The sequence below is a fragment of the Stenotrophomonas geniculata ATCC 19374 = JCM 13324 genome (assembly GCF_001431625.1).
GTDB classification, from domain to species: domain Bacteria; phylum Pseudomonadota; class Gammaproteobacteria; order Xanthomonadales; family Xanthomonadaceae; genus Stenotrophomonas; species Stenotrophomonas geniculata.
Window position 1 is genome coordinate 1 of record NZ_LLXT01000114.1, and the last position, 54,426, is coordinate 54,426.

Sequence of the window (54,426 nt, forward strand, 5' to 3'; positions counted from 1 at the left end):
GCTGGTGCTGGTGAACGGCAAGCGTCGCAATGCCAGCGCCTATGTGAGCGGTGCCAACGGCGGCGGCTTCCCCGGCCATGCCTGGGCCGATCTGGCGCTGATTCCGGTCTCGGCCATCGACCATGTGGAAGTGCTGCGCGATGGTGCATCGGCCATCTACGGCTCGGATGCGATCACCGGCGTGGTCAACGTGATCCTGAAGTCGCAGGCCCACGGTGGTGAATTTGCCGTGGAGAGCGGGCAGAGCATCGATGGCGATGGCTCGCGCACCAGCGTGCGCGCCAACGTCGGCCTGCCGTGGGGCCAGGATGGCTTCGTCAATCTGTCCGGCGAGACCACCCGCCAGCATCATGCGATCCGCACCCGCCGCTACATCGATGGCTACCTGAGCTACCCGGCGATGGATGGCAGCGGCAATCTGGTGGCGCTGCGCCCGAACAATCGATTGCCGGCCGGCGCATCGCCGAACCCGGCCGAAGCCAACCGCAATGCCGAGGCCAACACCATCCTCAGCTCGCCGTCGTATGCGCTGAAGGCCTTCGCGGTGAACGTGGGCCATGGCCTGGGCGAAAGCGCGCAGTTCTACGCTAACGCTACGGCCAGTGACCGCACCGCGCAGGCGATCCAGAACTTCCGTCTGCCGGCGACCATCTTCACCACCTACAAGGCCCCCGGCGTGCTGAGTGTGTTCCCGGATGGCTTCCTGCCGGTACTGGAAACCAAGGAGAAACAGTACACCGGCACCGCAGGCGTGAAAGGCCAGATCGCGGGCTGGGACTACGACGCCAGCCTGACCGGCAACCGCAGCACGGTGCGTACCTACACCCGTAATTCGGTGAACTACTCGCTGCCGTATCCCGGCTCGCCCACGGACTTCTATGACGGCAAGCTGGACTACCAGCAGGGCATCGCCAACCTGGACCTGCGCCGTGGCTTCGAGGTGGCAGCGTTCGCGTCGCCGCTGGAAGTGAGCGCGGGCGCCGAGTACCAGCACGAAAAGTACGAACGCGGGGCCGGGCAGTGGGAGTCGTATACGGGCTTTGGTGCTGCGGCGTTCGTCGGCTATTCGACTGCCGATGCGGTGAAGGCTACCCGCAACAGCAAGGCGGTTTACGTCGGTGCGGCCACCAACATCACCTCGCGCTGGTATCTGGATGCGGCCGCGCGCTGGGAAGATCACTCCGACTTCGGCAGTGTCTCCACCGGCCGCCTGACCACGCGCTTCGACGTCACCGACGCGCTGGGCGTGCGCGCGACGGTCAGCAACGGTTTCCATGCACCCAGCCTGGGCGCGCAGTTCTACCAGGCCACGGGCAGCTGCCCCTGCGGCACCACGCTGGTGGCGCAGGTGTCGTCGCCGGCGGCGATCGCACTGGGTGCCACGCCGCTGAAGCCCGAGAAAGCCACCAACTACAGCCTGGGCGTGACCTGGGACCCGAGCCCGGCGTTCCATCTGGCCGTGGATGCGTACCAGATCGATATCCGTGGCCAGCTCGGGCAGTCCAGCCAGATCGGCTACAACGCACAGGATCCGGCGCGCATCACCGACAACAGCGGCACGGTGCTGAGCGCAGCGCAGAAGAACACCATCGATGCACTGCTGGGGTCGGCCGGCATCAGCATCCTGCCGGGTGATGCGTTCTACGCGAGCTACTTCACCAACGTGGGCAATACCCGCACACGCGGCGTCGAGCTGACCCTGGAAGCGAACCAGGAGACTGCGTGGGGCAAGCTGCGCTGGAGCTACGCGGCCAACGTGGGGCGCACCACCATCCAGAAGGTCAGCGACATTCCAGGGGCGCTGCAGGGGCTGCCGAACATCAACCTGCTGACCAGGACCAGCGAATACGCACTGCGCTTCCGCACGCCGAGCTATACGCAGGTGGCCGGCCTGGGGTGGCAGAACGGGCGCTGGCGCTCGAATGTCGACTTCACGTACTACGGCCCGATCAAGCGCCTGAACAACGGCGTGGAGTACAAGCAGCCGCCCGTGCTGGTGACCAATCTCTCCGGTGCCGTGGAACTGGGGGCGGGCTGGAGTGCGGCGCTGGGTATCAACAACGTGTTCGACAAGCGCACCCGCAAGGTGCCCGAGTACGCGCGCAGTGCCACCGATGTGGCCAGCATCGGGACGACCTGGGACAACGGCGACGTGCTGGGCAACGTTGGGGCGTACTGGTACGGGCGGATCAATTACCGGTTCTGATCTGGAGCAGTCGAGCATGGCTCGACTCCACAAAGGCGAAAGCAGCCGAGCATGGCTCGGCTCTACACAAGGCGAAAGGCGGCCGGCGGTAGTTCGGCATCATCGAGGAGCATTTCATGTCTTCTGCATTGAGGGTGGTTGCAGTGGTGGGGTCGCCGACCAGTTCGGCGACGTCGCGCACGTTGCTGCTGGTGCGGCATCTGCTGGCGTCGCTGCAGCAGCGGGTGCATGCCAGTGTGGATCTGGTGGAGCTGGCACCGATCGCGCGTTCGCTGGGGCAGTCGTTGTCGCGCGACGAAGTGGAGCCCGCCGTGGAGCAGGCGCTGCAGACGATCGAGGCGGCCGGGCTGCTGGTAGTGGCTGCGCCGGTCTATCGGGGATCGTATCCGGGGCTGTTCAAGCATCTGGTCGACTTCATCGGGCTGGAAGCGCTGGTGGATACGCCGGTATTGCTGGCAGCGACCGGCGGCAGCGAGCGCCATGCGCTGGTGATCGACCACCAGTTGCGGCCGTTGTTCAGTTTCCTCCAGGCGCACACGCTGCCGATCGGGGTGTATGCCACGCCTGCCGACTTCGATGGCGAGCACATCAACAGTGCCGCTTTGCAGGCGCGGATCGCGCTGGCGACCGAGCGTGCGGCCGGGCATCTGGCTACGCAGGCGCTGGCGGTAGCGGCGCCGCTGCGACGCATCGCCTGACGGCATAACCGGCGGCGCTTTGCTTATGGCCAAGGCGCATCTGCGTGGCCGGATCTGACCGCCGATTGTCGTCTGGCATCGCCGTGCCGACCGCCGTCATCTCTAGCATCGATATCGAAGCGGCATCGCATTGCCGCCCCCCGATGAGGACGACCCCGTGAGTCTGGACGCAACCGACAAGCCCATCCTGTTCCTGCTCGACCGTGAGTTCGAGGACGGACAGATTCCCGGCCAGCGCTTCTTCTGTCGGCACAGCCTGCTGCTGGAAGGGGCGCTGTCGAGTATCGACGGCCTGGACGCGCAGCTGGACGTGCGCCGCATCGGCTTCGCGCGGCCGCGCCGCGAGGTGATCGCCGAGATCGGCGAGCAGGACCAGTCGCTGCCCAAGCTGGTGCTGCCGCAGGGCGTGCACAGCGAGCTGGCCAGTGGCGCGCACCAGAACCGCCAGTACATCTCCGGCGCCGAGCCGATCCTGGCCGCGCTGAACGGGTTGCTCGGCATCCCCGTGGCCCATCCCTGAGCGAGGACGCGACGATGAGCTATCAGATCAGCGTGTTGGACAAGAGCCCGGTGGCCGAGGGCGCCTCGCCGGAACAGGCGCTGTGCAACAGCCTGCAGTTGGCCCAGCGCGCCGAACAGCTGGGTTATCACCGTTACTGGTTTGCCGAGCACCATGCCGCGCCGACGTTGGCAAGTCCCGCACCGGAGGTGCTTGCGGCGTGGGTGCTGGCGCAGACCCGGCGCATCCGTATCGGCAGCGGCGGGGTGATGCTGCGCCACTACGCGCCGTACAAGGTGGCGGAGAACTTCAACCTGCTGGCAGCGTTGGCGCCAGGGCGCGTGGATCTGGGCGTGGGCAAGGCGCCGGGCGGCCTGCCAGCGTCGACTGCCGCGCTGGCGGCCGGGCGCCCGGCGTTCGCCGACTTCGACCAGCAACTGCGCGACCTTGAGGGCTATCTGTCCGGCGCCGAAGCCGATGTGCTGGCGCGGCCGATTCCGCAGCAGGCGCCGGAGCGCTTCCTGCTCGGTGCCAGCCCGCAGAGTGCGAAGCAGGCGGCCGAGCTGGGCTGGCGCTTCGTCTACGCCGCGCACTTCGATGGTGATCCGAAGCACATCGAGGCCGCATTCGACGCCTACCGCAGCGTCTCCTCGCAGCCCCCGCTGCTGGCCACGGTGGCCTTCGCCGCACCTACGGCCGAAGCGGCTGCGCGGCATATCGGTGCGCTACGCGTCTACAAGCTGCACCTTGGTCCCGGGCAGGCGGTGAACCTGCCCAGCCCCGAGGCGGCTGCCGAGTACGCACGCCAGGTGGGCGTGGCGGACTTCCGCATCGAGGAAACGCGCCCCAGCGTGCTGTCCGGCGATGCGCAGCATGTGCGTGACGAACTGGACGCGCTGCACCGGCGCTTCGGCGTGGGTGAGTTCATTCTCGATGCGCCGGTGGCCGACCTCGACGCACGCCTGACCTCCCTTGAACTGCTGTCGCCCGCGCCACGCGCGGCGGTGGCCTGACCTGCAGGAGCGATCCCCATGAGCACCACCCCGCGCCACATTCCGTTCGGCATCATGCTGCAGGGCCCTGGCAGCCACATGCATGCCTGGAAGCATCCGTCCAATCCGGCCGATGCCAGCGTCAACCTGCAGTTCTACATCGACATTGCGCGCACCGCCGAGGACAACGGCATTGCCTTCGGTTTCGTGGCCGATGGCCTGTACATCAACGAGAAGTCGATCCCGCACTTCCTCAACCGCTTCGAGCCGATCTCGCTGCTGTCGGCGCTGGCCACGGCAACGAACAAGATCGGCCTGGCGGGCACGCTGTCGACGTCCTACAGCGATCCGTTCACGGTGGCACGGCAGTTCGCTTCACTGGATCTGCTCAGTGGCGGCCGCGCCGGCTGGAACGTGGTGACCTCGCCACTGGAGGGTTCGGGCCGCAACTACGGCCGGCCGCACCCGGAGCACGCGCTGCGCTACCAGATCGCCGATGAGTACCTGGACGTCGTGCAGGGGCTGTGGGATTCGTGGGACGACGACGCCTTCGTGCGTGAGCGCGACAGCGGCACCTTTTTCGCACCGGAGAAATTCCGCCGCCTCGACCACAAGGGCCGCTTCTTCCAGGTGGAAGGCCCGCTCAACATCCAGCGTTCGCCGCAGGGACAGCCGGTAATCTTCCAGGCCGGTTCGTCTGACGATGGCATCGCGCTGGCCGGCAAGTACGCCGATGCGGTGTTCACCCATTCGCCGTCGCTGGAAGAAACCCGTGCATTCACCCAGAAGGTGAAGAACTCGGCGATCGCGCACGGCCGCAGCGGCAACGATGTGAAGATCTTCCCGGGCATCGGCCCCATCGTCGGCCGCACCGCCGAGGAAGCCGAAGCCAAGTATCAGGCGATTGCCGCACTGGCCACGCTGGAGGATGCACTGGCGTACCTGGGGCGCTTCTTCGATCACCACGATTTCAGCCAGTACGACCCGGATGCACCGTTCCCGGAGCTGGGTGACATCGGCAGCAACTCGTTCCGTTCCACCACCGACCGCATCAAGCAGGATGCGCGTGAGAAGGGCCTGAGCCTGCGCCAGGTGGCACTGGAAGCAGTGAGCCCACGGCCGAACTTCATCGGCACACCGGAGCACGTGGCCGATGAGTTGATCCGCTGGTTCGATGCCGGTGCCAGCGATGGCTTCATTCTCGGCTTCGCCGCGCAGCGCGAGGGCCTGGACGATTTCGTGACCCAGGTGCTGCCGATCCTGCAGGCGCGCGGCTACCACCAGCGCGAGCTGGAAGGACAGACCCTGCGCGAGCATCTGGGTCTGCCGTACAAGGCCAGCCGCTATTCGACCGACGCCGAACCGGCGCGGAAGGTGGGGTAGGGCGATGAGCGGAGAAACTGCGGCAGCACCGGGCCACGCCCGGCGGAATCCCGCGCCCATCGGCGTGCTGCCGGAAATTGCAGCACGCGCCGAGGCCGCCATCGCGATCCGCCATGACCTGCACCAGCACCCGGAGCTCGCCTTCGAGGAGCACCGCACCAGCGCCCGCGTGGCCGGGCTGCTGCAGCAGTGGGGTTATGAGGTGACCACCGGGCTCGGCGGCACCGGTGTGGTCGGCACGTTGCAGCGCGGGCAGGGAAGCCGTCGCCTCGGCCTGCGCGCCGACATCGACGCACTGCCGATTCACGAGGACTCCGGCCTGGCCTACGCCAGCCAGACCGAGGGTCTGATGCATGCCTGCGGCCACGATGGGCATACCGCCATCCTGCTGTCTGCCGCGCACTACCTGGCCCATCACGGTGATATCGACGGCACCCTGCAGCTGGTGTTCCAGCCAGCAGAGGAAACCGGTTCGGGTGCGTCGAAGATGATTGCCGATGGCCTGTTCGAGCGCTTCCCGGTGGATGCGATCTATGGGCTGCACAACTGGCCGGGCGTGCCGGTGGGCCACTTCGGTTTCGTCGATGGCCCGGCGATGGCGTCGGTGGATTGGGCACGGCTGAAGGTGATCGGCAAGGGTGGCCATGGCGCTGAACCGCACGGCAGCGTGGATCCGATTCTGGTCGCCGCGCACATCATCACCGCGCTGCAGAGCGTGGTGTCGCGCAATGTCGATCCGCGGCAGATGGGCGTGGTCACCGTCGGTTCGATCCACGGCGGGCAGGCCGCCAATGTGATTCCAGACGTGGTCGAGCTGAAGCTGACCGTGCGCGCCTACCTGCCGGAAGTGCGCGACACCCTGCGGCGCCGGGTCACCGAGATTGCCGAACAGACCGCCGCCGCGTTCGGTGCGCGCGCCGAGATCGAGTTCCCGCGCGGCTTCCCCAGTGTGATCAACCATCCGCAGCAGACCGCCTACATCCGCGAGGTGGCCGTGCAGGGCTTCGGCGCCGCACAGGTCGTTCCCGAATTCGCGCCGCGCACGGCCAGCGAGGATTTCGCCTTCCTGCTACAGGCACGACCGGGCAGCTTCGTGTTCGTCGGCAACGGCGAGAGCGCACCGCTGCACAGCCCGCGCTATGTGTTCAACGACGCGGCCATTGCCCCCGCCGCCAGCCTGTGGGCGCGGCTGGCCGAAGATTACCTGGTGAAGGACGCGACATGAGCCACGACGAACGCTTCCTCTATACCTCGGTGGATGATCCGCTGGCGCGGCCGCTGTTCGACGGCCTGGAACAGGAGTACGACAGCCGCTATGCCGACGTGCGCCGACGCATCGGTGGCAGCGCTCGCGAGGAGCTGCAGCGCTACCCGGCGCAGGCCTTTGCGGCCCCGGTGGGCGCCTTCGTGCTGCTGCTGCGCGACGGGGTGGCGATTTCCGGCGGTGCGTTCATGCCGCACCGCGATCCGGATACCGCCGAATTCAAGCGCATCTGGACGCTGCCCGGGCTGCGTCGCCAAGGCATTGCGCGGCGCGTGCTGCAGGAGCTGGAAGAGCAGGCGGCGCGGCAAGGGTACCGGAGGGTATTCCTGACGACCGGCTTCCGCCAGCCTGAAGCTGTTGGCCTGTACCTGAGCCACGGCTACACCGCGCTGTTCGATCTGGAGGCCGACCCGGAAACGGTTGCGCATCTGCCGTTCGAGAAGCAGCTGCGAGCGACGACGCCCGTCGTTGCACCTGCACAGGCACAGCTGCACGGAGCCCACGCATGAGCACACCGTCGACCGCGCTGGAGGGCATCGCCGCTCGTCCGGCGCCCGGACCGGCACTGAAGATCGTGCCGGCCCGGCATCCGCTGCAGGTCTTCGGCACGGTGCTGGCACTGGCGCTGATCCTGATCGGGCTGCAGTCCGTGCTGGGCAATCCGCGCTGGGGTTGGGGCACCTTCGCCGAGTGGTTCTTCGCACGCCCGGTGCTGGAAGGCCTGGGTCGCACGCTGCTGCTGACCGCGCTTGGCACCGGCCTCGGTTTCGCGTTGGGTACGCTGCTCGCGCTGGCACGCGTCTCCGGTTCGCCGCTGCTGTCGGCGGTGTCGTGGGGCTATGTGTGGCTGTTCCGCTCGATCCCGCTGCTGGTGCTGTTGCTGCTGCTGAACAACCTGGGCTATCTATACAGCACCATCGAGCTGGGCGTGCCGTTCACCGGCATCAGCCTGTTCTCGTACCCGACCACGCAGCTGATCGGCGTGTTCACCGCCGCGGTGCTGGGCCTGACCCTGAACCAGGCAGCGTTCTCGGCCGAGGTGATCCGCGGTGGCATCCTCTCGGTCGACCACGGCCAGTACGAGGCCGCGGCCGCGCTCGGCCTGCCGCGTGGCCGCCAGGTGCGCCGCATCATCCTGCCGCAGGCGATGCGTTCGATCCTGCCGGCGGCGTTCAACGATGTGATCGGCCTGGCCAAGAGCACCTCGGTGGTCTACGTGCTGGCGCTGCCGGAGCTGTTCTACACCGTGCAGGTGATCTATCGGCGCAACCTGGAAGTGGTGCCGCTGCTGATGGTGGCCACGGTCTGGTACCTGGTGATCCTGACCGTGTTGTCGCTGCTGCAGCGGCGCGTGGAACAGCGCTTCGCGCGCGGCCAGCTGCAGCGCGAGCGCTCGGTGTCGCGGGTGTCGTCACCGGTGCGGACATCCAGTGATGCTGCGCCGCGCGTGGCCAACCGCCCGCGCATCGCCACCCAGGTGGAAGCGGGCGAGGGTGCGGCGGTATCGCTGCATGGCGTGGGCAAGGTGTTCGGCGATCAGCCGGTGCTGGAAGACGTGAACCTGGACCTGCGCGCCGGCAGCGTGACGGTGCTGATCGGCCCGTCCGGTGCCGGGAAATCCACGCTGCTGCGGTTGATCAACCACCTGGAACGCGCGGACAGTGGTTACGTGACTGTCGGCGGCCAGCTGATCGGTTACCGCCGCGAGGGTGACACGTTGTACGAACTTCCCGAGCGCGAGATCCGCCGCCGTCGTTCCGAGGTGGGCATGGTGTTCCAGGGCTTCAACCTGTTCCCGCATCTGACCGCGCTGGAGAACATCATCGAGGCACCGATCGCGGTACGTGGTGTATCGCGCGCGCAGGCCGAGCAGCAGGCGCGCACACTGCTGGAGCGGGTCGGCCTGGCCGACAAGGCCGATGCCTTCCCACGCCAGCTGTCCGGTGGCCAGCAGCAGCGCATCGCGATCGCCCGCGCACTGGCGCTGCAACCGAAGGTGCTGCTGTTCGATGAACCGACCTCGGCACTGGACCCGGAACTGGTGGCGGAGGTACTCAGCGTGATCGAGGAGCTGGCCCGTTCCGGCACCACACTGGTGATCGTCACCCATGAGCTGAGTTTCGCCCGCCGCGTGGCCGACCACGTGGTGATGATGGACCAGGGGCGGGTGATCGAGCAGGGCACGCCCGAGGCGTTGTTCGAGCGCCCGCGCCAGCAGCGCACGGCCGATTTCCTGGCCAAGACCCTATAGCCCTGGAAGGAACACCATGAGCCCTGCAGCACCGCGTCGCCCCTCGCGCAGCACCCTGTTGATCGTGGGCGTGCTGGTCATCGGCATCGCCGGCATCGTCTATTCGCGCGTACGCCAGGCACCGGATGCCGGCGCCGTGGCCGCGACCAGCCTGGCCGGTGCGAACACGGCCGTGCTGAAGGGTACGTTTGACCCGAAGGCTCAGGCGTTGATCCCGGCCGACTATCGCTTCGTCACCCCCGGCACATTCACCGTTGCCACTCATCCGGGGCAGCTGCCGCTGGCCGACTATGGTGCCGACAGCAAGGACGTGGTCGGCATCGAGCCGGACATCGCGCGGCTGATCGCCGATGGGCTGGGCCTGAAGCTGGTGATCGTACCGGTGGCCTGGCCTGACTGGCCGCTGGGGCTGGAATCGGGCAAGTACGATGCGGTGCTCTCCAATGTGACGGTCACCGAGGAGCGCAAGAAGAAGTTCGATTTCTCCAGTTATCGTTACGACCTGCTGGGCATCTACACGCGCACCGATGGGCCGATACAGAAGATCGAAAAGCCCGCCGACGTCGCCGGGCTGAAGGTGGTGGTGGGCGCCAGCACCAACCAGGACCAGATCCTGCGCCAGTGGGACCAGCAGAACATCGCTGCCGGCCTGAAGCCGGTGGAGTACCAGTACTTCGACGACGCGGTGGTCGGCCGCTTGGCGGTGATCACCGGCCGCGCCGATGTCTCGTTCGAGCCCAATGCCACGGGCGCTTATTCGGCACGCGATGGCAAGGTGCGGCGTGTTGGCCTGTTCCCAGGGGGATGGCCGAACGCTGCGGCGATTTCGGTGACCACGCGCAAGGGCAGCGGCCTGGCCGACGCGGTGACGCAGGCGCTGAATACCCAGATCGGCAGCGGCACCTATGCGCAGGCGCTGAAGCGATGGAATGTGGCCGAGGAAGCCGTGCCGCAGTCGCAGACCAATCCGCCGGGGTTGCCGACGCTGCAATGACGCCGGGCGTGGCCCGGCGCTACCTCCGTCTTTGTAGAGCCGAGCGATGCTCGGCTGCTCTACCAACGCGCCTCCAGTGTCCGGAACGGTTTCACCAGCCGCACACCTTCGGCATCGAAGTCGGAAACGCTACGTCCATCCACACGCACCGTCTTCGGCATGGTGCGCTCCGGCCACCAGACCTTCACCGCCGTCCCGCTGCGCAGCCCCTCACCAAGCGCCACCGTCAGCACCCCGTCGCGTTGCCGCGCCTGCATCTGCAACGTGCCATACGCTGTCGGCAGGCGTTCGACCGCCAATCCATCGCCTGCCACCCACGAGGGCGGCGTACCCGGCAGCAGTGAGAGGGCATCATCGTCTTCGCGCATCAGCATGCCGAACAGCGTGCGGCCGTACTCGGCACCAATCCAGGTATGCGGCATGTCGCCCAGGTAGCGCGGGAAGCGCAGGCGTGAGTGCACGACCTCGGCCAGCACCTGCCACTCAAGCGGGCGCCGATCATGCAGCAGTCCCTGCAGCAGCTCATCGGCCACCTGCGGCTGGCCCAGGTGCACATAGCTCAGCACATTGCGGATCTCGTACGGTGTGTACGCGTACAGCGCACCGGGCTGGCTGCGCTTGCGGACGTCCTTCAGGTAGCGCGCGAAGGTGGTCCGCAGCGCCTCGGCGGGCAGCACGCTCTGTGCGCCGGTCGGGTCCAGTGCGATCGAAACGCCGGTGGGATCGCCATCGCCCAGGTCGGCCGAGGAGGGAATGAAGTCGATGCCCTTCCACGCCATCGTCGCCCGGATCGAGGCATGCAGCGCGTCGTAAAGCAGTTTGTACTGTTCGCGTGCCCACGCTGCGGTCTCGTGGTCGCCCAGCGATTCGGCCAGCCACGCGCCGTCGTGCCAGCCCTTCAGGCCCCAATAGTCGTCCCAGTAGCTGTGGGTGGGAGACGGATAACCCTCATGGCTGATCGACGGCGCAAGAATGCCCGCGAAGCGCTCCGGCGCTGGCTGGTCGGCCTTGTAGCGGGGCACCAGCGTGCGTTCGCGTAGTTCCTGCAGGAAGCGCAGCGCTGCCTTCACTTTCGGCAGATAGGCACGTACCGATTCGGGTCCGCCATCGAGGCGCGCGACATCGGCCACCAGCGCCACGTACTGGCCCTGGCTGTCGTACTCGATATCCGAACCGAAACCGGTGTTGACGCTGCCATCGTCGTTGAGGATCGGCGAGACCAGGCCGTTGGCATGCACGCCGTGTTCGCTGTACCAGCCCAGGTAGTCGCGCGCGACCTTGGCTTCGCCCATGCGCAGCAGCACCGCCGAGGTGGCCATGCCGTCGCGGATGAAGGAGCGGTTGTAGTTGCGCGGGCCGGGCTGCATCGCCGGGCCGGTCTGGTTGATCAGCATGTAGGCGGCCTGCGCACGCAGCATGTCGACCAGTGAGGGATCGGGCAGGCGCAGGCCGACCTGGCCCAGCCGTGCCTGCCAGTCCGCGGACGCCTGCGTGGCCAGGGAATCGAACGCCGCATTGGCATCGCGGGGCAGCGTGGCTAGATCGAGCGCAGGCGCTTCGGGCAGTGCGCCCTTGGTATCGGCGGCGGTAGTACCCAGCGGGAACGCGACCACGATGGCATCGCTGGTCCCCGGTGCCAGTGATACGCGGTAGTTCAACGCAGCCGAGGCAAGGCCCTCGTCGTCGCGCGCCTGTTGCGTGGAGGGCAGCTGGCCGGCAGCGAGGGTCGCGGTGATTTCCGTTGCGCCATCCTTGCCGAACGGCGCCGCGCCGGACGCAGCCACCGGCGTGAGCGACTGCAGCAGCGTGCGTCCATTGATGCGCACCGCCTGCCCATCGATGGTCACATCGCGGATCGGTGACAGCCCGCCGTTCTGCCACGGCGGATTCATCTGCATCGGGCGCACGACCAGGCTGAGCGTGCCTTCGATCCTGGCGCTGCCCGTGTTGTGCAGGCGATGCCGCAAGAACGTTACCGGCTGGCCGTCGCGCTCGATGGCGAATACCTCGCTGCGCAGCTCCAGGCCGGGCTGCGGTGACCAGGTGGCGGAGGGCATCGGCTTCCAGCCATCCCGCAACGCGTGCTGTATCGGCTGTCCTGCCGCGCCAGCGGCACACCCGTCAGCGCCACGCCAGATCGGCTGCACCAGCGGCGCGCCCTTGAAGGCTTCCAGATTGCCGTATTCGTCGAAGATCGATTTCTGTCGTCCTGCGTGCACACCGACGGCGGTCCAGTAGGTCTGCTGCATCTGCAGCGATGCCGGGAACAACGCGCGCTGAGCGCCGCTGGCGGTGATCTGGTATCGCTTCATCGGCGTCATTACCGCCTTTGGCCCGAGCAGGCGCAGTCGCGCGACCTGCGGTGCGGGGCCGTCCACGCTCAGCCGGAACGCACGCAGGGGTTGTGCCGTGTCAGCAGCCAGCCAGCTTTGCCGATGATTGGCCGCCTGTGCATCGTGTGCGAGGTCCTGCCAACGGCCCTGTGCATCCTGCGCCTGCAGTCGTGCAGCGCCGCGCGCGCCATCGGCCCAGTCGACCACCAGGCCAGCCGTGGATTGAGCCTGCGGCAGCGTGATCTCGAGCGCATGGGATCCACCTTTTCCGGTCGGAACCGCAACGGTGCCGCCGCCTTGCCAGAGCGCGGCTGCCTGTGTTGCATCGACATCGGCGATGCGTGCGCTGAGCGTGCTGTCCAGCGGCTCCATCTCGAAGATCGACACACCCCAGTCGGAGGTGCGCTGCGGACTGGCCAGTCGTAGATAGCGCGCCTGCCGCGGCGCGAAGTACAGCGTTTCCACATCGCCCAGTGAATCGACCATCGTGTACGCGGTCTGCCACTGCTTACCATCCATTGAGGTCTGCAGTGAATAGCCTTCCGGGTTGGAGACATCCCAGGTGAGTCGTGCACCAGCCAGCAGGGTTGGCGTGCCCAGATCGATCTGGAACCAGTGGCCGGGGCTGAAGGCGCCGCCGGTGACGGTCTTCGGGTCGCCGTCGATCAGGTGGCTGATCGCCATCGCCGGCACCTGCTGCGAGGAACTGCTGGCCTGCCATTGGCTGCGCGGGGGAAGGGGCTGTGCCTGTGCGGCAGCGGCGAGGGCGGCCAACAGCAGGGTGGCGGCAGCTCGCCATGGAATGGCTGAGCGGGAGACCTTGGAGCGTTCGGCGCGCAATGTCATTACGTACAGCCTCGCAGGTTCGGCCGGTGTCGGGCGAGCGCTACGCTAGCAAGGGATGTAATCGGTTACATGACGCACTGCAGCGTCGCAGGCCGCGTCTGTGGTTGACGCAGCCGAGCATGGCTCGGCTCTACATGGTTTCCGGCAGGTCAAGCGCACCGCACGCTACAGCTCCACCGTCTCCCACCAGCGCGTACCCGCCTGCGGCGCCTGCATGTCCAGCGCTTCGCCCATCATCGGCGTGGCCACCGGCACGTTCTTCGCGGCCGCCAATGCGGTGATGCGCTCGAACGGCTGCTGCCATGCGTGCAGGGCCAGGTCGAAGGTGCCGTTGTGGATCGGCAGCAGCCACTTGCCGCGCAGGTCCAGGTGCGCCTGCAGCGTCTGTTCCGGCTGCATGTGCACGAACGCCCAGCGCGGATCATAGGCGCCGGTCTCGATCATGGTCAGGTCGAACGGGCCGTACTTCTCGCCGATGGCCTTGAAGCCGTCGAAGTAGCCGGTGTCGCCGCTGAAGAAGATGCGGAAATCGTCGTCCTGGATCACCCACGACGCCCACAGGCTGCGGTCGCTGTCGCCCAGGCCGCGGCCGGAGAAATGCTGGCCCGGGGTGGCGGTCAGGCGCAGGCCGCTGGCCTCGGTCGATTGCCACCAGTCCAGCTGTTCGACCTTGCTGGCGTCCACACCCCAGGCAATCAGCTGGTCGCCGACGCCGAGCGGGGCGATGAAGCGCGCGGTCTTGCCTGCCAGCTGCATCACGGCGGCATGGTCCAGGTGGTCGTAGTGGTTGTGCGAGAGGATCACGCCAGCGATCGGCGGCAGCGCGTCGATGCTGATCGGCGGTGCGTGGAAGCGGGCCGGGCCCATCCACTGCACTGGCGAGGCGCGCTCGGAGAAGACCGGGTCGGTCAGCCAGTACTGGCCGCGCAGCTTCAGCAGGATCGTGGAGTGCCCAAGCCGGAACAGGCTGCGGTCCGGCGCGGCGTCGAGGGTGGCGCGGTCCAGCGGCAGCACCGGAATCGGGTGCGCAGGCACGGTGCCCTTGGGTTTGTTGAAGAGAAACGTCCACCAGATCTCCGCACCGTCGCGCAGGCCCATCGCCGGACGGGGCAGGGCATTGTGGAACTTGCCGTCGCGGTACTGCGGCGAATCGGGGAAGTCGGGGAGGGACCAGGATTTGCAGAAGGTGTAGGCGGTCACGGCGAGGATTCCAAGCAAAAGGACAAGGAGCAGGCGCTTCATGGGGGACGTCCGCTGGGTACACTGCACAGTGTAGTTTCGTGTTTTTCAAAAGTACACTGTCCGGTGTAAAATGTGCGCATCCGTTCAGTTATCCGGTTTCTGCCATGCCCCGTGCCCCGCAACGCCTGACCGACCGTAAACGCGACGCCATCGTGCGCGCGGCGGTGGAGGAGTTCCGTGCCTCGGGCTACGAGGCCACCAGCATGGACCGCATCGCCGAGGCGGCCGGGGTCTCCAAGCGCACCGTCTACAACCACTTTCCCAGCAAGGAAGCGTTGTTCTCAATGATCCTGGAGGAGCTCTGGGAACGCAGCGTGGCCAGCGACGCGTTACCGTACCGCGCCGACCAGCCGCTGCAGGCGCAGCTGCTGCAGTTGCTGGGCCAGAAGCTGGAACTGCTCAGCGATGCCAACTTCATTGACCTGGCGCGGGTGGCGATGGCCGAGATCATCCACTCACCGGAGCGCGCGCAGGCCATCGTCTGCCGCATGGGCGAAAAGGAAAGCGGCGAGAGTGCCTGGATCCGCGCGGCCATCGCCGATGGCCGACTGCGCGAGGTCGATCCGGAGTTCGCCGGCCACCAGCTGCACGGGCTGGTGAAGAGCTTCGCGTTCTGGCCACAGGTGACGATGGGGCAGGCACCGTTGAGCGCACAGGAGCGTGCACGCGTGGCCGAATCGGCGGTGGCGATGTTCCTGGGTTTCTACGCGGTCTAGCTGGTAGCGAAGCGGCGGAACTCGTCGGCCGGCAGCGCCGCCGAGTACAGATAGCCCTGGCCGACATCCACACCCAGTGCGCGCAGTTGCTGTTCCTGCGCCAGGGTCTCGGTACCTTCGGCCACCACGATTGCACCGCAGCGGTGCGCGACTTCGACGATGAAGCGCACGATCGACTGCGACTTGGCGTCGGACAGTGTGGCGATCAGCGCCTGCTCGATCTTGACCTCGGCGATGGCCAGCTGCGAGAGCAGGATCAGGGTTGAATAGCCAGCGCCGAAATCATCCAGTGACAACGTGACCTCCGCCGCCAGCAGCTGTGCGATGTTGGCATCGACCACGTCGCGCTCGACGATCTCGGTCCACTCGACGATCTCCAGGCGCAGCATCACGCCGGGCACATCGTGCAGCTGCAGCAGTTCCTGCAGGCGCAGGCCGAAGCCGGGCAGGCGCAGTGACTCGGCCGAAACATTCACGGCGATTTTCAGCTGCGTGCCATCGCGTCGGCACTGCTGCAGGAAGTGGATGGCCGACTGCAGCGTGGCCCATTCCAGTTCAGCCAGCCGCCCCTGCCGGCGCAGCAGCGAGATCACCCGCATCGGCGCGATCAGCCGACCCTCGCCGTCGCGCATGCGCAGCAGTGCTTCGGCGCCTACCAGCTGGCGATCCTGCAGGCGATGCTTGGGCTGGTAGCACAGCGGGGCGTCGCCCTGCTGCAGCCAGCGATCAAGGGCGACTTCAATCAGGGCATCGATCTCGCTGTCGCGCTGGATCGGGTCGTCGAAGAACACGACGCCGGATTCGATCGCACTCAGCGCCACGGTGATTGCCCGGAAGGGCAGGTGGCCATCGTCTGCCGCGCCCGGTGGCTTCAGTTCGACTACCGCGCAGCGGAACAGCGGCCGGAAGCCGGGCCAATCGCGGCCGACCTGATCGGCCAGGTTGCTGGCCAGGTCGGTGATCTGCGGTTGCGTGCGCAGTTCGGACAAGGTCAGGTCGCGCACCAGGATCGCCAGCGCGGCATCGCCGAACTGGTAGATCTCCAGTTGTCCGGCCGGCAGCGAGGGCAGCAGCCGATGCACCTCTTCGGTGCTGTCGCGCTGCCACAGGCCGTTGTCCTGCAGCGGACCGTAGCGCAGGCGCAGGTCGCGCAGGTTGCCCATCTCGGCCACGATCAGGCAGGCCTTGCCGATGCCGTCGTTGTCGCGCCAGTAATGCTGCAGGCGTTCGCCGAGCGCACGCATGTTGGGCAGGCCACTGATCGGATCGATGCGCAGCCAGGCGTGTTCGCGCTGGCGCTGTGCATCGATCTGCGCATCGTTGTAGACCAGTGCGAACACTGCGCCCAGCATCAGCAGTGACAGCGGCAGTGCCAGCAGGCGCTGGATTGCCAACTCCTCCACGGGCAGCTGATGGACGCCGATGATTGCGACGCCCAGTGCCAGGCCCAACGCAGTGACGACGATACGCACGCCCCAGGCCTGCAGGATCATGCGCAGCGAGAGTTCATTGAGCATGCGCGGGTGCAGGCGCCTGCGCAGCCAGACGCCTGCCAGCATCTGCAGCGTGGCCTCGAGGCCGGCTGGCAGAAAATACTGGGTGCCGGCGAACTGGTATCGGGCCAGCAGGCTGGCACCCAGGCAGGCCAGGCCGCCGCGCCAGCCGCCGAGCAGTCCGCTGACCAGCAGGATGTCGAAGCCGAGGTGCAGCTTGACCACGCCCTGGGTGTAGCGGGCTACGAACCAGGCGTTGAACAGGTAGATCAGGCCCAGCGCCACGCCCACGTACAGGCGGCGGCCTTCAATGGCATGGCCAGCGCGACGGGTGGCGATCAGCAGCACGCCGATCATGCCGATCACCGCCGTGGCCTGCAGCAGATACAGCGGCAGGCTGGGCAGGGCGCTGTCCAGGACCTGGGACGAGACCCGTGAAAGCGCATCCATAGCAGGTTCCCGCCTGTGACCGACGGCCAGTGACCCGCAGCGTAGTCGCAGCAGGGCGCAGGTTCAATTGCACTGGCTGCGTTCGGGCAGGAGGTGTTCGGCCATGAAATCCACGAACGCGCGTACACGTGGCTGCTGATGGCGATGGCTTGGCCAGAGGGCCCAGAAGGTGCTTCGCTCGGTGCTCCATGGGTCCAGAACGCTGACGAGCGCACCGCGGTCCAGCGCATCACGCGTGGCGAAGTCGGGCAGGCAGGCAATGCCATGGCCATCGATGGCCATGTGCAGGATCGTCTCAAGATGATTGGCGGTCATTGCGGCAGTCAGCCGCGGCTCAGTGCCTCCCTGCTGCGCGGGCAGTGGCCAGCGTTCGAGCAGGCCGGTGCCGGGAAAGCGATGGAGAAGGCAGGCGTGGCCGCTCAGGTCATCCGGGTGCTGCGGCGTGCCGCGCTGGGCGAAGTAGGCAGGCGCGCCCACGCACAACAGGCGGGTGCTGCCGAGGTTGCGGCCGTGCAGCCGGGAGTCGGCGGGGCTGCCGGTGCGGACAACGGCATCGAAGCCTTCCTCGATGACATCGACCAGGCGGTCGCTGAAGTGCAGGTCGAGTTCGATGGCAGGGAAGCGGTGCGCAAACGCTGAAAGCACCGGCAGCATCAGCCCGCTGGCGAGTGGAAGACTGACCTTCAGGCGACCGCTGGGCGCGGCGTGGGCGTCGGTCAGTTCGCGCTCCGCCGCAGCAACCTCGAGCATGATGCGACGGCAGCGTTCAAGGAACTGCTCACCTTCGGCAGTCAGGCTGACACTGCGGGTATTGCGATTCAGCAGGCGGGCGCCCAGGCGCTCTTCCAGCCGGGCGACGGTCTTGCTGGCTGCCGAAGGGGTGATGCCACGCTGTCGTGCTGCGGCCGCGAAGCTGCGTGCCTCGGCAACCAGAACGAAGAGGCTGAGACCGGCAAAGCTGTCCATGACCTGGCCATTGATGACGTTAGTGTCATTAAAGCATGGACAGAATGATGGATTCTTCCGCAATAACGTCGTCGATAGCATCAATGCGGTGGCGCTTGGCCACGCTGGAGCTTCATCGACATGTCTGTTGCCTCTGCTGAGACGGCCGGATCATCACGCTTTGGCGTGGTGCTGGCGGGCTGTCTGACGGCGCTCACGATTCCCTTGAGCATTGCCAGCCCCGCCGTGGGCATTCCTGCCATCCGGGATGCACTGGGCGGTTCCCCTTCGGCGTTGTCCTGGATCATCAACGCCTACCTGTTGACCTACGGCTGCACCACGTTGGTGGCTGGTGGGCTGGCCGATCTGCATGGCAGGCGCCGGATCTGGATTCTGGGCGGCGCGTTGTTTGCGCTCGTCACCGGCCTGATTCCCTTGATGCCCAATGTGGCGTGGATCAATGCCCTGCGACTGCTTCAGGGGATGGCCGCGTCGGCAGCGTTTGCTGGTGCGATGGCGTCGTTGGCGCAGGTGTTCGACGGCCAGGCGCGGGCAAGGGTTTTCAGCCTGATCGGCACCACCTTTGGTGCAGGGGCCGCAGGCGGTCCGCTGCTGGCGGGCGGGTTGATCGATGCGCTGGGCTGGGAATGGGTGTTCTTCCTGCCTGCGTTGCTGGCGGCGCTGACCGTACCGCTGGTCGCCATGTCATCCGTGGAATCGAGAAACGCCGGTTCGCCGCGCCTGGATTGGCTGGGGGCCATCACTTTCATGCTGGCGCTGGGCTCACTCACCTACGCCATGATCGTGCTGCCGGAACGTGGCATGTTGCATCCGCAGACGCTGGTGCTGCTGGCGCTCACGGTGGTGTTGCTGGGCGTGTTCATTGCCGTCGAGCGCTCCCATCGAACGCCGCTGCTGGATCTCGGGCTGTTCCGCAACCGGCGTTTTGTTGGGGTGCAGATTCTGGCCGCCGCCCCTGCGTTCTCCTACGTCGTCCTTCTGGTCGTGCTACCGGCTGGCTTCATCGGTGTTGAAGGACTGCGACCCACCGAGGCTGGACTGGCGATGGCAGCACTGTCTGCGCCATTGCTGGTTGTTCCCCTGGTTGCCGGTTACCTGCTGCGGTGGATACCGGCGCGGACGCTGTGCTGTGCGGGCCTGCTGATCAGTGCACTTGGGCTGGCATGGTTGGCGCAGGTGTTCCAGATCCCGTCGGTGCGCTGGATGCCGATGCTGGTCATCGGAATCGGCATCGGCTTGCCCTGGGGGATCATGGATGGCCTGGCGGTCAGCGTGGTCGGCAAGGAGCAGGCAGGCATGGCTGCTGGCATCTTCAATGCGATGCGACTGGCAGGCGATTCCATTGCCCTCGCACTTGTCGGCATCATGCTCTCGGCCCGGATCGGCGGGAGCGTAGCGCTGGAGGCCGACATCGTGGCCCGGTCCGCCGTGCACAGGCTGTCCATGGGCGACTTGGGGGGAGCGGTGGAGGCGTTGCCCGGCGTTTCGAGAACGGTGCTGGCCCAAGCGTACATGGAGGCCGTCCGTGGCCAGCTGTGTGTCCTGGCGATGGCAACTGTGCTGACCGCCATCGTGCTTGGGTACCTGTTGCGCGAGGAGGTTGAGTCCGGCGCACGCAGGAGCGGTCAGTAGCGCGGGTCGGCGATGGCCGGCAGCACCAGTTCGCGCACGAAGCCGGACGGTGACAACCGCAGCAACGCGCGCACCATCGCAACGACGTCATGCACGGGCACTAATTCGCCGTCGCCGCGCGCTGCAGCCTCTGCAACCGGCACCGACAGTGCATCGTCGGTGTTGAGGTAGCCCAGCTGCAGGCTGGTCACCGCCAGGCGGCGATCGCGGAAGCCCTCGCGCAGTGCATCGGCGATGCCGTTGAGTGCGAACTTGGATGCGCCGAACGCCACTTCCGGGCGGCCACTGCGCGGCAGTGCCGAGGTTGATCCGGTCAGCACCAGCTGCGGGCGTGGTGCGCCGAGCACTCGCGGCAGCAGGCGCTGCAGCAGCACCAAGGTGGCGGTGATGTTGACGTCGACCAGTTGGGTGAGCGCGGCATCGCTCTCTTCGAGGAAGGCGTACTCGTCGCTGAAGGCGGTCTCTTCCCAGATGCCCAGGTTGTGGATCAGCACATCCAGATCGGCCGGTGCCTGCGCTGCGATGTGATTGGCAGCCAAGGTGGGTTGGGACAGATCGGCCTCGATCCACTGCAGAGTGACACCCTCGGGGCATTCAAGATCGCGTGGACGCTTGCGCGAAACGCCGATGACGGTGTCGCCCGCACTGCACAGGCCTTCCACGAACGCCCGACCCAGGCCCCTGCTGGCGCCGATGACCATCAATTTCATGTTGCTTCCTTGTTGTACTGCGGCAGCCTCAATCGACTGCCAGAACGGTGTCCCAGTCGGCGAACGCACGCAGGTTGCTGCGTTCAGCGGTAATGATCGAGGCGATCTTGTCGAGCTGGCAACGGTACTGTGGTAGTAGCCGTCGCAGCTGCTGCAGGTGCTGGGATGTACTGACCACTGACAGCCAGGTCAGTTTGGTCAGGCCTCCCATTGCGCGCTCTGCTGGGCGGTGTGCTTCGGGATCGGCGAGAATCCGTAGGGTCCCCAGCAACAGGAGCATCCCGACATGGGAGCACCCGATCCCTTCACTGATGGCCTGCCGCTGCCGCGGGCGTGGCAGGAAGCGTTGGCCGATGCGCGCATCGAGCGGCAGTCGATCGGCGTGTCGCGTGCGGATGTTGCCCGTGTGCAGCAGCCAGGCCAGCCCGATGCCTTCCTGAAGTCGGAAGTGATCGACGCCTTCAGTGAGCTGGGCGATGAGATCGCGCGCCTGCGCTGGCTGCAGGCACAGGGACTGCCGGCGCCAACGGTGATTGCCACCGCCGAAGAAGCGGGCCGGCGCTGGTTGCTGATGAGCGCGCTGCCCGGCCGCGACCTGGCCTCGTCGCCGGAACTTGCGCCGCAGCAGTTGGTGGAACTGCTGGCTGACGCGCTGCGCAGGCTGCATGTGTTGCCGGTGGCAGCCTGTCCGTTCGACCAGCGATTGGCCTCGCGCTTGCAGGCTGCCGCCGCCCGCGTCGAGGCGGGTCTGGTCGACGCCGATGACTTCGATGACGAGCGCCTGGGGCAGAGCGCACAGCAGGTGTTCGCCGAACTGTGCAGCACCCGGCCCGACCATGAAGATCTGGTGGTCAGCCATGGCGATGCGTGCCTGCCGAACCTGATGGCGGTCGAGGGGCGTTTCAGTGGTTTCATCGACTGTGGGCGGCTGGGCGTGGCCGACCGCTACCAGGACCTGGCGCTGGCCGCGCGCAGCCTGGTTCACAACTTCGGCGACACGCGTTGGGTGGCGCCGTTGTTCCAGCGCTACGGCGCGTTGGTCGACGAGCGTCGGCTGGCGTTCTACCGGTTGCTCGACGAGTTCTTCTGAGCCCGCGCATGGCTGGCGATGGCCGCGCAGATCAGGCCACCGACCACGCTCAGGTGTTCCAGCGCGAAGAACAGCGCCAGCTGCTGTTCCGCGCCGTGCTTGGTCCAGAAGGTATGCACGATGACGATGGTCAGCAGCATGAACACCGCCAGCGCGCCGCTGCCCAGCCATAGCAGGCGATCGAGCAGCAGGCACAGTGAGCCACCCAGCAGCACCACGGCGCTGGCGATGTTGAACAGCGCGGGCGGTTGCAGCCCGGCCGCCTGCATTTCGGCCACGCTGTTGTCCCACGCCAGCAGCTTGGCTAGACCCGAGGACAGGAACACCACGGCCAGCAGCAGTCGGGCGAGGAACCACAGCACGCGGCTGTCGAGCAGGGTGGAGATCATCCGTGGCATGCAGCAACTCCGGGTTGAGCGTTGGGCGGGGCGGGCAGCATCGGGCCTCAACAGCGGTTGAGGTCAAGGCTGCCTGAACGAAGCCCGGTGGTGGCCGGGTTACCCTCTTCAAAATGGACGAACGTTCGTTCACTATTTGTGGCATGAGCAGAATCGACCGCAATGAGCAGCGCATGATCCTGATCCTGCAGGCGGCACTGCAGTGCTTCGTCGCAAGGGGATTCCACCAGACCAGCATGCGTGACATCGCGCAGGCGGCCGGTGTCAGCCTTGGCAATCTCTACAACCACTTCCCGGGCAAGGAAGCGATCATCCTTGCAGTGGCGGTGGCCGAGAGCGAAGAACTGGCACCGTTGCTGCAGCGACTGGCCGCGTCCGATGGCGAGCGTGCACAGGTACTGGTTTTCCTTCAGGACTTCCATGCACTGTGCCGCCAGCCGGAATGGGCGACGCTTGCCGTCGAAGTGCTGGCCGAGAGCGCACGCAATCCGGCCGTGGCCGAGGCATTTGCGGCCAATCGCAGGCAATTGCAGGCGACGCTGGCCGAAGCCCTGCAGCAGGTGGCGCAACGCGAGCGGCGGCGCCCCGTGCTGGCAGCGGCACTGCAGGCGCAGGTGCTGCTGGATGCCATCGAAAGCGATGCGCTGCGTCGGGGGCTGGGCGAAGCCGATGGCACCGAGGAGGCATCGCTGGATCTTGGCCTGCTCGCGCTGCTGCTCGGGGCACGCGCATGAGCGCCGTTGACCGGCGATTGCACGGCCTTGATCTGGCGCGCTACCTGGCCTTGGCCGGCATGGTGCTGGTCAACTTCCGCCTGGCGATGGCCGTGCCGGCAGAGGGTGAGGGCTGGTTGGCAGGGTTCTTCCATCTGCTGGAAGGCAAAGCCTCGGCGACATTCGTCACCCTGGCCGGTCTTGGCCTGGTGCTGGCCACGCAGCGGCAGGGGTGGTGGCCGGCCAGTGTGCAGACCTGGCGGCGCGCACTGTTCCTGATGGTGCTGGGCCTGCTCAACCTGACCCTGTTCCCAGCCGATATCCTGCACTACTACGCGGTGTATTTCGCGTTGGCCGTGCTGTGGCTGCGTGCCTCGCCGCAGGTGTTGCTGGCCAGCATCGTGGGCCTGGCGGCCTGTTCGTTCTGGGCGTTGCTGCACTGGGACTACAGCCAGGGATGGAACTGGCAGGCGCTGGAATACACCGGTCTGTGGCAATGGCCGGGCGCGGCCCGCAACCTGCTGTTCAACGGCTTCCATCCGCTGCTGCCGTGGCTGTGCTTCTTCCTGCTGGGGATGCTGCTGGCACGCCTGCAGCTGTCGCAGCCGCGGGTCCAGCGCGCGCTGCTGGTGCTGGGCCTGCTGCTGATCGCGGCTGGACATGGCGTGCAGCAGCTTGGGCAGGGAACGCTCTGGCAGGCGTGGCTGGGAACGCAGCCGATGCCGCCGGGACCGGCCTACGTACTCACGGGTGCGGGCGCGGCGTGCAGTGTCATTGCCGCCTGCCTGTGGCTGACGCGTGTGCGACCGGGGGACTGGCTGGAGCCGTTCACCGCGGCCGGGCGCATGACCCTGACCCTGTATGTCGGCCATATCCTGCTGGGCATGGGCACGCTGGAAAGCCTGGACCTGCTTGATGGCCGTGCATCGCTGGCGTCGGTGCTGCTGTGGGCACTGCTGTTCCTGATGCTGGCGACCGGCGCGGCATGGCTGTGGTCGTGGCAGTTCGCACGCGGCCCGCTGGAGGCGGTGATGCGGCGCATCGCAGGCTAGTTCTCTGGTTGTGCCGAGGCGATGTTGTGACGGACATGTCTGTGTCGTGGCGAGTGCATCTGCGATAGTGGCGGCAGGTAACACTTTCCGCTTGCATCCATGTCATTCGCTTCGGCGCAGCATCTCGGCGAAGTCCTGCAACAATCCTATGGCATCACCCCCACCGCCGTGGTACCACGCCCGGTGGGTGCCGACGCCAATGCCAGCGTGTATCGCGTCGATGCGCGGCACGGGCAGTGGTGGTTGAAATGCCGCACCTACCAGGTTGACCCCGCAGTGTGGGACAGCCTGCATTGGATGCGCGGCACGCTGGGCATCGATGAGATCGTCGCGCCGTGGCCGGCATTGACCGGTGGTGCGTCGGTGCAGCGTTGGGGATTGCAGTTCACCCTGTTCCCTTATGTGGAAGGCCAGTCCGGGTTCGAGGCGGCGTTGAGCCGCACGCAGTGGAAACGGCTGGGGGAGGTGCTGCGGCGCCTGCACGGCGCGCAGCTGCCAGCGGACCTGCAGCAGGCGCTGCCGATCGTACGGCTGGAAACCGCGGCGCTGGAAACCGTTGGGCAATGGCTGGCTGGCGAGGGCCTGGCGGCCGCGAAGGACGGGCTGGGCCGCGCCTTCGTTTCGGTATGGGACCGGCAGCATGCGCGCATCGCGGCGCTGCATGCGCAGGCACGGGAGCTGCTCGCGGCATTGCAGGACGTGCCGGTAGAGCTGCATCTGTGCCACACCGATCTGCATGCCGGCAACCTGCTGATGGGCAATGACGGGGGCCTGCACCTGATTGACTGGGATGGCCTGTCGCTGGCACCGCGCGAGCGCGACTTGATGTTCATCGGTGCGGCTGTTGGCGGGCGCTGGGGGCGCGAGAGTCCGCTGGGCTTCGAGGACGGCTACGGCAGCGACCGCGGCGACCCGCGCTGGATCGCCTGGTACCGGCACTGGCGCATTCTCCAGGACCTGATCGAGTTCCAGCAGGTGCTGCTGGGCAGCGACGGTGAGGAGCGTTCGCCGCAGTTGCGCAGGCAGTCGCTGCACTACCTGGGCGAGCAGTTCGCACCGGGCAATGTGTTCGATGCGGCGGAGCGGGTGTATCGCGCGCTGTAGATCCACGCCATGCGTGGATGAACCCTGCGCGCTCAGTCAACGGTGGAGGCGCGAAGAGCAGCCGAGCGTAGGCTCGGCTCTACAGAGGAGTGCAGCGTCATCCACGTGTGGCGTGGATCTACTCGGCGGGCTTGGCCGCTGCCGAGGCCGCTGCACTTGCGGCACGCCGCGACAGTACGGCTTCGCGGTGGGCGATGTAGGCGTTCGCGGCAAGGATGATGCCGGCGCCGATGATCGTCCAGCGGTCCACCGTTTCGTTGAACAGCAGCCAGCCGCACAGCGTCACCAGCGGCAGCTGCAGGAAGCTGATCGGGGTCAGCGCCGAGACTTCGCCCAGGCGCAGCGCCCGCGTCCACAGCAGCTGGCCGACCGTGCCGAGCACGCCGGTGGCCAACAGCCACAGCCACGCCACGCCGGTGGGCCAGACCCAGACGAACAGGGCAGGCAGCAGCGACAGCGGCACCCAGAACACGTAGGTATAGAGCACCACGGTATCGGCGCTGTCGATACGGGTCAGCTGCTTGATCTGGATCGCCACCAGCGAGCTGAGCACGGCGGCAGCCACCGCTACCAGGCTGCCCGCGGTGAAGCCGGCGGTACCGGGGCGCACGATCACCAGCACGCCGATGAAGCCGACCACCACTGCAGCCCAGCGCCGTACGCGCACGGTCTCGCCCAGCCACAGCACGGCAGCGATGGTGACGAACAACGGCGTGGAGTACGACAGCGAAACCGCCTGCGCCAACGGCAGGTGGCCCAGTGCCCAGAACGCGCACAGCATCGAGCCCAGCCCGATCGCACTGCGCACGAAATAGCGTGGCAGCTGCTGGGTCTTCAGCGGCGCGTGGCCGGGGCGCAGCAGCATCGGCAGCAACGCGAGCAGGCCGAACGCATTGCGGAAGAACGCTACTTCCTGGGTCGGCACGTAGCGCGTGGCATAGCGGATGGCCACCGCCATCAGGCCAAATGCCATGGTGCTGCCGAGCATCAGCAGCGCCGCCCGCATCGGGGTGGCGCTGGGGGAGAGGGCGGGGCTGTTCACCACTGTGCGCCGAGCAGGCGGGGCTCCGGTTCGATCGGTACGCCGAACTTCTCCAGCACCGAAGCGGAAATACGTCGCGCCAGCGCCAGCAGTTCAGCACCGGTGGCGTTGCCGTGGTTGACCAGCACCAGTGCGTGGCTCGGCGCCACGCCGGCATCACCTTCGCGGAAGCCCTTCCAGCCGCAGGACTCGATCATCCATGCCGCCGAGACCTTGCGCTTGCCGTCCTGGTCGGACGGGAACACCGGCAGTTCGGGGAAGTGCTGCAGCAGCACGTCGACCTGTTCCAGCGGCAGCACCGGGTTCTTGAAGAAGCTGCCGGCGTTGCCCAGTACATCCGGGTCGGGCAGCTTGCGGCGGCGGATCGCGATCACCGCATTGGCCACGTCCACCGCGCTCGGCAATTCCACGCCCTGCGCCTGCAGTTCCTCGCGGATGCCGGCGTAGTCCATGCGCAGATCGTGCAGCAGCGGCAGCTTGAGCTCGACGGCGGTGATCAGGTAGCGATCAGGCTGCTGCTTGAATACGCTGTCGCGGTAGGCGAAGCCACACTGTTCGTTGTCCAGCCGCACCCAGGCCCGCTCCTGGCAGTCCCAGGCCTCGACGGCCTGGATGAATTCGCCGACCTGCGCGCCGTAGGCGCCGATGTTCTGGATCGGCGCGGCACCGGCGGTGCCGGGAATCAGCGCCAGGTTCTCCAGGCCGGACAGGCCCTCCTGCAGGGACCACATCACCAGCCCGTGCCAGGGCACGCCGGCACCGGCGCGGATCACCGCATGGTCGGCGCGGTGTTCAAGGAAACTGATGTCACGGTTGCCGAACACCAGTACCGTGCCAGGCAGGTCCTCGGCGATCAGTACGTTGCTGCCGCTGCCCAGCACCAGCAGCGGGCCGTTGGCCACCTCGGGCAGCGCGAGCACGTCCGGCAGCAGCACGGGATCGTGCAGCTCCAGCAGCTGCGCTGCGCTGGCCTGCACATGGAAGGTGTTCAGCGCCTGCAGCGGCGCATTGCGGGTGAGCGTCCAGCGCAGCGGTGCGTTGCCGTCGACGGTATCCATGGGCGCGCTCACAGTGGGGCCACCGCGCCGCGGCTCGGTGCTTCGCGGCGGCGACGGATCGCCTCCACGCATTCGGAGACCAGCGCCGGGCCACGGAAGATCAGGCCGCTGTAGCACTGCACCAGCGCCGCGCCGGCGGCCATCTTGGCCACCGCATCGGCACCGGACAGGATGCCGCCGACACCGATCAGCGGTACCGATTCGGGCAGGCGCGAACGCAGGCGGCGCAGCACCAGCGTGGACTGCTCCAGCACCGGCGCACCGGACAGGCCGCCGGCCTCGTTGGCCAGCGGGTCGCCGGCCACCTTGCTGTGGTCGATGGTGGTGTTGGTGGCGATCACGCCGTCCACCTGCAGCTCGCCCAGTACGCGGGCGGCGGCATCGATGTCGCGCTCGCTCAGGTCCGGCGCCACCTTCACCAGCATCGGCACGCGGCGACCATGCTGCGCAGCCAGGGCTTCCTGGCGGTCACGCAGCTGGCTGACCAGCTGTCGCAGCGCGGTTTCTTCCTGTAGTTCACGCAGGCCGGCGGTGTTGGGCGAGGAGATGTTGACCGTGATGTAGTCGGCCAGCGGATACACCTTGTCCAAGCAGGCAATGTAATCGTCCACCGCCTGTTCGTTGGGGGTGTCCTTGTTTTTGCCGATGTTGATGCCGAGCAGGCCGCGACGGTTGCGCGCGCGTTCGACGTTGCGCACCAGCGCGTCCACGCCCGCATTGTTGAAGCCCATGCGGTTGATGATTGCGTTGTGCGCCGGCAGGCGGAACAGGCGCGGCTGCGGATTGCCGGCCTGCGGACGCGGGGTGATGGTGCCGATCTCGACGAAGCCAAAACCCAGCGCGAACAATGCATCGATGTGCTCGCCATTCTTGTCCAGGCCGGCGGCCAGGCCGACCGGATTGGGGAAGGTCAGCCCGAACACGGTGCTCGGCATCGGCGCGATGCGTGCGGCCAGCAGCGGCGTGGTGCCGGTGCGATAGGCCAGGTCCAGTGCGGACAGGCCAAGGCCGTGGGCGCGCTCGGCGTCGAGCGAGAACAGGAAGGGGCGGGCAAGCGAATACATGCGTCGGTTCAGTCCAGCGTGCCGAGGAAGGCTCGGGTTCGATATTCAAAAGCAACCTGGCCGTCGACCGCGTGGGCGGCGAACAGGTCCTGCAGGGCGGCGATCATCGGCGCATGGCGCGGATGACCGGCTTGGGGTGCGTAGGAGGAGGACAGCAGGCGCCCGCGCAGGGCGTCGAAATCCAGATATTGCACGTTCGGCAGCTCCACCATGCCGCGCAGGCCGGGGCCGAACCAGGCCTGCATGGTGGCGTCGTCCTGGTAGCGCTCGGCCACCGCGGTGTAGTCGGTGCCGTAGTCCAGCAACAGCTGTTCGTAGCCGATCAGGAACGGGCTGGCGTCGAGCAGGCGCGAGTTCCAGTAGATCAGTGCCAGGCCACCCGGGCGCAGGATGCGCTGCCACTCGGCGCGCACCGCCACGGTGTCGAACCAGTGGAAGGCCTGCGCGACGCTGACCAGATCGATGCTGGCATCGTCCAGTGTGGTGGCCTCGGCGCGGCCGTCCACCGCACGGAACTGCGGGTACTGCGGTGCCAGCCATTCCTCGGCCGCGCCCCGCATGGCGGCGTTGGGTTCAACCACGACTACTGGATGGCCGCTGGCCAGGAACAGGCGACTGGAAATACCCGTGCCGGCGCCGATGTCGGCGACCACGGCCTCGTGGCTGACGCCCATCGGGCCATGCAGCCACTCCAACAGGGCGGGCGGGTAATCGGGCCGGTAGCGGACATAGTCGGCGACGCGGCTGCTGAAGCGTTCAGTGCTGTCGGAAGTGGTCATGATGATCAGTTCGACATCGCGGCGAGCCAGGCCAGGCCGCCGAAGAACAGGATGAAGACCAGGATGGCGGCGATCACGGCGCCGACCATCACCCAGCCCAGCACCAGGCCGGTGACGGCGAGGCCATCGCCTTCCAGTTCATGCGGGCGGCGGCGGATCTCGGCGCGGGCCATGTGGCCGGTGATGATGGCCACGATGCTGGCCACGAAGGGCAGGACGGTCCAGCTGGCGATGCCCATGACCAGGCTGACCACGGCCAGGGCGCTTGTCTGTCGGGGTGCCACGCTCATCGGGGTCCTCCTTGGCAGTGTGCACATGATAGTGCCTCTGCCCGGGCAATCCCATGCCCGGCGGATGCGATGGCAGGCGTCGACCGGAATGTCAGCCATGGTAGGCGTCGACCTTGGTCGACGAAAGCCATGCCAACCAAGGTTGGCAGCGACCGGTGTGCCGGTATCAGCCCATCAACACCTGGCCGCCATCCACGTTGAGCACATGGCCGGTGATCCAGCGCGCCAGCGGCGAGCACAGGAACAGGGCGGCGTCGGCAATCTCGCGCGGGTGGCCGAAGCGGCCGAACGGGATCTTCGCCAGGGTGCCGTGGTACAGCGCGGGATCTTCGGTGCGGCGGCGATCCCACAGGCCGTCATCGAACTTGATCGAGCCCGGGGCGATGGCATTGACCCGGATCCGGTCCTTGGCCAGCGCCAGTGCCTGCGAGGTGGTGTAGTGCGACAGCGCGGCCTTGGCGGCAGCGTAGGGCGCGCCACCGGGACGCGGCTGCTGGGCGGCGATCGAGGACAGGTTGAGGATGCAGGCATCGTTGGATGCGCGCAGCCACGGCAGTGCCAGGCGCGAGGCCCGTACCGCCGCCATCAGGTCGATCTGCAGGCTGGCGGCCCAGCCGTCCTCGTCATCGGCCATGCCATAGCCGGTGGCGTTGTTGACCAGCACATCGATGCCGCCAAGTGTATCGGCGGCAGCCTGCAGCCAGGCCTGGATCTGGTTGGCCTCGCCCAGATCGGCAGGAAACGTGTGCAACTCGACGCCCCGTACCTTTGCATCGGCACGCAGGGCATCCAGGCCGACCTGGCCGCGGGCGCAGACCGAGACCCGCGCACCGGCGCCGGCAAATGCCAGCGCCATCTCACGGCCAATGCCCTTGCTGCCACCGGCGATGAGCACGCGGCGGCCGGTGAAATCAATCACCGGCTTGCCACCCTGTAGCGCCGAGCCATGCTCGGCTGCATTTCCTGCGGTGTTCATGGCACATCCTGCCGAGCATGGCCCGGCACTACAGAAAGCGTTACAGGTCGAACTTGATGCCCTGTGCCAGCGGCAGCGAATCCGAATAGTTGATGGTGTTGGTCTGGCGGCGCATGTAGACCTTCCACGCATCCGAACCGGATTCGCGGCCACCGCCGGTGTCCTTCTCGCCACCGAAGGCGCCGCCGATCTCCGCACCGGACGTGCCGATGTTGATGTTGGCGATGCCGCAGTCGCTGCCGGCGGCCGACAGGAACTTCTCGGCGGTCTTCAGGTTCTGGGTGAAGATCGAGGACGACAGGCCCTGCGGCACGCCGTTCTGCATGTCGATGGCTTCGTCGAGGGTGTCGTACGGCATCACGTACAGGATCGGCGCGAAGGTCTCGTGCTGGACCACGGCGTCGCTGTTCTTCAGGCCGGAGACGATCGCCGGCAGCACGAAGTTGCCGGCGCGGTCGATGCGGGTGCCGCCGGTTTCGATGGTGCCGCCGGCGGCCTTGGCCCGGGCGATGGCATCGAGGAACTGCTGCACGGCGCCGTCGCTGTTCAGCGGGCCCATCAGGTTGGCGGCATCGGTCGGGTCGCCGATCTTGCCTTCCACCTGCTTGTAGGCCTTGACCAGGGTGGCCAGCACGTCGGCGTAGATCGAGCGGTGCACGATCAGGCGGCGGGTGGTGGTGCAGCGCTGGCCGGCGGTACCGACGGCGCCGAACACGATGCCCGGCACGGCCAGCTTCAGGTCGGCGGTTTCGTCCAGGATGATGGCGTTGTTGCCGCCCAGCTCCAGCAGGCAGCGGCCCAGGCGGCGCGCGACCTTTTCGTTGACGGTGCGGCCGACCTGGGTCGAGCCGGTGAAGCTGATCAGCGGCACGCGGCGGTCATCGACCATCTTCTCCGACAGCGCGGTGCCGGCATCGTTGATCAGGAAGAAGATGTCCGGGAAACCGGCTTCGCGCAGGGCGTCGTTGCAGATCTTCAGCGAGGCGATGGCGGTCAGCGGCGTCTTGTTGGACGGCTTCCAGATGCACACGTCGCCACAGATGGCCGCCAGGAACGAGTTCCAGCTCCACACCGCCACCGGGAAGTTGAAGGCCGAGATGATGCCGACCAGGCCCAGCGGGTGGTACTGCTCGTACATGCGGTGGCCGGGGCGCTCGGAATGCATGGTGTAGCCGTACAGCATGCGGCTCTGGCCCACGGCGAAATCGGCGATGTCGATCATCTCCTGCACTTCGCCGTCGCCTTCCGGCTTGCTCTTGCCCATTTCCAGGGCGACCAGCGAACCCAGCGCATCCTTGTGCTTGCGCAGCGCTTCGCCGCACAGGCGCACGGCCTCACCGCGGCGCGGGGCAGGCGTGGTGCGCCAGACCTTGAAGGCTTCCTGCGCACGGGCGACGACGGTCTCGTACTCGGCCTCGGTGGTCGCGCGGACCTGCGCGATCGGCTCGCCGGTGGTCGGGTTGACCGGGGTGATCAGCTCACCGCTGGTCGCGCTCGACCACTCCCCGTTGCCCAGGTACGTGCCAGCGTTGATCGCGTCCAGGCCAAGGGACTTGAGCAGCTCGGAAGACATGCAGACTCCTGTGTTTCGTTACGTTGTTTGGCGCCATCGCGGGCAGGTGGGGGACGCGATGAACAGAACCGCCGATGGTAGCAGAGGGTGGTGGTTGGGCTTTGGTGCGGTGCGGGGTGGATTGAGCGCCAGTGAAAGTGCGCAATGACGTTCATTTTTTGACGCTAAATGACGCATGTTGATGCAAATTGACACACTGGAAATTGTCAATATTTTCAATTGGATAGGGTGATTTCATGGCGTTCGTCCGAGCCTGTGCCCAGTCGGGATTCCTATCTTTTGGCCCAGACTTCATCCACAATTCCTCCACATTTGATTGACACAACCTCGACGATTCCGTGCTGGCTGGGGAGTCCGCGCACGTGGCCGCAGACAATTCCGCGTCCCGTCGAGCCGAGAATGGAGAAGTGCGTTGCTACAGGGATCAGTAGAAGACCTTTCCGCAGAGCGGGCCCGGGCTGGCCGCCGCCGCGTCGAAGCCCGGGCTGCCCTGGAGTTGGGGCTACGCCTGGGCGACATGTTGCTACTGCCAGGCATGGCAGTGCTTTCCCATATCGTGTTGTATGGAGCAGCTGCGCCGGACTCCTCCCAGCGAATCGTGTTTGGCGCGGTGATTCTCAGCGCCATCGTGTGTTTCTCCGTGGCGCCGCTGTATCGGAACTGGCGCATCCGGGGGCTGCTCGCTGACCTCTGGCTGCTGTTGCTGGCGTGGTCTGCCACCTTTGCGCTGTTTTCGCTCTACGTCGTGCTGGTTGGGCTTGCCGACGTGGTGCCCTCGACATGGCTGATTGGCTGGTACGCCTTTGGTCTGGCATCGATGGCGGCGCTGCGCGTATTGCTGAGAGTGCAGTTGCATCGCCTGCGCTCGCGCGGAATGGACCACGAGCGCATCTTGCTGGTTGGGCTAAGGGCTCCCGCTTTGAGGTTGCATCGCCTGCTGCGCGGGAAGCCAGAGCTTGGCAAGGACGTCATCGGCTACTTTGCCAGTGCGGGCGATATCGCCACCCGCCGCGGAGGGGACGCGCCGTGCAGGCTGGGGCGACTGGAAGACGTCCCGCAGTACATGGATCAGCACCGCGGCGAATTCGATCAGGTATGGGTGTCTCTGCCGATGGGGCATGCTGGCGCCATCAAGGACATGCTTAAGCAGATCGAGCGTTTTCCGGTGCCTGTGCGTCTGATTCCTGATACCACGGGCCTTGGGGCGCTGAACCCTGGTGTGCACCAGGTGGGTGATGTGCCGATGATCGGTGTACGCCAAGGCTTGGTTGATCATCGATTCCGCTTGTTCAAGCGCGTCGAGGACATCATGGTTGCAGGCGTGGCAGTAATCCTGCTGGCGCCTTTGTTTGCCGTGTTGGCCATTGGTGTGAAGCTGAGTTCTCCGGGGCCGGTGCTGTTCCGCCAGAAGCGCCATGGACTGGGCGGAAAGGAATTCTGGATGCTCAAGTTCCGCTCCATGCGCGTACATGCAGAGGGCGCCGGGCAGATCACCCAGGCGACGCGCGGTGATCCGCGAGTGACCCGGTTCGGTGCGTTCCTGCGTCGCAGCAGCCTGGATGAGCTGCCACAGTTCTTCAATGTGCTGGGCGGTAACATGTCGGTGGTTGGGCCGCGACCGCACGCGATTCAGCATAACAATCACTACGAGCGTGTGATCGAGCGCTACATGCATCGCCACTATGTGAAGCCGGGGATTACCGGCTGGGCGCAGGTCCACGGATTGCGTGGTGAGACACCGGAGTTGCGCTCGATGAAGAAGCGGGTCCAGTACGACATTGATTACATCCGGCGCTGGAGTCCGACGCTGGACGTACGGATCATTTTGATGACGGCCTTCAAAGTGCTGGGCCAGAAATCGGCATACTAGGCGAGGCTGCTGCCGGCATGTGGCGGCACGCTCGGATGGAAGTGCCCGGTCTGTAGGGGCGGCCAGGTGTTGCGTGCCATGTATTGAAGAATTGATGGAAGCCGTTGTCCGTGTTCAAGAATATTCTGGTTGTGTGTGTCGGCAACATCTGCCGTAGTCCGTCGGCGGAAGTGATGCTGCGTGAGGCTGTGAGCGGCAGGGGCATCACGGTGTCCTCGGCCGGGCTGGGGGCCCTGGTCAATCATGGTGTGGATGCCACCGCGCAGGCGCTGTTGACCGAGCATGGCCTGGATGGCAGCAGCCATCGTGCGCGGCAGATCGACCGCGGCATCCTGGCAGCTTCGGATCTGGTGCTGGTGATGGAGCGCAAGCATGTCCATCGCATCATCGAAATCGCGCCGGAGGCGTCGGGCAAGACCTTCCTGCTGGGAAAGTGGCAGTCCGATCGCGAGATTCCCGATCCCTATCGCCAGCAGCGTGCTGCATTCGAGCACGTCTACACGCTGATGGATGAGGGGGTGAAGAGCTGGGTGCGTTACCTTTGATTGCACAAGCTCTTTGAAGTTGCGCTGCAGACGAATGGCCGGGAGCCGCCAGGCTCCCGGCTTTTGTCATTCCCCGACGTTACGCAGATTGTCGTAGAAGAAGCGCTCGTCGCGATCACCAGTCATGCCGTACAGGCCGTACTTGCGGCCGAGCATGGCGCCACCATCGCGGATCAGCGGGTTCCAATTGAAGGCCGCACGGCCACGCGTGGAGCGTGGCAGGAATCCATCGAGCGGAATGCTGAAGTAGATACCCTTGTCGAAGCTGCCCTCACCAAAGTCGCGCGCCGAGACATTGGTCTTGGTCGCATACGCGCCCATTGTCACGCCGTTGTCGAATACGCGGGCCAGGTCCAGAGTGGCGCCCTTGTCGCCGGCCAGATACTGGCCGACCGATAGCGAGCCGATGATGCGTTCACGGGCGTCGAAGGCGTAATAGAACGTGGCGTGGCCGGTGGTGACGCGGTAGTCACGAAGGCCCCAGTGCTGGTCATAGTCGCGCTGTTGCACCCGGTTGAGATTTGCGCCAACCGCCCAGCGCTCGCCGCTTGGGCGATACAGCAGTTCGCCGCCGACGCCAGCATACATCCACTCCAGGTAGCCTGCGTAGGCGATGCCATACAGGTCCGGTGCCAGCCGCCCGGCGATGTTGGCCTGCAGGTTGGGCAGCATGATGTCGGAGGTGGTCAGGTACTGGCGGATGTCGGTACGTACGCGCGGCAGGCGGCTTGGGGCGTTGTACTTGAACTTGTGGTAATTGTTGGTGACATCGGCACTGATGGTGCCGGTCAGCCAGATGTTGTCGCGCAGGAACAGGCTGCCCGTATAGTTGGCTGCGACCTGGTACAGAATGAAGCCATCGGGGCCGCCAAGGTTCTGCCGGTAGCCGATGTTGAAGCCGCCGCCGAACGGGTTGCGCTTGGGTGTGTAAAGCGTTTCGCGCGCGCGCGCGTCAGGCGCCTGCAGTTCCGTGCTCCGTCGCAGTACGTCTTCGCTGACCGTGCCATCCAGGTATCCCGCGAACGCTTCGCGGTTGATCGACTGATCGGCGATCGGCATGCCCACGCGGGTGGTACGCAGGGTGAACCAGTTGTAGTCATCGCCGGTCGCGTTGGCAAGAATGCGCGTGGCGCGTCCGAGGCCCTTGGCGGCATGCAGGTAGCGGGTCTGGTAACCGTCGACATACAGTTCGTCGCCGCGGCGCGAAATGCGTTCGACACGGAAGCCGGCATTGCGCTGCAGCTCGGTGCTGATCGCTGCCCAATCGGTGCTGGTGCCAGGTGCGGCACCAGAAGCGTCGCTGTTGGCAACTGATGCGCGCTGATCGACGGCGGCCGTCTCGGGCAGCAGTCGCTGCGGTGGCGGGTCGAACGGCTTCGGTGCAGCAGGCGCATTGCCCGGGTTGCCACGCAGGGTGAGCGAGAACATCGCCGCGTCGCCGCGCTCCCAGGCTGCAGTCAGCTCTACGTTGCGGTTTGGCACATAGACCAGGCCCACGTTGACGGGCGTGCGCTGGCGCAGGTTGTTGTTGCGGGGTTCGCGGCGGTAGTCGTTGCCGTCGTATTCGACTTTGAGCAGCAGCTCATCCATGGGCGTCTGGTAGGTGATGCCGCCAAAAACGCCAACTGGCCCCTTGAACATGTTGCTCAGGCCGAACTTGCCGGACTGGGTGATGTCACTGTTGGCAATGGAGCGGCGGTCCTTGAAGCGATCATCGATAGCGCCGAGTGGATTGGAGAAGTCGCCGCGGTTGCCAATGTAGCCGGTGGCAAGTCCGATCGACGCATCGATCGGACCGAAATTCTTGTTGGCAACCAGGTATTCGCTGGAAAAGAATCCAGTGCCACCCAGATCGCGCACACCAAAGGCCAGCTCCGGCAGCAGGCGTGATTCCTGCCATAGGCGCAGTTTGAAGTCGATCGACTTGTCCTTGTAATGCTGATCGCCTGCAACGCTGGGCCCGTACAGTAAGTTATTGACATTGATGTAGCGGAATGACGCCTCCAGCCATGGGAATGGCTGCATGGTCAGGTTATAGCGGGCGTACGGAGCGTTGTATGACGCCGTAAAGCTCAGGTCTCCGTCGCTTGCCATGCGCGCGGTAGGCGTCTGCAACAGGCCGATCCCGCCCCATTCGTTGGCGGTGGGTGGCGGCGCCTCCTGTGCATGCAGCGCGCAGGACAGCGACAAGGCGAGCGCGCTCAGTGCGAAACGGGCGGGGCGCACCGGGGGCGCGCGCAGGCAGGGCTGGGTCATCACGGATTGATGGGCTGGGTGGCGATGAACGTGGCGAAATCGCTGTTGAACAGCGGGTCGATATGCTTGATGAGGGACGCACGTACGGGCACGAAGACCGTACCTCCAGGCGCGACAGCCTGGGGATCTGCGCGGTTCCACAGGCCGATACCCAGCTGCTGGATTCGCCCGTCGGGTTGGATCACGTAAATATCGTTGCGGTCAGCAAGAGGACTGGGATGACAGTCACCCATATAGTCGCGCGCATCGCGCTGCGGGACGTGCGGCAGCTCGCATTCCTGCTCCACTGCGCCCATGACGGTGATCGTGCGTGGCTGCAGTGGGAACCGCAGCCTATCGCCTGTGACTAGTATCGGGTTGTTCGCGGGCTGGACCTGGATCAGTCGTGCGGGTCCGGCGATGGGCGTCCGGCCGGTGGCCGGATGTGTCTCCAGCCAGGTCTGCAATGCCTGCGCTAGCGTCACTACCTGTGCGTCGGCAGACTCTGCCAGCTGCCCGACGCCATACTGCAGCCCCGCGCGCAGCCGCACTTGGGCCTGCAGGGCATGTGGGCGTTCGAGGCTTGTCCCCAGTAGGTAGGCGTCGGTGTTTGGGCGGGCTAGCAGTAGCCCGTCGGCCAGACGGGCGCCAGCGCTCAGCTCGTACTCCCCGGCTGCTTCGACGGCACCTTCAATATGTATCTGCGCGGCCTGGACGCCAGTGGCAGCAAACAGCGCGGCAAGGATTGCCGGGTTGAGAAATCTGAACGTCATGGCTCAATCCTTGGCCGTGCGATAGGGTTTGAGCTGGGTCAGTTCTGCGACGCGGCCGGGTGCCAGATGTTGTCGGCTTTTCCAGATGAAGCCCGTGACCGGATCTGCCCAGTAGACATTGCGGCCACTCATTCCGCCGCCCTGTAGCCGCTCGTCGAACCGCTGCAGGGTTCGACGCGAACCCAGTATGTCTACCTGCTCCAGTGCACCCCTGCTCAGTGTGCCGGTCACGGCGACGTCGACCTGGTAGGCGGGAACCCAGTCATAGCGGCGTTGCACCGTAACGGGCGCGGTCACTGTACGCAGGTCCTCGAACGGCGAAGGGCCGTCGATACGCGCATGCCATTGCTGCCCCAGGCCGCTGCCACCCAGCAGCAGGCCGTGAGCGTCCATTTCGAACACCGCATGTGAGCCTGCGAACCACTGCTGGCGGCCTCCATCGATGTAGCCCAACACCGCCACTGCGGTGAGGTCAGGAGTTTCTACCTGCATCTGCGGGAAGCGGTTGTTGGCCACGCCTTCTGCGGTCGCCTGTGCCGGGCGATGGGTGATCAGCCGGAAGGTGTCCACTGTGGAACGGCTGCCGGTGGTGCACCCGGTGAGCAGCAGGGCGGCGACGATGACCAGCAACACCGCGCCACGGGCCCGATGTGCTGGGCAGTGGCAAGCCGCATCCATGCGAGCCATGTCAGTTGTCCTTGATTTCGGTTCCAGTACGCGCCGCGTTGTACAGGATATTGGTAAAGGGCAGCAGCTGATTTACGAAGCGATTCCAACGGCTGACGCCGGCTGCGCCGACAAATACCACGTCGCCCGGCTGTAGATGGAACTGGCTGCCGGCAGCAAATGCGGTCGGCGAGCGCGCCTCCAGCTGATAGACCATCGACGGCTCCTGCTGCAGGTCCGTGCTGCCGCGGATGACATACACGGCGTTGCCGTTTGCGGTCTGTTGAAGCAGGCCGCGAGCACGGCCCAGTGCCTGGTTCAACGAGACATCGCCCGTGCGGAAGCTGTAGGCGCCGGGCTGATTGACTTCGCCCACCACGAAGATCTCTTTGCGATCCAGATAAGGAACGAAGATGGAGTCGCCATCCTTGAGGAGCAATTGGCGGCCGCCGAACTCGCGGGCCAGGGTTTCCAGATTGATCGTGTAAGTGGTGCCTTCCCGGCTGAGCTGGATGCCGGACAAGTCGGCCTGCTGGTTGTCCAGTCCGGACTGGCTGATCGCATCCGCCAGCGTCAGCGGCGAGGTGCCCAGAGCAATCGGCGAGGATCGCTGGGCAGCGCCTGTCACCCAGACCCGCTGGCTGCCATAGGTGAGGACGGATACGTCCACTTGGGGCGATTCCACGTACTTGGCCAGGCGGGTGCTGATCTCCTCGCGGAGCTGCATCGGCGTCTTGCCTGAAGCTGTGACCTTGCCGATGTATGGGTAGAACATCGTGCCGTCACTCTGCACAAGGCGCCCTGCCAAAGCGCCTTGCTGCTGGGGACCGGCCGGCACGGTCAGTTCCGGGTGATCCCATACGGTGACATAGAGAATGTCGCCGGCGCCGACCGTGTACGGTGCAGGCTGGTAATCGAACAATGCAGCCGGCAGTGAATTCTGCGTACGCGCGGCGTTTTCCTGCGCGATCAGCTTCGGCGTGATGGTGACGATTTCCAGCTGACCATCGCCGCTCTTGCGGTCAACGGCGACGTCGCTGCGGCGCAGGTGCTGTCCCGGCGCAAGCGCGCAGCTGGACAGTGCCAGTGCGGTCAACGCAGCGGCAAGAAGGCGAGGGGTGATGTTGTTCATGGGAATGAGAGTCTGGCAGGCATAAAAAACCCCCGCCGGGCCGCGCCCGGCGAGGGCCTGAGTGGTGCGCGGTGCGCTGATCAGCCGCCGGTGCCACCCGTACCGCCGGTGCCGCCCGTACCGCCGGTGCCACCCGTACCAGGGCCGCCCGGACCCGGGCCGCCCGGATCAGTGCCGCTGCCGCCGTCATTGCTGCCGCTCGTGCTGTCGCCGCCGATGCTGTAGGCAACGGCAGCGGCGGCCACGCCGATTACGGTGGTGCCCACGACTGCAGCGGTCGAGACGCCAGCAGCTTCTGCGCCGGCAACTTCAGCCGCAGTAGCCTCCGTGCCGGCCGTAGCCTGCGCTTCCTGCGCGAAACTCATCATCGGGGAGGCGGACAGGGCCGCCAGTGCCACAACTGCGATCGTCTTCTTGAACATGGGAGGCCTGCTCCGTCAGGGGAAATTCCTTTCACATATTCTGCGGATGAACCCTTGCTGTCAAGATTTGTGGAAACTTCGTGCCTAATGATGGCTTCTGCCTAGCGACGAATTGCCGCGTAGATTCTGGCGCTCGAATGCCTGCGTGCGGCCGGACAGTGTCTTCGCAGCGGCCTTCACGAGGTCATGAGTGTGTAAATCTGCGAGCAATATCGGCGTGGTCATGGCGGCGGCAATGGTCAGCAACGCGGCGCGGCCATGCACCGCCAGGATGTTGCCCAGCGTCTGCCCGTGACGCAGCACCCAAGCCGACGCAGCCAGGCCGAGGCTGAGTCCTATGATGATCTCGGAGGGGGAATGGGCCCGCAAAGGCAGTCGAGAGTATCCGATCGCGACTGCAAGCCCCGCGCCAGCGACGGCCCAGGCCCGCAAGTGTCGGCTGCGGCCGCTGGCCAGCAGCCATAAGGTCACGGGATAGAGCACGCTGGACATGGCGGCATGCCCGGAGATGCCGGTGAAATCCAGATGCTCCAACCCGAAACCCCAGCCCATGAAGGCGATCTTGCTGGCCAGAGTGGTCGCGGCGACCACAGTGATGGCCACGGCCCAGCGCCACAGCAGGTGGCGGTGAGAGGTTGGCAGGAACAAGGCGAGTACAGTGGCAAGCGGAAACAAGGCGCGGCTGTCGCCGAGCGCAGACAGGCTCTCCCAGAAGGTCATCATGCGGCGACGGTATAAGTGCAGGGGGTGGATGTGCGCAGAATACTGGTGCTGGACGTCCTGCAGAACGCCCCGCGCTTGGTCCATTCAGCCAGACGCGGTATCCTTCCCCGCTGCCAATGGCCCCGTAGCTCAGCTGGATAGAGCGTCCCCCTCCTAAGGGGAAGGTCGCCCGTTCGAATCGGGCCGGGGTCACCACCCGCCACACTGCGCGGCAACCGCTCGCCGGGCTTCTACAACAGCCCCAGCCCACCCAACACCACCGCCACTTCCTCGCGCTCGCCGTCCCGCAGCCCCTGCAGCGGCAGTGGCAGGCAGTCTTCGCCGCACAGCCCCAGCAGGGCCGCTGCGCAGGCCGTGACGCGAATCCCGCCAAACCGGTCATACAACGACCACAGCGGCGCCAGTCGTGCCGAGAGGGCCATGGCGCCCTCGGCATCGCTGTTTCCCACGGCCCGCACGATCTGCAGCGCAACCTCGGGGAACAGTCCGGCAGTTACCGAATACCAGCCATCGCACCCCGCCAGCAGTCCACGCACCGCCGAGGCGTCACCACTGACGCCCAGCGTCACATGCGCAGGAACGCACGCACGGAGTGCCGCAACGCGCGCGGCCGCCTCGGCCGGATCGTCAGCAAGGCGCGGAATCTTGATCGAGGCGATGTTGGGCAGCGCGGCGATGCGGCCATGCAACGCATCGGAGAAGCGGAAGTGCGTGGCGCCGGGATTGTCATAGACGCAGATCGGTGTGCGCACCGCAGCGCATACGGTTTCGAACAGCGCTTGCACCTCATGATCCTTCAGGGGCTGGTAGGACACCGGAGCTAGCAGCAGGCCAGCAGCACCCGCATCCTCCGCATCCAGCGCTAGTTCCAGCACATCCCGGGTACGCAGTGCACCGATGCCGGCGATCACCGGTACGCCCCCGGCATGCGCGAGTGCTTCGCGCAGCACCCGCTTGCGCTCGGGCTTTTCAAGATAGGCGTAGCTGCCCGTAGAGCCCAGGACGCCCATTGAATCAACACCGGAATCAGCCAGGCGCTCGATCAGGTGCGCAAATGCCCGAAAGTCGATGCCGGCTTCAGAGAGCAGGGTCAGGGGAAACGCGCTGCGGCCATTGAACATGGGATCTCCCGGAACTGGGATGGGTTGGGTGCCACCGCGCCTGGGGCGTGACGACTGGACGTCTGGAATTGTTTATTGTCCTATGACAAAACTCAAGTGCGGCCATGCAGCGTGTCTATCCGGTGCAAATGGCGCACCATGAATGTCATGGAACCCAACCTTCGCCCCGTCCAGCCTTCGAACTACGCCACCGTCGCCAGCTGGCCCGAATCCGCCGGGGCCACCCAGCGCTGGGCAGGCCCGGGTGTACCGTTTCCACTGCCGCCGGAGCGGTTCGCGCAGGTGCTTGAGCTCGAGGTGCGCCCGGGCTGGGCGCTGCTGGACGAGCAAGATCTTTGCGTAGGCTTTGGCCAGTACTGGATGACCGGCTCCGGCACCGCGCACCTGGGCCGCATCATTGTTTCCCCGTTGGCACGCGGGCGCGGCCTTGGCCGGCTGCTCATGCAGGCCTTGAGTGCACAGGCGCTGCGTGAAGACGGTATCCAACGCCTCACCCTGCGCGTCTATCGTGATAATACGGCCGCCGTGGCCCTGTACCGCGATCTCGGTTTCCTGCAGGTTGAAGCGTCCTCGACGCCGGAACTTCTGTTCATGCAGCGCACGTCGGGCTGAATCCTGTTCAAGCAGGTGTGGCGGCCTGCAGGGCACACCATTGCTCGCGGGTGATGCGGCTGATGTGCTCGGTACGGTAGTCGCCAAGGAAGCTGTTGAACTTGTTCACTTCGGTATGGTGATGCTGGAAACCGCATTTGCGCTGCGCGGTGAGCGATTGCAGGTTGTCAGCGAAGTAACCGCACCACAGCGCTTCCAGCTCCAGCTGCAGGAATGCATGCCGCATCACTTCGCGCACCGCTTCGGGGACCAGCCCGCGGCCCCAGTACGGTACGCCGATCCAGTAGGCGATCTCGCCTTCGCGGTCGCTGATCTCGAAGTTGCTGTCAGCGCCGATCAGGATGCCGACACAGCCGATGGCGCGGCCGTCTTCGCGGTTCTGCAGTGCGTAGACCTCTGGCTGGTTGAAGACGGTGCGGATGATTTCGGTACTTTCCTCGACACTGGTGTGCACCGGCCAACCGGCGATCGGACCCACGCGCGGGTCGCGGGCGTACTCGTACAGATCGGCGGCGTCGGTGTCTCGCCAGTGGCGAAGGATCAAGCGTTCGGTGTGCAGCTGCATGTCGATTCCAAGGAGACAAAGAGAGTGCACAGGCTAGGTCGCCAGGCGCGACCGGCCCAGAACGGGACCTTGATGGTTTCGGTACTTTTCACAACTGATGGTCGAGCCCGAGTATGCTGGGGCCCGGAATACAGCCGGATCGGCCCATGGACCGCGTACCCCAGCTTCTGGACCAGGACGAATCCATGCGGCTGGAGGTCAGTACGCTGGCCGAAGGACAGGGCGTCCCGTTGTCGTTCGGTCACGCCTATCTGGTGGTACTGGTATGCGTCTCGGGGTGCGCGCGCTTTGCACTGAATTTCCGCGAAGTAGCGGTGCAGCGTCATGATGTGCTGGTGCTGGCAGAGGACACGCTGGCGCTGCTGCGGCATCGCTCGCGCGGCTTCCTGGCGATGGTCTGCCTGATGCCCAAAGCGCTGGCATCGGAGGTGGCCTATGTGTTGCCCAATGCGCTGTTCCAGTTCCTGCACGAACAGCCGCACTGCCGGCCGTCACCGTTGGATGTGCCGTTGCTGCAGGGATGGTTGCAGCTGATGATGGACGCGCAACACAACGGTGGACGGCATCGCCACGTGATGCTGCGCAATCTACTGCAGAGTTTCTTCCTGAAGATGGCCACGTTGCTGCCGAAGCAGAAGCGGGCGCCCGCGCAGGTCAGCCGACGCGAGCGCCTGGCCTGGAGCTTCTGGGAGCTGGTCGGGCAGCGCAGCACGCGCCAACGTGACGTGCAGTCCTACGCCGAGGCGCTGTGCATCACCCCGTTCTATCTTTCGCAGCTGACCCGCGAGTGCTTCGACGAGACGCCGAAGGCATTGATCGACCGTCAGGTGGTGCTGGAGATCAAGGCACTGCTCACCTACAGCGAATTGCCGATCGGTCGCATCGCCGAGCGCCTGTGTTTCGAGGATGCGTCCTACCTGTGTCGCTACTTCCGACGGCATACCGGTCAATCCCTGACCGGCTACCGCCGGTCGGGGCAGGGCGGCACTAATGTGATACGAACAGCGGCGTCGGTACTTCGGCGAGCAGATCCTCGGTGACTCCGCCGAGCACGCGCTCGATCACCCGGCTGCGGCTGTAAGGGCCCAGCACCAGCAGGTCGGCGTCGGCATCGAGTACGTGCTGGCGGATGGTTGCGGCAACGCCGCCCTGGCTCGAACTGATCGTCTGGATCTCCACTTCAACGCCATGCCGCGATAGATGCTGGGCCATCTCTGCGCCGGGTGTGGCCTCGGCCTTGGGCGTGTCGACCATCAGCAGGTGCACCGCTTGTGCACGCGCGAGCAGGGGCAGCGCATCGGCCACCGCGCGACGTGCCTGCTTGCTGGCATTCCAGGCCACCACAATGCGATGGCCGACCTGATCGCCTTGCCAATGCGGCGGCACCAGCAGCATCGGCACGCCGGTCTGGCGCAGGGTGCCCAGCGGGTGCCAGCCAGAAGGGGCGCCGGGCGTGCGCGGATAGCCGGCGATGATCAGGTCGCAGTACAGCGACTGCAGGGCCAGGTCGGCGCCGCCCAGATAGTCCGAGACGATGCGCAGTTCGGTGCTGATCTGCAGCGGCTCGGACACGGCACGCAGGTTCTGCATCAACTGTGCGGTGCAGGCGGCATCCGCGCGCGCCTCATGGTCGAGCGCGGCGGCGATGCCGGCGCCGCGCGCGAAGCCGTTGGCGATGTCGGTGGGATGCTGGGCGGTGGAGACTGCGACCAGATGCGCCTGCTGCGCCTGCGCCAGATGGGCGGCGATGTTGAGAACGCGGTTCCCGGTGTCGCTGGCGTCGAACAGTACAGCGATATCGCGTAGTGGATGCAGCATGGCGTTGTCTCCTTCGATGCCTGTGACGCGTTCCCTGTCGCGCACCGACCCGGGTGCACCGGACGCACAGCCGTTTTAGCGCATTGGTGATTCGGATGAATCATCCGTGATTCAGTTTATTAATTGATGATTCATGCTAGCGTGAGGGCGAACCCATACCTCAGCGTTTTCATGCGACCTGCCGCAGCACGCACCCGCCGCGACCTGCACCACGCCCTGGCAGCCACCCTGGTCAGCCATCCCCGCTGCACGCTCAGCGAACTGGCGCAGGGGGCAGGCATCAGCCGGGCCACGCTGTATCGGTTTGCACCGACACGTGAAGCGATAGACGAAGCACTGTTCGCCGCAGGCTTTGAGCGTCTGGAAGCGGCGGCGATCTGGTTCGACGAGGGCGGTGATGCACGCCACGTGCTGGAGCAGGTCACCGCCACGCTGCTGGCGGACTGGGAACTGGTGACGCTGCTGTTCGCGCGGATGATGGAAGAGCAGCAGCGCCAGGGCGACCTGCATCTTCTGCCGGAGCGCTGGGCGCCGATCGGCGAGCGCTTCGAGGCGTTTTTCCTGCGTGGTCAGGCGGCCGGAGAGTTCAACGTCGGTTTCACCGCAGTGTGGCTCGCGGACTTCTATTGGACCTGTTTCTACGGCATCACCTGGTCACTCGCACGTGGTCGGCTGGCGCCGGCCGCGGCGGCTTCCACGCTGCTGGCGTCGTTCCAGCGGGGGGCGATGAAGGGATGACCGCAGGGGCTTGCTGCCGGGGCGCCGTGGCTTACGCCTGCTTCAACAACTGCACCAGCTGGCGCAGCCGATACGGCTTGGGCAGGAACTCCACCTGTTCCGGCAGCGGCGGCAGCTGCGAACGGGCATAGCCGGACGACAGGATCATCCGCGCCTGCGGTTGTTCGCGCGCCACATGCTCGCTCAGCTCGATGCCGGACATGCCGTTGGGCATGCTGACGTCGCTGAACACCACGTCGAAACGTGCTTCGCCCTTCAGCAGGGCGGCGGCCTCATGCGCGTCGGCGGTCGTGGCCACGTCGATGCCGAGGTCGCGCAGGGCCAGGCCGATCATTTCACGCAGATCGGTCTGGTCTTCCACCATCAGTACGCGGATCGGGTCATCGGTCATCGGCAGGGTCCTCCATAGCGGGGAGCAGCAGGCTGACCGTGGTGCCGACACCGGGCGTGGTGGACACGTCGACGAAGCCGCCGCTCTGGGTAGTGAATCCGAACACCTGGCTCAGGCCCAGGCCGCTGCCCTTGCCGATGTCCTTGGTGGTGAAGAAGGGCTCGGTGGCCCGTTCGGCGATGTCGGCCGCCATTCCGTGGCCATCATCGCAGACGCTGAGCGTGACATAGCCCCGTTGCAGCGTGGAGTCCGCATCCGGGTCGAGCCGATGCTCCAATGCGGTGCCGATCAGGATGCGGCCGCCTTCGAGGGTGGCATCGGCGGCATTGGCCACCAGGTTGGCCAGCGCAGCCTGCAACTGCATCGCATCGGTGTTCACCAGGGGCAGGCCGGGTGTGAGCCGTAACTCCAGCAGCACCGCAGGCGGACAGGCGCGCTGCAGGTCCGGCAGCCATTGCAGTACCAGGGCATTGATGTCCAGTGGCTCGCGGATCAGGGTCTGGCCGGTGCTGAACGCCAGCAACTGGCGGGTCAACAGCGCGCCGCGGTCGGTGGCTGCCTGTGCAGCATCCAGCAGCTCGGCGGCACGCGCATCGTCACCGCTTACACGCAGTGAGAGCAGGTCCAGCGCGTTGCCGATGGTGGTCAGCAGGTTGTTGAATTCGTGCGAAAGGCCGCGGCTGAGGCGGCCGACGGTTTCGAACTGCTGGGTGTTGCGCAGCGCACGCTGGGCGTCGCGCAGCAGTCGTTGTGCCTGCCACTGCTCGGTGATGTCGCGGGTGATCTTGACGAAGCCGAGCAGCTCGCCTGCCTCGACGACCGGCTCGATGACCACGCTGGCACGGAACGAGGAGCCATCGCGACGTACCCGCCACCCTTCACTGGCAACGTGGCCATGTTGAGCTGCATGGCGGAGCAGGCGCTGCGGTTCCCCCGCCTCGCGATCGGCAGCCAGATAGAAACGGCCAAAGTGCGTGCCTACCACTTCATCGGCTGAATAGCCCTTGATGCGCTCCGCGCCCGGGTTCCAGCTGCAGACCATGCCATCAGGATCAAGAAGGTACAGCGCATGGTCGCGCACGCTGTCGATCAGCAGTCGCAGTTGGCGTGAAGGGTCCGTCAGCACGGACGTCGTAGAGGCGGCAGCGTCCACGTGGAAATGAGCATTACCCCTGGGAGGGACGTGAAGCTAGGCAGTGCAGTGTGAAGAGTGTGTGGAGGCATGGCACGTGCCATTCGTACTGTGCGGCTGAATACGACACGGGGTACCATCTCCCACCTTTATTTCCTGGAACCGACCTGCATGCGTCCTGGTGCGACCACGCGTGACCGCTGGATCTGGATGACCTCCGCCGTCCTGCTGGGGGCGACCATCGCCCTGGAACTGGTGGTTCCACTGGGCTATGCCGTCTGGCTGGCGTACTTCCTCGCTGTTGGCGTCACGCTGTTCCAGCGCAGTGCGCGCGCGCCGTTCATCGTGGCCGTCGTCGCCTGCGTCCTGTTGATCATTGGCTACAACGTCGCTCCGGCCAGCTCCAACTCGGCGTTCTCGCTGGTCAACCGAAGCATCGGCGGCTGTGCGTTCCTGATGATCGCGTTGATCGTCTCCCGCGCCATCCAGGCGCGGCGCGAAGCGATGCGGGCGCTGTGGCTGCAGGAAGCCGAGAACGCGGTGGCGATGAGCCTGCGCGGTGACCTGGGTCCGGAGCAGATCGCCGAGGCCGCGGCAACCAGCCTGGGGGCCCAACTGCAGGCGGATGTCGCCGCCGTCTACCGCCTGGAAGGGGGGCGACTGCAGCTGACCGGTGGCCTGGCATTGCCGTCCGGCATGCCGGCGTCGCTGGCATTGCAGGAGGGCGTGGCCGGGCAGGTGGCGCGGGACGAACGCATCCGCCACCTGCACGGGGGTGACGATTCGGTGCTTGAGCTGCAGACCAGCCTGGGGCGCTTGCCGGTGCGCGAGCGCATCCTGGCGCCGATCAGCAGCGATGGTGCGGTCGTGGGCATCGTTGAACTGGGACGCACCCGCGCCGGCGAACAGGATCGACTCGATGTCGAGCTGCTGGAGCGCTGTGCAGAGACCATCGGCATGGCGCTGCGCGCATCACTGCTGCGTGCACAGTTGGTGGTGCTGCTGGAGGAATCCCAGCGCCAGGGCGAGGAGCTGCAGGCCCAGCAGGAAGAGCTGCGCGTGGCCAATGAGGAACTGGAAGAGCAGAGCCGCAGCCTGCTGCAGTCGCAGAGCCATCTGGAAGAACAGCAGGCCGAGCTGGAACAGAGCAACGTCCAGCTGGAAGAGCGCACCCACGAGCTGGAGGCGCAGAAGCAGGCGCTGCTGGTCGCGCAGAGCCAGCTGGTGCGCAACAGCAACGAACTGGCCGCCACCTCGCGCTACAAGTCCGAGTTCCTGGCCAACATGTCGCATGAACTGCGTACGCCGCTGAACAGCTCGCTGATCCTGGCCAAGCTGCTGGCCGACAACAAGGACGGCACGCTCACCGAAGAACAGGTGAAGTATGCGCGCGCGATCCTGTCGTCCAACAACGACCTGCTGGCGCTGATCAATGACATCCTGGACCTGTCGCGCATCGAGGCCGGCCACGTCGAGCTGGCCGATGAAGTGGTGGTGACGGACAGCGTGCTGCAGCGCCTGCGCGAGACCTTCGAGCCGATGGCGCGGCAGAAGGGCCTGGCCCTGCAGATCGAGGCCGATGCGCTGGCGCCGAGCCAGCTGGTGGTCGACAGCCAGCGCCTGCAGCAGATCCTGAAGAACCTGCTGGCCAATGCGGTGAAGTTCACCGAGCATGGAAAGGTCAGCCTGCACGTGCGTGCGGGCGGCCAGGGCCGCATCCGGTTCGAGGTCTGCGACAGCGGTATCGGCATTGCCCGCGAGCAGTTGCAGGTCATCTTCGAGGCGTTCCGCCAGGCCGATGGCAGCACCCGCCGCCGCTACGGTGGCACCGGCCTGGGGCTGTCGATCTCGCGCGATCTGGCCGAGCGCATGGGCGGCAGCATCCAGGTCGACAGTGAACCGGGCCGCGGCAGCTGCTTCATCCTGGAACTGCCGTTGCAGGGTGCGCCCGCATCGAACGCCACTGACATCTCTGCGGCGCCCGTGGCGGCGCCCGCCACGGCCACTGTGCCGGCGATGCCGGTACCTGCAGCGGCCGCGGTGGCGCCGACCACGACGGTGCCCAGCGTGGCCGATGACCGCGGTCGTCGCCAACGCGCTGGCCGCTTGATCCTGGCCGTTGAGGACGACGCCACGTTCGCCGAAGCACTGGTGGCCCTGGCCCATGAACTGGACTTTGACTGCGTGGTGGCCGGGACCGCCGAAGAGGCGCTGACCCTGGCCAGCGAACTGCGCCCGAACGGCATCCTGCTCGATATCGGCCTGCCGGACGTGTCCGGCCTGAGCGTACTGGAGCGCCTGAAGCGCAACCCCGATACCCGGCATATCCCGGTGCACGTGGTCTCGGCGATGGACCGCAGCCAGGTGGCGCGCGAGCTGGGCGCGATTGGTTTCGCGATCAAGCCGACCACGCGCGAGCGTCTGGTGTCGGCCATCGAGCAGCTGGAGCAGACCAGCCAGCGCGACGTGCGGCGTCTGCTGATCGTCGAGGACGACAGTGAGCTGCGCCACAACCTGGAACTGCTGCTGGGCCGTGATCAGCTGCAGATTGTCGCGGTGGGCACTCTGGCCGGTGCGCTGGAGCAGCTGAGTACGGTCACCTTCGACTGCATGGTGATGGACCTGTCGCTGCCCGACGGCAGTGGTTACGACCTGCTCGAGCACATGGCCGGCAACGATGATGTCGGCTTCCCGCCAGTGATCGTCTACACCGGCCGTGCGCTCAACCGCGAGGAAGAGCAGCGCCTGCGCCGCTACTCCAAGAGCATCATCATCAAGGGCGCGCGCTCGCCCGAGCGCCTGCTGGATGAGGTGACCCTGTTCCTGCACAGCGTGGAGGCCAGCCTGCCGACCGACCAGCAGCGCCTGCTGCGCGAGGCACGCCGCCGTGACACCGTGCTCGATGGACGCACCGTGCTGCTGGCCGAGGATGACGTGCGCAACATCTTCGCGCTGTCCAGCGTGCTCGAGCCGCTGGGCGTGACGCTGGAGATCGCGCGCAACGGCCAGGAAGCGGTGGATCGCCTGGCCGAGCGCGACGTCGACCTGGTGCTGATGGACATCATGATGCCGGAGAAGGATGGCCTGGCCGCGATGCGCGAGATCCGCGCGCAGCGTCACCTGCAGGACCTGCCGATCATCGCGTTGACTGCCAAGGCGATGCCCGATGATCGTGAGCGCTGCCTGCAGGCCGGTGCCAACGACTACATCGCCAAGCCCATCGACGTCGACAAGCTGGTCTCGCTGTGCCGGGTCTGGTGCTCGCGGCAATGAACGAACAGGCCCTGTTCGACCTGGAACTGAAGGTCCTGCTGGAGGCGCTGTACCAGCGTTACCACTACGATTTCCGCAGCTATGCGGTGTCATCGCTGCGCCGGCGCATGCGCCAGGCGATGCAGCGCTACGAGTGCGAACGGCTGGTCGATCTGCAGTACCGGCTGCTGCACGAGCCGGAACTGTTCGCCCAGGCCATGCAGTTCTTCACCGTGCAGGTCTCGGAGATGTTCCGTGACCCCGCGTACTTCCGTGAGCTGCGTGAGCAGGTGGTGCCAGTACTGCGTACCTATCCCTCGGTGAAGTTGTGGGTGGCCGGTTGCAGCACCGGTGAGGAAGTGTGGTCGCTGGCGATCCTGCTGCACGAAGAGGGCCTGCTTGATCGCAGCATCGTCTATGCCACCGACATCAATCCGGCCGCGCTGGCCACCGCCGAGGCGGGTGCCTATGGCATCGACCGGATGGCCCAGTTCAGCCGCAACTACCTGGCCGCCGGCGGCAGGGCGTCGCTGTCCGACTACTACGCCACCGCCTACGATGGTGCGGTGTTCGACCGCCAGCTGCGTCGCAACGTGGTGTTCGCCGACCACAGCCTGGCTACCGATACCGTGTTCTCCGAGGTGCACCTGGTCTCGTGCCGCAACGTGCTGATCTATTTCAACCGCGATCTGCAGGACCGCGCCGTCGGCCTGTTCCGCGAAGCGCTGGTGCACCGTGGCTTCCTTGGCCTGGGCAGCAAGGAGTCGCTGCAGTTCGGGTGCCACCATGACGCCTTCGATGTCTGTTCGCGCGAGCATCGCCTGTACCGGAAGGTGGCCTGATGGCGTTGCCGGCGCGTCCAGCCGTGCTGGTGATCGGCGCGTCCGCCGGTGGCGTGGCCGCCTTGCAGGCGGTACTTGGTGCACTGCCGGGTACGCTGCCGGTACCGGTACTGGCCGTGCTGCACCTGCCGCGTGACCGTACCAGCCGCATCGCCGAGGTGCTGGCGCCGTACTGCGCGTTGCCGGTGCGCGAAGCCGAAGACAAGCAGCCGTTGCAGCCGGGTACGGTGACGTTCGCGCCGCCGGATTACCACCTGCTGGTGGAGGACGAGGGATCGGTGGCGTTGTCGGTGGATGCGCCGGTGCTGTTTTCCCGTCCGGCCATCGATCCACTGTTCGACTCCGCTGCTGCAGTGTTCGGCGGGCAGGTATTGGCCCTGCTGCTGACCGGTGCCAGCAGCGACGGCAGTGAAGGCGTGGCTGCGGTGCGCGCCGCCGGTGGCCGTGCCTGGCTGCAATGTCCCGAGGAGGCCGAGGCGTCGATGATGCCGGCTTCCGCCCTGCAGCATGCCGGCGCCGATGCCGTGCTGCCCCTTGAACTGATGTGTCGCCGCCTGAAGGAGTTGTTTGCATGAACCTGTTGCCACCGGATCCTGCGCAGCCGCAGACCCCGGTCAACCTGCTGATCGTCGATGACGTGCCGCAGAACCTGGTAGCCATGCAGGCCCTGCTGCAGCGAGAAGGGGTCAACCTGCTGCTGGCCGGCTCGGGTGCGCAGGCGCTGGAGTTGCTGCTCGAGCACGAGGTGGCATTGGCCCTGCTTGACGTGCACATGCCGGAGATCGATGGCTTCACCCTGGCCGAACTGATGCGCGGTTCGCATCGCAGCCGCGACGTGCCGATCATCTTCCTGACCGCCTCCCCGGATGATCCCCTGCGCGTGTTCAAGGGCTACGAGAGCGGCGCGGTCGATTTCCTGCACAAGCCGGTGGCGCCGCAGGTGATCCTGAGCAAGGTCAATGTCTTCATCGAGCTGTACCAGCAGCGGCAGCTGCTGAAGGCGCGCAACGAGGCGCTGGAACGCGCGCTCAAGCTCAACGAAACGATGGCTGCGGTACTGACCCACGACCTGCGCACGCCGCTGTCGGCCATTCTGCTGTGTGCCGACAAGCTGGCGCTGGATCTTCCCGAAGACAACACTGGCGCGCAGCAGACGCTGCAGTACCTGGAGGCCAGCACCCTGCGCATGGCGCGCATGGTCGAGCAGTTGCTGGACTTCTCGCGGATCCGCAGCGGCGGCCTGCGCCTGCAGGCCAGTGCCTGCGATCTGGCCGACGTGACCCGCGCAGTGGTGGCTGAGGCGGGCAGTGCGCATGGGGCAGGCCGGATCCATCTGGACATGCACGGTGATACGCGGCTGCAGGGCGATCTGGACCGTCTCGGCCAGGTTGCCGCCAACCTGGTCGGTAATGCGCTGACCCACGGCAGCGAGGCGAGGGTGGAGGTGGACGGGCGCGACCCCCGCAGCGTGCTGTTGCGTGTGAGCAACGCCGGCCGGATCGACGACGCGCTGCTGCCGCGGTTGTTCGAGCCGTTCAAGGCCAGCTTCCACCAGAGCAAGGGCCTGGGGCTGGGTCTGTACATCGTCGATCAGTTCGTGCGCGCGCATGGGGGGCGTATCGCCGCGCGCAACGAGGCCGGGCAGGTGGTCTTCGAAGCCCTGCTGCCGAGGCGCGTCGAGGGGCTGCCTGCAGCAGCAACCTGAATTCTTCAGGAAGCGCCCGCGGGTGTTGAGACGGACTCGTCCGCAACTGCTACCGTGGGTGTACATCTTGTCAAGGAAGCACCATGCCACTGCGTGCCATCGCCTATGTCAGCCAGGCGCTGCCGGATCTTTCCGCTGAACGGTTGCGGGCGCTGGTCGACGATGCAGCCCGCTTCAACAAGATGGCGGGCGTGACCGGTGTGCTGCTGCATGACGGCGGGCGATTCCTGCAGTACATCGAGGGGCCGCCGGATGGTATCGACTCGGTCTACGAGCGGATCCTGCAGGCTGGCAGCCACATCGACATCATCGAACTTGCGCGCGGCCGCCTCGGTCAGCGCCAGTTTCCGTACTGGTCGATGCGCGCGTTGCCGGTGGAAGAGGCGCTGCTGCGCCAGCTGTCATCCAGCGACTGGTCGGGTTTTACCCGTGCCCTCCAGGGCGATCGGTCCGCGCCGACGCCGGTGGATCTGCTCGACAACGTCGTGCAGCCAGTCCTGCACGCCGGCTGAGCGTCAACGCGAGGTGCCGCCGCAGTAGGCGGCATGCAGCGCCTGCAACACGCCCAGTGCGGGCCCTTCAATCACGCGGTAGTGGATCGCCTGCGCTTCGCGCCGGGTCGCGACGATGTCCAGTTCGCGCAGCACCGCCAGATGCTGTGACAGCGCTGATGCGCTGAGTCCGGTCAGTGCCTGCAGTTCCGGCACCGGCGCCTCACCTTCGACGAGGCGGCACAGCACGCGCAGCCGCGCAGGATGGGCCAGGCTCTTGAGCAGGGCCGCAGCCTGCGAGGCGTGCTCGGCCATGGCGGCGCTGTCGAGCGGGGTGCGGGCCATGGTTGACCTGTTGATTTAGAAAAAGCTAATTTAGAAAAATCTAAATCAAAAGGCAAGCGAATGTACGGAATGGGCGGAGGCAGGTCATGACCCTGCCGTGGGCCGCGGTGGCGGGGGGCGCGTTGATCGGTGCGGCGGCGGTGGTGCTGCTGGCAACCACGGGCCGGGTGGCCGGCATCAGTGGCATCGCTGCTGGCAGTGTGCGTGCCGCGCCAGGTGAGCGAGGTTGGCGCTGGGCGTTCCTGCTCGGCCTGCTGGCTGCTGCAGGGTTGGTGATGTGGTGGCAGGCCGCGCCAGGGCAAGCGCCCCGCGCCCTGCTGCGTGATGCCTTGCCGGCGTGGCAGCTGGTCGGTGCCGGCCTGCTGGTCGGCTTCGGTACGCGGTTGGGCAATGGCTGCACCAGTGGTCACGGGGTCTGCGGCCTGGCCCGCGGCTCAAAACGGTCGCTGCTGGCGGTGCTGGTGTTCATGGCCTGCGCGATGCTGACCACGTTCCTGATCCGTCACGGCGGAGGCTTGGCATGAGCCGCGCGATGGTGGCCGCCGGTGCGGCAGGCGCGCTTTTCGGCGCAGGCCTGGCGTTGGCCGGCATGACCGATCCGCGCCGCATCCTCGGTTTCCTCGACATCGCCGGCGATGTCGATCCCACCTTGGCCTGGGTGCTGGCCTCTGCACTGCTGGTCAGCGCGGTTGGCCAGCGCTGGGTGCTGCGGCGCGCGCGTCCGTCCTGCGCAACGCGCTTCCAATTGCCCGCTGCGCGCGGTGTCGATCTGCGCCTGGTGCTGGGCGCGGCGTTGTTCGGCATCGGCTGGGGCTGGGCAGGCTATTGCCCGGGCCCTGCCATCGCCGGGCTGGCGGTGGGATCGCGCGAGGCGCTGTGGTTCGTGCCGGCGATGCTTGCAGGTTTCTGGCTGCACGATCGCGCAGTCCGCTGAGGCTTCACCGCTGTGTCACCCTGCATGGGGTCATATCCATGGATCACGGGGAAAGGAGCGCAACGACATGGCACGGATGAAGTGGAAGGAAAAGGCACTGCTGGCGGTCGCGCTGGCCGCCGCAGTGGCACCCGCGCTGGCCTGCACGCGTGCGGTGTACCTGGGCGACAACGGCGATGTGATCACCGCGCGCTCGATGGACTGGAAGGTCGATGTGGCGACCAACCTCTACATACTGCCGCGCGGCATTGCCCGCACCGGTCAGGCCGGCCCGAAGTCGTTGGCCTGGACCGCGCGTTA

General features: G+C 66.1%; 54 protein-coding genes and 1 tRNA gene (1 of these 55 only partly in view). 29 read left to right on the forward strand and 26 right to left on the reverse strand.

The genetic code is table 11. From position 1 onward, the window contains the following. The 9 genes from ARC63_RS13175 to ARC63_RS13220 all read left to right on the forward strand — a co-directional run. Positions 1 to 2,206, forward strand: a 2,206-nt coding sequence (locus ARC63_RS13175) for a TonB-dependent receptor plug domain-containing protein (protein ID WP_057503522.1), incomplete at its 5' end; no start/stop codon positions are given. Between the two features lie 116 nt (positions 2,207 to 2,322). Next, on the forward strand, positions 2,323 to 2,904 hold the full coding sequence (msuE, locus tag ARC63_RS13180) for an FMN reductase (protein ID WP_029379957.1): 582 nt from the start codon (positions 2,323 to 2,325) through the stop codon (positions 2,902 to 2,904). Positions 2,905 to 3,061: 157 nt separating this feature from the next. Continuing rightward, complete coding sequence (locus ARC63_RS13185) at positions 3,062 to 3,424, forward strand: DUF3088 family protein (RefSeq protein ID WP_010484654.1); 363 nt, start codon at positions 3,062 to 3,064, stop codon at positions 3,422 to 3,424. A gap of 14 nt (positions 3,425 to 3,438) precedes the next feature. Next, positions 3,439 to 4,416, forward strand: a complete 978-nt coding sequence (locus tag ARC63_RS13190) for an MsnO8 family LLM class oxidoreductase (RefSeq protein ID WP_057503523.1) — start codon at positions 3,439 to 3,441, stop codon at positions 4,414 to 4,416. Positions 4,417 to 4,434: 18 nt separating this feature from the next. Next, on the forward strand, positions 4,435 to 5,778 hold the full coding sequence (locus ARC63_RS13195) for an LLM class flavin-dependent oxidoreductase (RefSeq protein WP_057503524.1): 1,344 nt from the start codon (positions 4,435 to 4,437) through the stop codon (positions 5,776 to 5,778). Between the two features lie 4 nt (positions 5,779 to 5,782). After that, a complete protein-coding gene (locus ARC63_RS13200) occupies positions 5,783 to 7,003 on the forward strand; it encodes a M20 aminoacylase family protein (RefSeq protein ID WP_057503525.1) in 1,221 nt (406 codons plus the stop codon). Beyond that, a complete protein-coding gene (locus ARC63_RS13205; RefSeq protein WP_057503526.1) occupies positions 7,000 to 7,551 on the forward strand; it encodes a GNAT family N-acetyltransferase in 552 nt (183 codons plus the stop codon). The genes ARC63_RS13200 and ARC63_RS13205 overlap by 4 nt, the downstream gene beginning before the upstream one ends. Further along, positions 7,548 to 9,293 (forward strand): amino acid ABC transporter permease/ATP-binding protein, encoded by a 1,746-nt coding sequence (locus tag ARC63_RS23805; protein WP_082587871.1) that lies wholly within the window; start codon positions 7,548 to 7,550, stop codon positions 9,291 to 9,293. Before ARC63_RS13205 ends, ARC63_RS23805 begins: the two co-directional genes overlap by 4 nt. Before the next feature lie 16 nt (positions 9,294 to 9,309). Further along, complete coding sequence (locus ARC63_RS13220; RefSeq protein WP_043397112.1) at positions 9,310 to 10,287, forward strand: ABC transporter substrate-binding protein; 978 nt, start codon at positions 9,310 to 9,312, stop codon at positions 10,285 to 10,287. A gap of 59 nt (positions 10,288 to 10,346) precedes the next feature. Here ARC63_RS13220 and ARC63_RS13225 read toward each other — a convergent pair whose 3' ends face one another. Both ARC63_RS13225 and ARC63_RS13230 read right to left on the reverse strand, forming a co-directional pair. Further along, positions 10,347 to 13,466 (reverse strand): discoidin domain-containing protein, encoded by a 3,120-nt coding sequence (locus tag ARC63_RS13225; RefSeq protein ID WP_057503527.1) that lies wholly within the window; start codon positions 13,464 to 13,466, stop codon positions 10,347 to 10,349. 165 nt (positions 13,467 to 13,631) lie between these two features. Continuing rightward, positions 13,632 to 14,708, reverse strand: coding sequence for an MBL fold metallo-hydrolase (locus ARC63_RS13230; protein WP_057503528.1), 1,077 nt, complete (start codon positions 14,706 to 14,708; stop codon positions 13,632 to 13,634). Positions 14,709 to 14,812: 104 nt separating this feature from the next. Between ARC63_RS13230 and ARC63_RS13235 the strand changes: the two genes are divergently transcribed. Beyond that, positions 14,813 to 15,424, forward strand: a complete 612-nt coding sequence (locus tag ARC63_RS13235; RefSeq protein ID WP_010484672.1) for a TetR/AcrR family transcriptional regulator — start codon at positions 14,813 to 14,815, stop codon at positions 15,422 to 15,424. On the opposite strand, the gene ARC63_RS13240 is transcribed toward ARC63_RS13235, so the two are convergent. Together ARC63_RS13240 and ARC63_RS13245 are read right to left on the reverse strand one after the other, a co-directional pair. Continuing rightward, positions 15,421 to 17,367 (reverse strand): EAL domain-containing protein, encoded by a 1,947-nt coding sequence (locus ARC63_RS13240; RefSeq protein WP_057503529.1) that lies wholly within the window; start codon positions 17,365 to 17,367, stop codon positions 15,421 to 15,423. The two genes, ARC63_RS13235 and ARC63_RS13240, sit on opposite strands and share 4 nt — an antisense overlap. Positions 17,368 to 17,430: 63 nt before the next feature. Next, positions 17,431 to 18,333, reverse strand: a complete 903-nt coding sequence (locus ARC63_RS13245) for a LysR substrate-binding domain-containing protein (protein ID WP_057503530.1) — start codon at positions 18,331 to 18,333, stop codon at positions 17,431 to 17,433. 120 nt (positions 18,334 to 18,453) lie between these two features. Here ARC63_RS13245 and ARC63_RS13250 point away from each other — a divergent pair, with 120 nt between their 5' ends. Beyond that, the gene (locus ARC63_RS13250; protein WP_057503531.1) at positions 18,454 to 19,965 is read left to right on the forward strand and encodes an MFS transporter; all 1,512 of its coding nucleotides are present in this window, start codon (positions 18,454 to 18,456) and stop codon (positions 19,963 to 19,965) included. On the opposite strand, the gene ARC63_RS13255 is transcribed toward ARC63_RS13250, so the two are convergent. Both ARC63_RS13255 and ARC63_RS23730 read right to left on the reverse strand, forming a co-directional pair. Beyond that, the gene (locus tag ARC63_RS13255) at positions 19,959 to 20,675 is read right to left on the reverse strand and encodes an SDR family NAD(P)-dependent oxidoreductase (protein WP_057503532.1); all 717 of its coding nucleotides are present in this window, start codon (positions 20,673 to 20,675) and stop codon (positions 19,959 to 19,961) included. The two genes, ARC63_RS13250 and ARC63_RS13255, sit on opposite strands and share 7 nt — an antisense overlap. 28 nt (positions 20,676 to 20,703) lie before the next feature. Continuing rightward, positions 20,704 to 20,886: a hypothetical protein gene (locus tag ARC63_RS23730; RefSeq protein ID WP_057503533.1), complete on the reverse strand. Its 183-nt coding sequence runs from the start codon at positions 20,884 to 20,886 to the stop codon at positions 20,704 to 20,706. Positions 20,887 to 20,961: 75 nt separating this feature from the next. Here ARC63_RS23730 and ARC63_RS13265 point away from each other — a divergent pair, with 75 nt between their 5' ends. Then, complete coding sequence (locus ARC63_RS13265; protein ID WP_057503534.1) at positions 20,962 to 21,765, forward strand: APH(3')-II family aminoglycoside O-phosphotransferase; 804 nt, start codon at positions 20,962 to 20,964, stop codon at positions 21,763 to 21,765. Here the strand turns inward: ARC63_RS13265 and ARC63_RS13270 are convergent. After that, positions 21,738 to 22,163, reverse strand: coding sequence for a DoxX family protein (locus ARC63_RS13270; RefSeq protein WP_049436298.1), 426 nt, complete (start codon positions 22,161 to 22,163; stop codon positions 21,738 to 21,740). The genes ARC63_RS13265 and ARC63_RS13270 overlap by 28 nt on opposite strands. A 143-nt stretch (positions 22,164 to 22,306) precedes the next feature. On the opposite strand from ARC63_RS13270, the gene ARC63_RS13275 reads away from it, so the two are divergent. From ARC63_RS13275 to ARC63_RS13285, 3 genes are all read left to right on the forward strand, one after another. Beyond that, on the forward strand, positions 22,307 to 22,897 hold the full coding sequence (locus ARC63_RS13275; protein ID WP_057503535.1) for a TetR/AcrR family transcriptional regulator: 591 nt from the start codon (positions 22,307 to 22,309) through the stop codon (positions 22,895 to 22,897). Next, positions 22,894 to 23,928: a DUF418 domain-containing protein gene (locus tag ARC63_RS13280; RefSeq protein ID WP_057503536.1), complete on the forward strand. Its 1,035-nt coding sequence runs from the start codon at positions 22,894 to 22,896 to the stop codon at positions 23,926 to 23,928. The genes ARC63_RS13275 and ARC63_RS13280 overlap by 4 nt, the downstream gene beginning before the upstream one ends. A 99-nt stretch (positions 23,929 to 24,027) precedes the next feature. Further along, the gene (locus ARC63_RS13285) at positions 24,028 to 25,032 is read left to right on the forward strand and encodes an aminoglycoside phosphotransferase family protein (RefSeq protein WP_057503537.1); all 1,005 of its coding nucleotides are present in this window, start codon (positions 24,028 to 24,030) and stop codon (positions 25,030 to 25,032) included. A 118-nt stretch (positions 25,033 to 25,150) separates the two neighbouring features. Here the strand turns inward: ARC63_RS13285 and ARC63_RS13290 are convergent, their stop codons facing one another. From ARC63_RS13290 to amaB, 7 genes are all read right to left on the reverse strand, one after another. Then, positions 25,151 to 26,038 (reverse strand): DMT family transporter, encoded by an 888-nt coding sequence (locus tag ARC63_RS13290; protein WP_019338467.1) that lies wholly within the window; start codon positions 26,036 to 26,038, stop codon positions 25,151 to 25,153. 32 nt (positions 26,039 to 26,070) lie between these two features. Beyond that, entirely contained in the window at positions 26,071 to 27,132 is a 1,062-nt protein-coding gene (murB, locus tag ARC63_RS13295) for a UDP-N-acetylmuramate dehydrogenase (protein WP_057503562.1), read from the reverse strand. A gap of 8 nt (positions 27,133 to 27,140) precedes the next feature. Further along, complete coding sequence (locus ARC63_RS13300) at positions 27,141 to 28,196, reverse strand: quinone-dependent dihydroorotate dehydrogenase (RefSeq protein WP_019338469.1); 1,056 nt, start codon at positions 28,194 to 28,196, stop codon at positions 27,141 to 27,143. An 8-nt stretch (positions 28,197 to 28,204) separates the two neighbouring features. Then, the gene (locus tag ARC63_RS13305; protein WP_057503538.1) at positions 28,205 to 28,975 is read right to left on the reverse strand and encodes a class I SAM-dependent methyltransferase; all 771 of its coding nucleotides are present in this window, start codon (positions 28,973 to 28,975) and stop codon (positions 28,205 to 28,207) included. 5 nt (positions 28,976 to 28,980) lie between these two features. Then, positions 28,981 to 29,265, reverse strand: coding sequence for a DUF4190 domain-containing protein (locus tag ARC63_RS13310; protein WP_010484694.1), 285 nt, complete (start codon positions 29,263 to 29,265; stop codon positions 28,981 to 28,983). A 166-nt stretch (positions 29,266 to 29,431) separates the two neighbouring features. Further along, complete coding sequence (locus ARC63_RS13315) at positions 29,432 to 30,241, reverse strand: SDR family NAD(P)-dependent oxidoreductase (RefSeq protein ID WP_057503539.1); 810 nt, start codon at positions 30,239 to 30,241, stop codon at positions 29,432 to 29,434. A 40-nt stretch (positions 30,242 to 30,281) separates the two neighbouring features. Continuing rightward, the gene (amaB, locus tag ARC63_RS13320; protein ID WP_057503540.1) at positions 30,282 to 31,814 is read right to left on the reverse strand and encodes an L-piperidine-6-carboxylate dehydrogenase; all 1,533 of its coding nucleotides are present in this window, start codon (positions 31,812 to 31,814) and stop codon (positions 30,282 to 30,284) included. 517 nt (positions 31,815 to 32,331) lie between these two features. Between amaB and ARC63_RS13325 the strand changes: the two genes are divergently transcribed. Beyond that, positions 32,332 to 33,684: an undecaprenyl-phosphate glucose phosphotransferase gene (locus ARC63_RS13325; RefSeq protein ID WP_228355267.1), complete on the forward strand. Its 1,353-nt coding sequence runs from the start codon at positions 32,332 to 32,334 to the stop codon at positions 33,682 to 33,684. Between the two features lie 110 nt (positions 33,685 to 33,794). Then, a complete protein-coding gene (locus ARC63_RS13330) occupies positions 33,795 to 34,229 on the forward strand; it encodes a low molecular weight protein-tyrosine-phosphatase (RefSeq protein ID WP_029550852.1) in 435 nt (144 codons plus the stop codon). Positions 34,230 to 34,295: 66 nt separating this feature from the next. Here ARC63_RS13330 and ARC63_RS13335 read toward each other — a convergent pair whose 3' ends face one another. The 6 genes from ARC63_RS13335 to ARC63_RS13360 all read right to left on the reverse strand — a co-directional run bounded on the left by ARC63_RS13335 (position 34,296) and on the right by ARC63_RS13360 (position 40,180). Then, on the reverse strand, positions 34,296 to 36,485 hold the full coding sequence (locus ARC63_RS13335) for a YjbH domain-containing protein (RefSeq protein WP_057503541.1): 2,190 nt from the start codon (positions 36,483 to 36,485) through the stop codon (positions 34,296 to 34,298). Beyond that, complete coding sequence (locus ARC63_RS13340; protein ID WP_057503542.1) at positions 36,485 to 37,237, reverse strand: capsule biosynthesis GfcC family protein; 753 nt, start codon at positions 37,235 to 37,237, stop codon at positions 36,485 to 36,487. The genes ARC63_RS13335 and ARC63_RS13340 overlap by 1 nt, the downstream gene beginning before the upstream one ends. A 3-nt stretch (positions 37,238 to 37,240) precedes the next feature. Further along, positions 37,241 to 37,924: a YjbF family lipoprotein gene (locus ARC63_RS13345; protein WP_057503543.1), complete on the reverse strand. Its 684-nt coding sequence runs from the start codon at positions 37,922 to 37,924 to the stop codon at positions 37,241 to 37,243. Between the two features lies 1 nt (position 37,925). Beyond that, positions 37,926 to 39,035 carry a polysaccharide biosynthesis/export family protein gene (locus ARC63_RS13350; protein WP_049436285.1) on the reverse strand — a complete coding sequence of 370 codons (1,110 nt, stop codon included), beginning with the start codon at positions 39,033 to 39,035 and terminating at the stop codon, positions 37,926 to 37,928. Positions 39,036 to 39,115: 80 nt separating this feature from the next. Then, positions 39,116 to 39,457 (reverse strand): hypothetical protein, encoded by a 342-nt coding sequence (locus tag ARC63_RS23280; RefSeq protein ID WP_057503544.1) that lies wholly within the window; start codon positions 39,455 to 39,457, stop codon positions 39,116 to 39,118. Positions 39,458 to 39,541: 84 nt separating this feature from the next. Next, positions 39,542 to 40,180: a phosphatase PAP2 family protein gene (locus ARC63_RS13360; protein ID WP_057503563.1), complete on the reverse strand. Its 639-nt coding sequence runs from the start codon at positions 40,178 to 40,180 to the stop codon at positions 39,542 to 39,544. Between the two features lie 118 nt (positions 40,181 to 40,298). On the opposite strand from ARC63_RS13360, the gene ARC63_RS13365 reads away from it, so the two are divergent. Beyond that, positions 40,299 to 40,375: transfer RNA gene (locus ARC63_RS13365), tRNA-Arg, on the forward strand. Between the two features lie 35 nt (positions 40,376 to 40,410). On the opposite strand, the gene ARC63_RS13370 is transcribed toward ARC63_RS13365, so the two are convergent. Then, complete coding sequence (locus ARC63_RS13370) at positions 40,411 to 41,301, reverse strand: dihydrodipicolinate synthase family protein (protein ID WP_057503545.1); 891 nt, start codon at positions 41,299 to 41,301, stop codon at positions 40,411 to 40,413. A gap of 147 nt (positions 41,302 to 41,448) precedes the next feature. On the opposite strand from ARC63_RS13370, the gene ARC63_RS13375 reads away from it, so the two are divergent. Continuing rightward, the gene (locus ARC63_RS13375; RefSeq protein ID WP_057503546.1) at positions 41,449 to 41,913 is read left to right on the forward strand and encodes a GNAT family N-acetyltransferase; all 465 of its coding nucleotides are present in this window, start codon (positions 41,449 to 41,451) and stop codon (positions 41,911 to 41,913) included. A gap of 7 nt (positions 41,914 to 41,920) precedes the next feature. Here ARC63_RS13375 and ARC63_RS13380 read toward each other — a convergent pair whose 3' ends face one another. Then, complete coding sequence (locus ARC63_RS13380) at positions 41,921 to 42,478, reverse strand: GNAT family N-acetyltransferase (RefSeq protein ID WP_057503547.1); 558 nt, start codon at positions 42,476 to 42,478, stop codon at positions 41,921 to 41,923. A gap of 146 nt (positions 42,479 to 42,624) precedes the next feature. Between ARC63_RS13380 and ARC63_RS13385 the strand changes: the two genes are divergently transcribed. Further along, positions 42,625 to 43,518 (forward strand): helix-turn-helix domain-containing protein, encoded by an 894-nt coding sequence (locus ARC63_RS13385; RefSeq protein ID WP_057503548.1) that lies wholly within the window; start codon positions 42,625 to 42,627, stop codon positions 43,516 to 43,518. On the opposite strand, the gene ARC63_RS13390 is transcribed toward ARC63_RS13385, so the two are convergent. Beyond that, complete coding sequence (locus ARC63_RS13390) at positions 43,466 to 44,296, reverse strand: universal stress protein (protein ID WP_057503549.1); 831 nt, start codon at positions 44,294 to 44,296, stop codon at positions 43,466 to 43,468. The genes ARC63_RS13385 and ARC63_RS13390 overlap by 53 nt on opposite strands. A 171-nt stretch (positions 44,297 to 44,467) precedes the next feature. Here ARC63_RS13390 and ARC63_RS13395 point away from each other — a divergent pair, with 171 nt between their 5' ends. After that, positions 44,468 to 45,034 carry a TetR/AcrR family transcriptional regulator gene (locus ARC63_RS13395; RefSeq protein ID WP_057503550.1) on the forward strand — a complete coding sequence of 189 codons (567 nt, stop codon included), beginning with the start codon at positions 44,468 to 44,470 and terminating at the stop codon, positions 45,032 to 45,034. Positions 45,035 to 45,065: 31 nt separating this feature from the next. Here ARC63_RS13395 and ARC63_RS13400 read toward each other — a convergent pair whose 3' ends face one another. Together ARC63_RS13400 and ARC63_RS13405 are read right to left on the reverse strand one after the other, a co-directional pair. Beyond that, complete coding sequence (locus ARC63_RS13400) at positions 45,066 to 45,425, reverse strand: response regulator (RefSeq protein ID WP_010482617.1); 360 nt, start codon at positions 45,423 to 45,425, stop codon at positions 45,066 to 45,068. Continuing rightward, positions 45,415 to 46,578 (reverse strand): two-component system sensor histidine kinase NtrB, encoded by a 1,164-nt coding sequence (locus ARC63_RS13405; protein WP_414615410.1) that lies wholly within the window; start codon positions 46,576 to 46,578, stop codon positions 45,415 to 45,417. The genes ARC63_RS13400 and ARC63_RS13405 overlap by 11 nt, the downstream gene beginning before the upstream one ends. Positions 46,579 to 46,728: 150 nt before the next feature. Between ARC63_RS13405 and ARC63_RS13410 the strand changes: the two genes are divergently transcribed. From ARC63_RS13410 to ARC63_RS13430, 5 genes are all read left to right on the forward strand, one after another. Beyond that, positions 46,729 to 49,830: a response regulator gene (locus tag ARC63_RS13410; RefSeq protein WP_057503551.1), complete on the forward strand. Its 3,102-nt coding sequence runs from the start codon at positions 46,729 to 46,731 to the stop codon at positions 49,828 to 49,830. Continuing rightward, entirely contained in the window at positions 49,827 to 50,651 is an 825-nt protein-coding gene (locus ARC63_RS13415; RefSeq protein WP_057503552.1) for a CheR family methyltransferase, read from the forward strand. The genes ARC63_RS13410 and ARC63_RS13415 overlap by 4 nt, the downstream gene beginning before the upstream one ends. Beyond that, positions 50,651 to 51,226, forward strand: a complete 576-nt coding sequence (locus ARC63_RS13420; protein WP_010482610.1) for a chemotaxis protein CheB — start codon at positions 50,651 to 50,653, stop codon at positions 51,224 to 51,226. Before ARC63_RS13415 ends, ARC63_RS13420 begins: the two co-directional genes overlap by 1 nt. After that, a complete protein-coding gene (locus ARC63_RS13425) occupies positions 51,223 to 52,356 on the forward strand; it encodes a hybrid sensor histidine kinase/response regulator (protein WP_010482609.1) in 1,134 nt (377 codons plus the stop codon). The genes ARC63_RS13420 and ARC63_RS13425 overlap by 4 nt, the downstream gene beginning before the upstream one ends. Positions 52,357 to 52,439: 83 nt before the next feature. Further along, entirely contained in the window at positions 52,440 to 52,868 is a 429-nt protein-coding gene (locus tag ARC63_RS13430) for a BLUF domain-containing protein (RefSeq protein WP_057503553.1), read from the forward strand. Between the two features lie 3 nt (positions 52,869 to 52,871). On the opposite strand, the gene ARC63_RS13435 is transcribed toward ARC63_RS13430, so the two are convergent. Beyond that, positions 52,872 to 53,192 carry an ArsR/SmtB family transcription factor gene (locus ARC63_RS13435; RefSeq protein WP_049410702.1) on the reverse strand — a complete coding sequence of 107 codons (321 nt, stop codon included), beginning with the start codon at positions 53,190 to 53,192 and terminating at the stop codon, positions 52,872 to 52,874. Positions 53,193 to 53,278: 86 nt separating this feature from the next. On the opposite strand from ARC63_RS13435, the gene ARC63_RS13440 reads away from it, so the two are divergent. The 3 genes from ARC63_RS13440 to ARC63_RS13450 all read left to right on the forward strand — a co-directional run. Beyond that, positions 53,279 to 53,716: a YeeE/YedE family protein gene (locus ARC63_RS13440; RefSeq protein ID WP_049483264.1), complete on the forward strand. Its 438-nt coding sequence runs from the start codon at positions 53,279 to 53,281 to the stop codon at positions 53,714 to 53,716. Further along, entirely contained in the window at positions 53,713 to 54,126 is a 414-nt protein-coding gene (locus tag ARC63_RS13445) for a DUF6691 family protein (RefSeq protein WP_057503554.1), read from the forward strand. Before ARC63_RS13440 ends, ARC63_RS13445 begins: the two co-directional genes overlap by 4 nt. Before the next feature lie 67 nt (positions 54,127 to 54,193). Next, positions 54,194 to 54,426: the start of a linear amide C-N hydrolase gene (locus tag ARC63_RS13450; protein WP_057503555.1), read on the forward strand. It continues 820 nt past the right edge of the window; only the first 233 of its 1,053 coding nucleotides appear in the window; it begins with the start codon at positions 54,194 to 54,196; the stop codon falls past the right edge of the window.

What these genes read in the sequence shown, in the direction of transcription:
- ARC63_RS13445 (WP_057503554.1), top strand. Translation starts at nt 53,713, where the DNA reads ATGAGCCGCGCGATGGTGGCCGCCGGTGCGGCAGGCGCGCTTTTCGGC.
- ARC63_RS13400 (WP_010482617.1), bottom strand. Translation starts at nt 45,425, where the DNA reads ATGACCGATGACCCGATCCGCGTACTGATGGTGGAAGACCAGACCGAT.
- ARC63_RS13285 (WP_057503537.1), top strand. Translation starts at nt 24,028, where the DNA reads ATGTCATTCGCTTCGGCGCAGCATCTCGGCGAAGTCCTGCAACAATCC.
- ARC63_RS13385 (WP_057503548.1), top strand. Translation starts at nt 42,625, where the DNA reads ATGGACCGCGTACCCCAGCTTCTGGACCAGGACGAATCCATGCGGCTG.
- ARC63_RS13240 (WP_057503529.1), bottom strand. Translation starts at nt 17,367, where the DNA reads ATGGATGCGCTTTCACGGGTCTCGTCCCAGGTCCTGGACAGCGCCCTG.
- ARC63_RS13370 (WP_057503545.1), bottom strand. Translation starts at nt 41,301, where the DNA reads ATGTTCAATGGCCGCAGCGCGTTTCCCCTGACCCTGCTCTCTGAAGCC.
- ARC63_RS23280 (WP_057503544.1), bottom strand. Translation starts at nt 39,457, where the DNA reads ATGTTCAAGAAGACGATCGCAGTTGTGGCACTGGCGGCCCTGTCCGCC.
- ARC63_RS13310 (WP_010484694.1), bottom strand. Translation starts at nt 29,265, where the DNA reads ATGAGCGTGGCACCCCGACAGACAAGCGCCCTGGCCGTGGTCAGCCTG.
- ARC63_RS13270 (WP_049436298.1), bottom strand. Translation starts at nt 22,163, where the DNA reads ATGCCACGGATGATCTCCACCCTGCTCGACAGCCGCGTGCTGTGGTTC.
- ARC63_RS13350 (WP_049436285.1), bottom strand. Translation starts at nt 39,035, where the DNA reads ATGAACAACATCACCCCTCGCCTTCTTGCCGCTGCGTTGACCGCACTG.
- ARC63_RS13380 (WP_057503547.1), bottom strand. Translation starts at nt 42,478, where the DNA reads ATGCAGCTGCACACCGAACGCTTGATCCTTCGCCACTGGCGAGACACC.
- ARC63_RS13300 (WP_019338469.1), bottom strand. Translation starts at nt 28,196, where the DNA reads ATGTATTCGCTTGCCCGCCCCTTCCTGTTCTCGCTCGACGCCGAGCGC.
- ARC63_RS13195 (WP_057503524.1), top strand. Translation starts at nt 4,435, where the DNA reads ATGAGCACCACCCCGCGCCACATTCCGTTCGGCATCATGCTGCAGGGC.
- ARC63_RS13440 (WP_049483264.1), top strand. Translation starts at nt 53,279, where the DNA reads ATGACCCTGCCGTGGGCCGCGGTGGCGGGGGGCGCGTTGATCGGTGCG.
- ARC63_RS13205 (WP_057503526.1), top strand. Translation starts at nt 7,000, where the DNA reads ATGAGCCACGACGAACGCTTCCTCTATACCTCGGTGGATGATCCGCTG.
- ARC63_RS13340 (WP_057503542.1), bottom strand. Translation starts at nt 37,237, where the DNA reads ATGACGTTCAGATTTCTCAACCCGGCAATCCTTGCCGCGCTGTTTGCT.
- murB (WP_057503562.1), bottom strand. Translation starts at nt 27,132, where the DNA reads ATGGATACCGTCGACGGCAACGCACCGCTGCGCTGGACGCTCACCCGC.
- ARC63_RS13375 (WP_057503546.1), top strand. Translation starts at nt 41,449, where the DNA reads ATGGAACCCAACCTTCGCCCCGTCCAGCCTTCGAACTACGCCACCGTC.
- amaB (WP_057503540.1), bottom strand. Translation starts at nt 31,814, where the DNA reads ATGTCTTCCGAGCTGCTCAAGTCCCTTGGCCTGGACGCGATCAACGCT.
- ARC63_RS13410 (WP_057503551.1), top strand. Translation starts at nt 46,729, where the DNA reads ATGCGTCCTGGTGCGACCACGCGTGACCGCTGGATCTGGATGACCTCC.
- ARC63_RS13280 (WP_057503536.1), top strand. Translation starts at nt 22,894, where the DNA reads ATGAGCGCCGTTGACCGGCGATTGCACGGCCTTGATCTGGCGCGCTAC.
- ARC63_RS13230 (WP_057503528.1), bottom strand. Translation starts at nt 14,708, where the DNA reads ATGAAGCGCCTGCTCCTTGTCCTTTTGCTTGGAATCCTCGCCGTGACC.
- ARC63_RS13435 (WP_049410702.1), bottom strand. Translation starts at nt 53,192, where the DNA reads ATGGCCCGCACCCCGCTCGACAGCGCCGCCATGGCCGAGCACGCCTCG.
- ARC63_RS13325 (WP_228355267.1), top strand. Translation starts at nt 32,332, where the DNA reads ATGTTGCTACTGCCAGGCATGGCAGTGCTTTCCCATATCGTGTTGTAT.
- ARC63_RS13335 (WP_057503541.1), bottom strand. Translation starts at nt 36,485, where the DNA reads ATGACCCAGCCCTGCCTGCGCGCGCCCCCGGTGCGCCCCGCCCGTTTC.
- msuE (WP_029379957.1), top strand. Translation starts at nt 2,323, where the DNA reads ATGTCTTCTGCATTGAGGGTGGTTGCAGTGGTGGGGTCGCCGACCAGT.
- ARC63_RS13315 (WP_057503539.1), bottom strand. Translation starts at nt 30,241, where the DNA reads ATGAACACCGCAGGAAATGCAGCCGAGCATGGCTCGGCGCTACAGGGT.
- ARC63_RS13345 (WP_057503543.1), bottom strand. Translation starts at nt 37,924, where the DNA reads ATGGCTCGCATGGATGCGGCTTGCCACTGCCCAGCACATCGGGCCCGT.
- ARC63_RS13220 (WP_043397112.1), top strand. Translation starts at nt 9,310, where the DNA reads ATGAGCCCTGCAGCACCGCGTCGCCCCTCGCGCAGCACCCTGTTGATC.
- ARC63_RS13265 (WP_057503534.1), top strand. Translation starts at nt 20,962, where the DNA reads ATGGGAGCACCCGATCCCTTCACTGATGGCCTGCCGCTGCCGCGGGCG.
- ARC63_RS13245 (WP_057503530.1), bottom strand. Translation starts at nt 18,333, where the DNA reads ATGGACAGCTTTGCCGGTCTCAGCCTCTTCGTTCTGGTTGCCGAGGCA.
- ARC63_RS13425 (WP_010482609.1), top strand. Translation starts at nt 51,223, where the DNA reads ATGAACCTGTTGCCACCGGATCCTGCGCAGCCGCAGACCCCGGTCAAC.
- ARC63_RS13225 (WP_057503527.1), bottom strand. Translation starts at nt 13,466, where the DNA reads ATGACATTGCGCGCCGAACGCTCCAAGGTCTCCCGCTCAGCCATTCCA.
- ARC63_RS13275 (WP_057503535.1), top strand. Translation starts at nt 22,307, where the DNA reads ATGAGCAGAATCGACCGCAATGAGCAGCGCATGATCCTGATCCTGCAG.
- ARC63_RS13255 (WP_057503532.1), bottom strand. Translation starts at nt 20,675, where the DNA reads ATGAAATTGATGGTCATCGGCGCCAGCAGGGGCCTGGGTCGGGCGTTC.
- ARC63_RS13415 (WP_057503552.1), top strand. Translation starts at nt 49,827, where the DNA reads ATGAACGAACAGGCCCTGTTCGACCTGGAACTGAAGGTCCTGCTGGAG.
- ARC63_RS13395 (WP_057503550.1), top strand. Translation starts at nt 44,468, where the DNA reads ATGCGACCTGCCGCAGCACGCACCCGCCGCGACCTGCACCACGCCCTG.
- ARC63_RS23730 (WP_057503533.1), bottom strand. Translation starts at nt 20,886, where the DNA reads ATGGGAGGCCTGACCAAACTGACCTGGCTGTCAGTGGTCAGTACATCC.
- ARC63_RS23805 (WP_082587871.1), top strand. Translation starts at nt 7,548, where the DNA reads ATGAGCACACCGTCGACCGCGCTGGAGGGCATCGCCGCTCGTCCGGCG.
- ARC63_RS13190 (WP_057503523.1), top strand. Translation starts at nt 3,439, where the DNA reads ATGAGCTATCAGATCAGCGTGTTGGACAAGAGCCCGGTGGCCGAGGGC.
- ARC63_RS13420 (WP_010482610.1), top strand. Translation starts at nt 50,651, where the DNA reads ATGGCGTTGCCGGCGCGTCCAGCCGTGCTGGTGATCGGCGCGTCCGCC.
- ARC63_RS13290 (WP_019338467.1), bottom strand. Translation starts at nt 26,038, where the DNA reads ATGCGGGCGGCGCTGCTGATGCTCGGCAGCACCATGGCATTTGGCCTG.
- ARC63_RS13360 (WP_057503563.1), bottom strand. Translation starts at nt 40,180, where the DNA reads ATGATGACCTTCTGGGAGAGCCTGTCTGCGCTCGGCGACAGCCGCGCC.
- ARC63_RS13305 (WP_057503538.1), bottom strand. Translation starts at nt 28,975, where the DNA reads ATGACCACTTCCGACAGCACTGAACGCTTCAGCAGCCGCGTCGCCGAC.
- ARC63_RS13390 (WP_057503549.1), bottom strand. Translation starts at nt 44,296, where the DNA reads ATGCTGCATCCACTACGCGATATCGCTGTACTGTTCGACGCCAGCGAC.
- ARC63_RS13250 (WP_057503531.1), top strand. Translation starts at nt 18,454, where the DNA reads ATGTCTGTTGCCTCTGCTGAGACGGCCGGATCATCACGCTTTGGCGTG.
- ARC63_RS13430 (WP_057503553.1), top strand. Translation starts at nt 52,440, where the DNA reads ATGCCACTGCGTGCCATCGCCTATGTCAGCCAGGCGCTGCCGGATCTT.
- ARC63_RS13200 (WP_057503525.1), top strand. Translation starts at nt 5,783, where the DNA reads ATGAGCGGAGAAACTGCGGCAGCACCGGGCCACGCCCGGCGGAATCCC.
- ARC63_RS13235 (WP_010484672.1), top strand. Translation starts at nt 14,813, where the DNA reads ATGCCCCGTGCCCCGCAACGCCTGACCGACCGTAAACGCGACGCCATC.